Below are 57331 nucleotides of genomic sequence, written 5' to 3' on the forward strand. Positions count from 1 at the left end.
CCGGATGCCTCATCGAAAGCTATTGCCTGAACGGTGTTTATGCGAGTATGTTTATTATGTCTACACATAAGGAGTCGTCGCCGTGATTTTTGCAAGCCGCGCTTTGCTGCCCGAGGGCTGGGCCGAGAATGTCAGGATCACTGTGGCGGAGGGCCATATCAGCGCCATCACCGTCGGGGCTAAGGCGCAGGCGGGGGATGTGGTGGTGTCGGCGCTGCTGCCGGCGCTGGCGAACCTGCACAGCCATGCGTTTCAGCGGGCGATGGCGGGGATGACGGAGCATCGTATTGCGGGACGCGACAGTTTCTGGACATGGCGCGATCTGATGTATCGGTTTCTGGACCGTTTGACGCCCGAACAGATGCAGGCGATTGCGGCGCTGGTGTTTATGGAGATGCAGGAGGCCGGTTATGCCTCGGTCGGGGAATTCCATTATGTGCATCATCAGCCCGGTGGCGCGGTTTATGGGGATATTGCCGAGTTGTCGGGGCGGATTTTTGCGGCGGCTGATCTGACGGGAATTGGGCTGACGCATTTGCCGGTGCTGTATAGCTATGGTGGGGCTGGGGAGCAGGCGCTGGCCGCGGGGCAGTTGCGGTTCGGCAATGATGTGGATCGGTTCGCGCGGTTGGTTGAGGCGGCGCGGGGGGCGGCTAAGGCTTTGCCTAGCGATACGCGGGTGGGGATCGCGCCACATTCGCTGCGCGCGACGAATCCGAGCGATTTGCTGCGGGCTTTGCCGATTGCGCAGGGTAATCCGGTGCATATTCATGTGGCGGAGCAGCCGAAGGAAGTGGCGGATATCTCGGCTTGGCTGGGGGCGCGTCCGGTCGAGTGGTTGTTGGCGAATACGCCGATTGGGGCGGATTGGTGCGCTATTCATGCGACGCATATGACGGAAGCTGAAACCAGCGGGCTTGCGCGCTCGGGGGCTGTGGCGGGGTTGTGCCCGATCACCGAGGCGAATTTGGGCGATGGGCCGTTTAATGGGCCGGGATGGTTGGCGGCGGGCGGCGCGTTCGGGATTGGGTCGGACAGCAATGTGCGAATTTCGCTGACCGAGGAATTGCGGACTTTGGAGTATAGCCAGCGGCTGCGCGATATTGCCCGCAATGTGATGGTTGTGGGCGAAGGATCTGTTGGCGCTGCGCTTTATCTGGGGGCAGCGAAAGGCGGGGCGCAGGCTTTGGGGCGGAAGTCTGGGGCGATTGCGGTGGGGATGCTGGCGGATTTGACCGCGATTGATCTGTCGCATCCGGCACTGTGCGCGCTGCGGAATGATCAGATTCTGGACGGGTTGGCGTTTGCGGCATCGGATGCGGTGATCACTGACCTTTGGTCGGCAGGGCGGCATCAGGTGCGGGGCGGGCGGCATATCCAGCGCGAGCAGATCATCGCCGGGTGGCGGGTGGCTGTGCAGGGATTGGTGGACGCGCTATAGGGCGCTGAGGGGGGCCAGATGCCAGACACTGTCAGGATTGAGACTGCGAAGGCGGAGACAACGACCTTCCGCGAGGTGATGGCCGAGATCATCCAGCGTATCACCGAAGGCCCTTGGGGGCCGGGTTCCTTGCTGCCCGGAGAGGTGGAACTGGCGGAAGAATTCGGCGTCTCGCGCACCACGATGAACCGGGCTTTGCGCGAAGTGTCAGAGCTTGGGTTTCTGGACCGCAAGCGCAAGGCGGGCACGCGGGTGCGGATGGCGCCGATCCGGCAAGCCCGGTTCGAGATGCCGTTGGTGCGGGCCGAGATTGAGAAAACCGGGGCGGCGTATCGCTATCAACTGGTCAGCCGCGACGTGATTCTGGCCCCCGATTGGCTGCGGGAGCGGATGCGGCTGAAGGCGCGGGCCCGCGTTGTGCATCTGCTGTGCCTGCATTTCGCCGATGGCGTGGCGTTTCAGCTGGAGGATCGCTGGATCAACGCGCAGGCGCTGCCGCTGGCGACAGAGCAGGATTTCTCTGCGGTTGGCCCGAATGAATGGTTGGTCGCCACCGTGCCGTTTTCAGAAGTGGAGATCAGCTTTCTGGCACAGGCGGCGGATGCGCAGATGGTGGCGCATCTGGGCCATGCCCCCGGCGATCCGGTGTTTTGCAGCGAGCGCGCAACGTGGTGGCAGAACGCCGCCGTCACGTTGGTGACGCTGGCGCATCGGCGGGGCTACCGGATGACGACGCGGTATTAACCGCAGCAAAGCGCCCGCAAAGCCCCCGCGCGCGGGGCATCTGAGCCAGGGTTTCAGACGCCTGAATCTGTCCCAGCTGGGACAAAATTCTATATGTTGTGGTTTTGCCAAAACGACATACAAAATCGAGGAAAAGCCGGCCCTTGCGCCAGATCAGGCGTTCAGATCAATCACGCAGCGCCCTTGCACTTGGCCCGCCAAAATCGCCGCACCCAAGCGTGGCAGATCGTCAAGCGTCGCCATCGTGACCATCGATTCAAGCTTGTCCAGTGGCAAATCTGTGGCGATCCGCGCCCAAGCCGCCTGCCGTTTGGCATAGGGCTGCAGCACGGAATCTATGCCCAGCAGGTTGACGCCGCGCAGCAGAAACGGGATCACCGAGGCAGGCAAGGCAGCACCGCCCGCAAGCCCGATCGCCGCAACCGAGCCGCCATATTTCAACTGCCCAAGCACCCGCGCCAGCATTGCACCACCGACGGCGTCAATGCAGCCCGCCCAAGCTTCGGCCTCCAGAGGCCGTTTGACGACCTCGTTGATCTGATCGCGCGGTACGATGTCGCTGGCCCCCAAGGCGCGCAGATAGCTTTCGGTTTCCGGCCGCCCGGTGACGGCTGCGACCTGATAGCCCAGCTGCGCAAGGATGCTGACGGCGACCGAGCCGACGCCCCCCGCAGCCCCCGTCACCAACACGGGCCCCTGCCCCGGTGTCAGGCCATGCGACTCTAGCGCCATCACCGCCAGCATCGCGGTCAGGCCCGCCGTGCCAACCGCCATCGCCATCCGCGTCGTCAAGCCAGCGGGCAGTGGCACCAGCCAATCGGCCTTGACCCGCGCCTTCTGGCCATAGCCGCCCCAATGCGTCTCGCCCACGCGCCAGCCAGTCAGCACCACCTTGTCGCCGGGGCGGTAGCGCGGATCCTGTGACGCCTCGACCACACCGGCAAAATCAATCCCCGGCACATGCGGATAGGCGCGCACCATGCCGCCGCCCGACGTCATGCAAAGCCCGTCCTTGTAGTTGACGGTGGAATATTCGACGGCCACCAAAACCTCGCCGGCGGGCAAATCGGCCAGCTCCAGCGATTTGACGGCGGCATGGGTCGCCCCCGACGCATCCTTTTCAACCACCAAAGCTTTGAACGTCATCTGCGGTCCTTTCAGACAAATCTTGCACGATGCGATACCATCGCGCGGCTGCCGTCAAGCCAGCTTTGGCCCACCAAGCGGCATGGCGGCGGAATGGTTTTCCTGCAGATAGGCCATGAAATTGGCGCTGAATTGCCGGGTATGCGCATGCGCCAAAGCATCGGCACGATCAATGTCGCGGGCATAGATTGCCTCATACATCTGCGCATGTTCATCGGTGAGCAGGATGCCATCCTGACCACGCTCAAGATATTGAAAATGCAGGTGTAACATGCGACGGCCCTGATCCAGCAGGCGGGCATAAAAGCTGGTCAGATAGGGGTTCTTGCCTGCCTCGGCGATGGCCATGTGAAACAGTTTATTGGCCTCGGACATCGCCAGATGCCCGCCCGAGCGCACCGCCGTTTCAAATTGCTTTTGCCGCCGCGCGATGGCTTTCAGATCGGCCTCTGTCCGCAATTGCGCCGCCAACCGGGTGTTCATGCGCTGGGCGATGTCCAAAGCCTCGACGTATTTCGGAAAGCTGGTGACATCAATCGGGGCGACGATGGTAGAGCGGTTTGCAAGCGTCACCACCAGCCCCTCGCCCGCGAGCTTGATCAACGCCTCGCGCACGGGGGACCGCGACATCACAAAGCGCTCGGCCAGCGAGGTTTCATCCAGCAAGGCACCCGGCGCAAGGGTCAGCGCCAGAATCTCGTAGCGGATCGTGTCATAGGCAAATTTCGCGCCCGTGCCTTTGACACGCTTGTTCTCGGGGGCTTCATCCATCGCGGGGCCTTTCTGCGGCTGATCCAGCGATAGCGGCTTGCGGGCTTTCTGTCGACACAGATTATTTTTGATTTGACGTGTCGGCACGGTGTCGTCATGATTTGAACCAATGCGGCCCGCCGTTCTGGCGACGAATCGCGGTGAAGGGATACTCCGATGCTGAAACTGACTGGCGTTCTGCCTGCTTTGGTCACGCCGTTTGATGCGGCTGGCAAAATCGACTTTGTGGCGTTGGAGACGCATCTGACCAACCTGCGCGCGGCGGGGGTCAGCGGCTGGGTGCCGGGGGGATCGTCTGGCGAATACAACCTGATGTCGGATGCCGAGCGGGATGAGGTGCTGGCCTTTGTCAAAGATTTCGCACTGCCGACAGAGACCCTGATCGCGGGCACCAATGCGCCGCACACGGCGGGGGTGATCGCCAATTGCGCGCGCGCCAAGGCGATGGGCTATGACACGGTGCTGCTTGCCACGCCGTTCTATACCAAACCAACGCAGGCTGAATTGATCAAGCATTTCAACGCGGTGCTGGATGCTGTCGATGTGAATATCGTGCTATACTCTTACCCCGACAAAGATGGGGTGGAGTTGGGGTGGGAGGTTCTGGATGCCCTGGCCGATCATCCGCGTGTGATCGGGATCAAGGAAAGCTCTGGCTCTTTGCAGCGCGCGATTGGCATCGCGACGCGCTATCCGGGGCGGATTCAGCTGGTGTCAGGCTCGGATGATATTGCGCTGGATTTCATGTTCTGGGGCGCGGAGTCGTGGATCTGCGGGCCTGCGAATTGCATGGCAAAAGCGGTTTGCGATCTGGATCGCAGCTTCCGTTCGGGCGATCTGGCGAAAGCCAAGGCGCAGATGGCGACGCTTTACACCGCGATGAACATTCTGGAATCGGGCAAGTTCGTGCAAAAGCTGAAATATGGCTGCGAATTGCAGGGCACGCCTGTCGGCGAATGTCGGATGCCTTTGGGGCCGCTGACGCCCACTGAGAAGGCGGAGTTTGCGGCGGCGATGCAGCCGATTCTGAACTGGCAGTAAGCCATGACCACGGTTGTCGTCGGCGCAGGCATCATTGGCACCGCGATTGCGCATGATCTGCAAAAGCGCGGACGGCAGGTGGTGCTGGTGGACCGCGATGCGCCGGGGAAGGGCGCGTCTTATGGCAATATGGCGTCGATTGCGGTGACGGAATTCATGCCCGCCTCGCGCCCGTCGATCTGGCGGCAGATACCGGGATGGATGCTGGACCCGGAAGGGCCGGTGCGGGTGCGACCGGGATATATGCCAAAGCTGGTGCCGTGGTTCTTGCGGTTTATCGCGGCGTCACGGCCCAGCAAGCTGCGCGCGCTGGAGGCGCAGGGGGCGGCTTTGTGCCAGCTGGCCCTGGGCGATACCATGGCCTTGCTGCAAGAGACCGGGTTGCAGGATCAGATCAGCGCGCAGGGCTGTTTGTCACTTTACAGTGACGCCGCCGAGTTCCGCGCTGACCGTGAACATATTGAAATACTTGAGCGTTTCGGCTTTGCGCATGAGGTTTTGGACGGGGCTGCGGCGCGGGCGTTAGAGCCTGCGCTTTCGGACAAGATCGGCATGGCGGTGCGGTTTCCTGACAACCGTTCGCTGAAAGACCCCTTCAAGCTGGTGCTGGCTTTGGCCGAAAAGCTTACCGCTTTGGGCGGGCAGATCGTGCGGGGCGATGTGGTGGGCTTTGGCCGCAGTGACCGCATCACCGGTGTGACGCTGGCCGATGGTCGCAGGCTGGCGGCGGATGAGGTGGTGATCTGCGCGGGCGCGTTCTCGGCCAAGCTGTGCAAGCTGCTGGGCGAGCCTATCCCGCTGGAAACCGAGCGCGGCTATCACACGCAGATCATGGCCCCCGGTATCTCGCTGCAACATTCGATCATCTGGCCCGCGCGGGCGTTCATGGTGACGCCGACGGCGGGCGGGATTCGGGTGGGCGGCACGGTTGAGATGGCGGGGCTGGACGCAGCCCCCGATTACCGCCGCGCCAAGGTGACGGTGAAGCGCGCGCAAACCGCGCTGCCGGGGTTGCGCTGCGCACAGGCCAGCGAATGGATGGGCCACCGCCCTGCCCTGCCCGATACGGTGCCGATCCTGTCAGCCTCGGCCAAGACCAAGGGCGTGTTTTACGCTGTGGGCCACGGCCATCTGGGGCTGACCTATGCTGCGACCACGGCGCGGCTGATCGGCGATCTGATCACCGGGGCCCCGGCCTCGATTGATCTGCACCCCTACCGCGTCAACCGTTTTTAGGAAGGTTCAGCGATGTTCGACAAGGCGTTAGATCTGCTGCTGGTGCATTGCCAAGGTGAGATCGGCAAGCTGATCATCGGCGGCGCACCCGATATTCCGGGCGCGACGATGTTGGATAAGATGAACTATATCAACACGGTCGATGACAGCCTGCGCCGCTTTGTGACGTTCGAGCCGCGCGCGCATGTGGCGATGTCGGTCAATCTTTTGCTGGACTCGACCCGCCCCGATGCGGATGCAGGGTTCATCGTGTTGCAACCGGATCGCGCGCATCCGATGTCTGGCAGCAACTGCATCTGCGTGGTGACGGCCTTGCTGGAAACCGGGCGGGTGGCCATGGTGGAACCTGAAACAGTGGTGCGGCTGGATACTGCTGCGGGGCTGATCGTGGCACGGGCGCAGTGCAAAGATGGCCGCTGTCTGTCGGTCAGTCTGGATAATGTTCCGGCGTTTGTTCTGGCCTTGGATGCAGCGGTGCAGACGCAGGATTTTGGCACGATCCGCGCCGATATTGCCTTTGGCGGGGTGTTTTACGCTTTGGTTGATGTCGATCAGGTCGGATTGACGATCGAGCCCGCCAATGCCCGCGCCTTGGCAGAGGCGGGCATTGCGATCAAAGCCGATCTGAAGGGTCAGGTCGCGGTGAACCATCCCGAAATTCCGGGGCTGGATGAGGTCGCCTATGTGATGTTTCGCGCGCAGGAGGCCGATGGCAGCATCCGCACCTGCACGACGCTAAAGCCGGGGCGGGTTGACCGCTCGCCCTGCGGCACCGGGTCTTCGGCCAATCTGGCGGCGATGTATGCGCGGGGGCAGGTGGCAGTGGGGGATCGTCGCGTGTCACGCTCGATCATTGGCGGGACATTCACGGCGGAAGCGATTGGTGGGGCAGTGGTGGGCAATCTGCCCGCTGTGTTGCCACGCATCACCGGGCAGGCGTGGATCTACGGGCGGGAACAGCTGCGCATCAGCCCGGATGATCCGTTTGCGAGTGGGTTTGCGCTGTCGGATACTTGGGGTCCGCAGGTGGACGCGCTATGACATTGCAGGGTCGGTCGGTTTTGGTGACGGGGGCGACCGGGGCGATTGGGCAGGCGATTTGCCGCGCTTTGACCGCCGAGGGCGCGCAGGTGGTGATCCATTACAGCCGCAATCAGGCAGCGGCAGAGGCTTTGCTGGCCGAGATTGGTGGGGCGGGGTGGTGCGTTGGCGCTGATCTGGCCGTGCCAGACGGGGCTGCTGCGCTGTGGGATCGCGCCGAGGCAATCGCAGGGCAGTTGCATGGTTTGGTGAACAATGCAGGCATAAGGTCCGAGGTGGCGGTGGATGCGCCGTTGGATCAGTGGCAGTCGGTGTGGGCGCGGGAATTTCAGGTGAACTTTCTTGCGGCCGTTGATTTGACTCGGGCGGCGATCCTGCATTTTCGCGGGCGGGGCGGCGGGCGGATTGTGAATATGGCCAGCCGGGCGGGGCAGCGCGGCTATGCGTCCAATGCGATGGCTTATGGCGCGAGCAAGGCGGCGCTGATCAACCTGACGAAATCGGTGGCGCAAAGCCATGGCGCGGAAGGCATCACGGCGGTGGCGATTGCGCCGGGCTGGGTGCGCACCGAGATGGCCGAGGCATTTATCGCCCAGCATGGGGAGGCTGCGGCATTGAGCGGCATCCCGATTGGCGCGATGGCAGAGGCGGCGGAGATTGGCGAGCTGGTGGCCTTTGCGCTGCGGCCCTCGCAGGTGTCGTTGAACGGGGCGGTGTTGGATGTGAACGGCGGCAGCTATCTGCGCTGATTTGGTGATTATGGGGGACGGGATGCGGTTTGACGGCAAAGTGGTGGTGGTGACGGGGGCAGCTGGCGGCATCGGTGGTGCGATTTGTCAGCGGTTTGCGTCTGAAGGCGCGCGCGTGGTGGTGACGGATGTGAACGCCGAGGGGGCCGAGGCAACGGCGGCAGCGATCCGGGATGCGGGCGGTGTCGCGCGCGCCTTTGCCGCCGATATTGGCGCGGCTGCGGGCTGTCGCGCGGTGATTGCCGATGTGATGGCTGCGGAAGGCCGCATTGATGTGTTGTGCAACAATGCAGGCGTCAATCGGCGCGGCAACCTGTTGGCTTTGACTCCGGATGATTGGGATTTATCCTTTGCCATCAACATCGACGCGATGTTCCATCTGTGCCAAGCGGCCTTGCCGCATATGATCGCAGCAGGGGGTGGGGCGATTGTGAACACCGCGTCGCAATGGGGGCTGCACCCTGCGCCGAACCATATTGCCTACAACGTCACCAAGGCGGCGGTGGCGAGTTTCACTCAGAACCTTGCCCGCGATTATGCGGCGCAGAAGGTGCGGGTGAACGCTGTTTGCCCCGGCGAGATCCATACCCCGATGCTGGAGGCTGGGGTGAAACGGTCGGGGCGCACCATTGCTGATCTGGACAAGATGGTGCCTTATGGGCGGATTGGCAGGCCGGATGAAGTCGCGGCTTTGGTGGCGTTTTTAGCCTCGGATGAGGCGGCGTTCATGTGCGGGTCTTTGGTGGAAATCACCGGGGCGCAGGCGGTTTATTAAGGGGATAACATGCGGCTGGGATTTATCGGCACGGGCACGATCACGGCGCATATGGTGCGCGGGCTGAAGGCTTCGGGGCTGGCGGATTGGCCGATTGTGCTGTCACCGCGGGGGGCTGAGGTGGCTGCGGCATTGGCGGAATTGCCGGGGGTGCGCGTGGCTGCCAGCAATCAGGCGGTGGTTGAGGCTTGTGATCTGCTGGTGCTGGCGGTGCGGCCTCAGATCGCCGAGGCGGTGATCAAGCCGCTGAAACTAGCCGCTGATCTGCCGGTGCTTAGTCTGGTTGCAGGGCTGCACAGCGCGACGATTGGCGACTGGCTGGGCCCGCGCCAGATCGCCCGCGCCATCCCGCTGCCGTTTGTCGAGACGCATCAGGGGGTGACACCCGTGTTCCCGCCCGCCCCCGCTGCCATGCAGATTTTCGCGGCTTTGGGCACGGCTTTGCCGGTGGACGATCTGGCCGCCTATGACGCCTATGCGGCGGGCAGCGCGCTGATGGGCAGCTATTTCGGCCTTCTGGAAACCGCCAGCGCCTGGATGCAGGCGCAGGGACTGCCCGAAACCGATGCCAGTGCCTATCTGCGCGGGTTGTTCGGCAGTTTGGGCGATGTTTTGCGCGGCAGTTCGGCGGGATTTGAGACTTTGCGCGAAGATCACTCCACCAAAGGGGGCTTGAATGAGATGATCTTTCACCGCTTCGTACAAGGCGGTGGTGGTGAGGCGATGCAGGCCGCTTTGACCGCCGCCTTTAAGCGGGTGCAGGGCTAGAGCCCAGAACCTTGCATTGAACGGGAATAGCAAACTCTTCGGTGGAGAGTTTGCCCCGGTCACATGGGAACGGTTGGGTGGACCGCTGCAAGCACCAATGTCAGAGGGCAGCGCCCGACCCGGTAGCCGAGAAGCCCCTGCCCGGGGGCGGGTCGGGCGCTGCCCGGCGGCTTTTGGCCTCCGGGGTTGGGCGGAGGTGTTGCGCAGTGACATGTGCAAAGTACATGTCACTGATCAGTGGCCTCAGGCGTAGATATAGCCGCCTGAGACGATGATGTTTTCGCCGGTCATATACGTGTTGCGCGGACCACCTGCCATCAGCACCCATTCGGCCATCTCACGCGGTTCGCCGCCACGTCCCAACGGGCTGGCTTTGGCGAGTTCGCCCAGAAACCCCGACTCGCGGGCCTTTTCGGTGGCCATGCCCGCGGGCGCGACCGAATTGACGAGGATGCCATCACCGGCGACCTCTTGCGCCATGCTTTTGGTCAGGGACACCACCGCCGCCTTGGTCGCAGCGTAATGGGCGTTTTGCGGATGGGCCTTGAACGCATCAACCGAGGTGATGTTGACGATGCGGCCCCGCACCTGACCCAAGGCGGTCTGGCCCTGCATCTGGCGCACGGCGGCGACCATCATATGATAGGTGCCCTTGATGTTGATGGCGTTCGAGGCATCCCAATCGGCATCGGTGATCTCTAGCATCGGTTTGCGCGGATAGATCGCTGCCGAGTTGATCAAGGTATCGATCCGACCCAAGGCAGCTGCGACCTGTGCAAAGGCGGCGTGGGCGGCATCGGCCGTGCGGATGTCGCAGGCGGCAAAGGCATGGGGCAGACCAGCGGCACGGGCGGGTTCCAAGGCGGCCTCGGCAGCGGCCGCGTTCAGGTCGATGATGCCTAGCGCCGATGCGCCTTCGGCCACGGCCATCTCTGCCAGCAAAGCGCCGAGACCCGCGCCGCCGCCGATGATCACTACGGATAAGCCCTTCATTTCAAGCCTCTTTCTTAACGGAGCCAGTGGCGACCCCCTGATGTGTTGGAAGAATATCAAACCGCGCCACATCAACCGATTGCGGCAGCGCCAGCACCGCAAGCAGCATGGCGGCCACGTCAGCGGGCTGCACCGCGGCATTGCCCGCATACATCGCGGCGCGGGCTTCGGCGGGCAGCAGGGCGTTGTAAAGCCCGGTTTCCACCCGGCCCGCGACAATCTCGGTCACGCGGACGCCATGCGGTGCGAGGTCCAGCCGCAGCGCTTGGGCAAAGCCGCCGATCGCCGCTTTGGTGGCAGAATAGACCGCCAGATTGGCAAAGGGAGCATGGCCCGCCGTCGATCCGGTGAAGAAGATATGGCCATGGCCGCGCGCGCGCATACCGGGGGCAAGCGCGTGGGTCAGCGCCAGCACGCTGCGCAGATTGACGGTGATGGCGTGGTCGATATCGGCGAAATCGGCATCGCAAAAGTTGCCCAGCGGCGGCATCACCCCTGCGTTGTTCACCAGAATATCGGGCGCAAGGCCGTCCAAAGCCGCATCCAATCCCGCCACATCGGCCAGATCAACCAAGCGCGCCTGCATGCCCAGCGCCTGCAATTCGGCCAAAGCCTGCGGATTGCGGCCCAGCACCACGACCTGATGCCCGGCATTGTGCAACGCCTGCGCCACACCGCGCCCAATACCGCTGGTCGCCCCTGTCACCACTGCCTGCGCCATGCCATTCCCCTGATCTAAAATGCGGTGCCGTTTGGGCCGAGTAAGTCTGGGTCGTTTAGGTCTGGATCCGCCCATTTTTCCCGCTGCATCCAATCACAGAACGCGGCGATCGGTTTGACCCGGCGATGCGCCTTTGGCAGCACCAGATAAAAGCCGGGTATCTGCGACTCGGGCATCGCTGCCATCACATCCAGCCCGAACGGTGCTACCAGTTTACCCGAGGCCAGATCCTCGCGCGCGTCGATGGTGGACAGCAGGCCGACCCCCAACCCCGCCAAGGTGGCACGCCGCATCGTGGCGGCATCCTGAAACCGAAACGCATCCGGCGCATGCGGACCGCTGACGCCCAGATGCGCCAGAACTGCGCCCCACAGATCGGCCAGAACCGAGTGCAGCAGTGGCAGGGTCAGCAGATCGGCGGGCGTTGTCAGCTGTGCGGCAAGCGCGGGCGTGCAGCAGATCACCTTGATATCGCGCAGCAACAGCACCTGTTCAAACTGCGTCCATGCGCCAAAGCCCCATTGAATCGCCACATCAACGTCGTCGGCGACGAAATCGGGTAGATCGACCATCGTGGTCAGGCGCAGATCGGCCCCCGGCATCACCTCGCGGAAGCGCGACAGGCGGTCGAGCAGAAAGCGGGTGGCGAAATACGGGCTGGCGTTCAGATTGATCCGGTTGCGCTGGCCCAGTTTGGTGACGCGGCGGATGCCTTCGGCAAATTCGTCAAATCCCGCTTGGATGTAATGGGCGAGCAGGATGGCTTGCTCGTTCGGTTCAATCGTGCGGCCTTTGCGGATGAACAGCGCCAGCCCCAGCGTGTCTTCCAGCAGTTTGATTTGCTGACTGACCGCTTGCGGGGTGACGGTAAGTTCGTCCGCAGCGCCCCGAAAGCTGCGGTGCCGCACCACGGTTTGAAACACCCGCAAAGCGTTTAACGGCGGCAGGCGAAGCGGGCGCTCCATCTTGGGTCAGATTACCGCTTTTTCAAGGAAGGGGCGGTTCTCGACAATGCGTTCATAACCGACCTCGGACATATCCAGGGTGCGATAGCCGCCGTAGATGATCAGCTCTGACACCGCACGGCCTGCTGCGGGGCCTTGTTGCAGACCGTGGCCGGAAAAGCCGTTGGCAAAGACAAAGTTGCGCACTTGTGGATGGCGACCGACCACCAAGTTATGATCGAGCGTGTTGAAATCATAATGGCCAGCCCATTGGTTCACCACTTTGATCGCCTCAAATCCTGACGAGCGTTCGGCGAGGGCGGGCCAGATGATGTCTTCAAACTCCTCATAGCGGGGTTCAAAATCATCCCAATCGACGGCGGGGTCGGAGGTGGGGACGGCCCCGGTCAGAAAGAAGCGGCCCTCGGGGCGGCAGAATACGCCTGTGGGGTCGATCATCAAGGGCAAGCGGCCTTGGTTGACGGTGGCGCTGCCTTCGGGGGTTTTGGCGCAATCGAACACGAACAGGGTGCGCTTGCGGGGTTCCACCGGGATATCAAGGCCTGCCATGCGGGCGGTCAGCGCCGCACGGGGGCCAGAGGCGTTGACGACCGTGCCCGCTTGGATGACAGCGCCGGATTTCAGCGTGACCGAGGTGACAGCATCGCCGCTGCGGCCAATCGCCACCACTTCATCGCTGATCACATCTGCGCCTTGTGCGCGCGCTTTGTTGCGGAATCCCGCCATGATGCCGGTGTTGTTGAACCACCCCTCGCCCGAGCGACCATAGCTGGCCAGCCGGATGTCTGCGACATTCAGATGCGGGAAGGCACGGGACAACTCGTCCTGATCCCACAGCACGGTATCGGCCCCACATGCTGCCTGCACGTCATGGCTTTCGCGCAGGATCTGTTCCTGTTCGGCGGTGCCCGCCAGATACAGATAGCCGCCCGAGTGGAAATTCAGATCGGGCTTGTCGTCGCCGACCTGCATCAGGTTGCCGAAGTCTTTGATGAACTGATAGCCGAACTGGCTGATCTTGACGTTGATCGCGTTGGAAAACTGCGTGCGGATCGAGGCTGCCGAGAGCGAGGTAGAGGCCTTGGCATAGGTCGGATCACGCTCGACCACCAGAACCGAGCCGGTGAAATCGGGGTTCGCGGTCAGGAAATACGCGACCGCCGATCCGATCACTGCGCCGCCAACAATCACCACATCATACTGCGATTTCATTTCGCTGCCTCCTCATCCGGGTGCCCCAAATCCACAAACCAACCGCCCAAATGCCGCACCGCTGCGGCCTTTGGATCGGGCGTATCGGTGCGCGCCTCAACCCCGGCGCGGAAGGGTTCCGAGTTGTCTTTTGCCTGATAGCCAAGGTGGGCTGCAAGGCGGTTATCAACGGTTTTCACGCTGTTATCGGACATGCCAAAGCTGACCGTAAAGCCCACGCGCGGGGCGGTCAGGGCGGCGGTGACAAGGCGGATGCAATCGTCAAACGACAGGTAAGACCACAGCATGCGGCGGTCTTGTGGTTCTGGGAAAGACGAGAAAATGCGCAGGGCTGCGGTTTCGATACCGAACTTGTCCCAGTAAAGTCGGCCCAGATCTTCGACAAAGCATTTCGACAGGCCATAGAGACCATCGGGGCGGTGCGGCGCGTTGGCGTCGATCTGGGTTTCCAGATCATGATAGCCAATGGCGTGCACAGAACTGGCATAGATCACCCGTTTGACACCATTTTTGCGGGCGCCTTCGTAGATGTGATAGCTGCCCCGGATATTTCCGTTCAGGATCTGATCCCAGCCCCGCTCCATCGCGATGCCGCCAAAATGCACAATCGCATCAACGCCTTTGGTCGCTTGCAGGATCGCGGGTTCGTCAGCCAGATCGCAGAGGATGGCTTCTTCATTGGGTTGCAGATCGCTGATCTCAACCACATCTGACAACCGCAGTTTGCGCGCCAAAGGGGCGAGCCCCCGACGCAATTGCGTGCCCAAGCGGCCTGCGGCCCCGGTGATCAGGATGGTGTCAAAACGCGGCGTCATGCGGCCACCAAGGCGGCGACGGCATTAGAAATGCGGGTGATCGCCTTTGCCAGCACCGCGTCAGAGGTGGCGGTCGAGATGCGGAAGAACGGCGACAACCCGTAAGCCGCACCGGGGACGGCGGCGACGCGGCCTTCGGTCAAAAGATACTGGGTGACGGCGGTATCGTCGGTCAGGATCTCGCCCTTCGGCGTGCGTTTGCGGATCAGCCCTGCGCAGCCGATATAGGCATAAAACGCGCCTTCGGGCGGGGACAGGGTCAGGCCGGGAATATCCGCCAGCCCGGCCACCACCAGATCGCGGCGGCGTTCAAAGGCGGCGCGAAACGCCGGGATGCAGTCTTGCGGCCCGGTCAACGCGGCGAGGGCTGCGGCCTGCATCGGGGCGGCTACAGAGGTCACCGACTGGCTTTGCACGGTGTTCATCGCCTTGATCAGCGGAGCGGGTCCTGCGGCATAGCCGACGCGCCAGCCAGTCATCGCATAGGCTTTGGCGACGCCGTTGACGATCAGCGTGCGGTCTCGCAGATCGGGGCAAGCTTGGGCAAAGCTGACAAACTGCCGCCCGTCGAACAGGATATGTTCATAGATCTCATCGGACAGGATCAGAACGTGCGGGTGCTGCGCCAACACCGCGCCCAATTCCTGCAATTCTGCCTTGGAATACACCGCGCCCGAGGGATTGCCCGGCATGTTCAGAAACAGCCATTTGGTGCGCGGGGTGATCGCGGCTTGCAGCACGGCGGGTGTGAGGCGAAAGCCGGTATCGGCGGGGCAAGCGGGCATCACCGGGATGCCGCCCAGCAGCTTGACCATCTCGGGGTAGGAGACGAAATAGGGGGTCGGCAAGATCGCCTCATCGCCCGCGTTCAGGGTGGCCAGCAGCGCGTTGAAGATGATCTGTTTGGCCCCATTGGCGACGGTGACTTCATCTGCTGTGTAGTCCAAGCCATTCTCATGCTTGAACTTTTCCACCACGGCGGCGCGCAGGGCGGGGGTGCCTGCCGAGGCGGTGTATAGGGTTTCACCTGCGGCTGCGGCTTTGAAGGCGGCTTCGACGATGTGGGCGGGGGTAGGGAAATCGGGCTCACCAAGGCCCAGATCAATCACATCAACGCCCTGCGCGCGCAGCGCTTTCGCGGCCATCGACACCGCCATCGAGGCAGAGGGCTTTACCGCGCCCAGGCGATCTGCAACGTAACTCATGGCTTATTTCCTGTCACATAACCCTTCAGGGCATCCTCTGCCCGCGCCTCCGGCCCGCGCGCGCCCGGATCACCGTAACCGCCGCCGCCGGGGAGATGAAGCACCAACCGACGCCCCGCAGGCACATGCTGCCAGCCTTTCGGCTTGAGCACCGTGCCATCATCCAGCGCCACCCGGCCCGCAGCCCCCTGCCCGCCGCCATCCCGGCCAAGGGCGGGGTGGTTGACCCGATCAAACATCGCCGAGAAATCAAACTCATGCCCCGGCGCGGGTTCGATTTCGATAATCTGACCCAAGCCGCCGCGATACTGGCCGTCGCCACCGGAATCAGGCCGCAGTTCCTTGCGCCAGACCACGATCGGGCCGGTATGCTCGGTCGCCTCGATCGGCATTGTCATCACGCCTGACGGAAAGGCGGTGGCCGACAGCCCGTCCAGACCGGGCCGCGCGCCCATACCGCCCGAGTTGAACATCAGGATTTCTGCCCGCCTGCCGATGGCTCCCGCAACCGGACGCACCGACATATGGATGTTCCACAGGGCCGCAGCCCCCTCGGCCAGCACCTGGCCTGGCAAAGCCTGCGCCAGCGCCCCCAGCACCAGATCGGGCACCAGATGGCCGATGACATGGCGCACCGACACCGGCGCGGGGCGCGGGGCGTTCAGGATATTTTCCGGCGACGAGATGGTGAACAGGCCCAAAGACGCCCAGTTGTTCGGAATATCCGGCGCGACCACGCATTTCAGCGCATAGCAGGCATAAGCTTTGGTGTAGATGATCGGCACGTTGATGCCATAGCGGCTGACCGGAGCGCTGCCCGCGAAATCGACATTGATGCGGTCGCCGGTGATGCTGACCTCGGCCACCAGCTTGACGGTTTCATCATAGCCATCGGTCAGGATCTGGTTGGACCAAGTGCCCTGCGGCAGGCCGCGCAAGCGGTCCAAAGTGGCGGCATGGGTGCGGCTGAAGATGAAGTCGCCCAGATCATCCAGCGACGTCAGCCCGATTTCCTGCATCATCGCAATCAGGCGGCGGTGGCCAACATCATTGCAGGCAGCCAGCGAGTAGAAATCGCCCACCACCTGATTGGGTTCGCGCACATTCGAGCGGATCATCTGCACCAGCGTGGCATTAACCTGCCCGCGCTCGGCGAACTTCATGATCGGAATCTGGATGCCTTCCTCATAGACCGATTTGCCGTCAGCGCCAAAACCGCGCCCGCCCACATCGACCACATGCGCGGTGCAGGCAAAGAAGCCGACCAGATCGTCGCCAAGGAATGACGGCGACACCATGGTGATGTCGTGCAGATGGCCGGTGCCCTTCCACGGGTCATTGGTCACATAGGTATCGCTTGCGTGCATGTTGTCGCGGCCAATCTCTGCGATGAAGTGCAACACCGCCTCGGCCATCGTGTTGACATGCCCCGGCGTGCCCGTGACGGCTTGCGCCAGCATCCGGCCAGCCGGGTCGAACACGCCCGCCGAAAGGTCACCCGCCTCGCGCACCGAGGTTGAAAAGGCGGTGCGCAGCAGGGTCATCGCCTGTTCTTCCACCACCGAAATCAGGCGGTTCCACATCACCTGCATGCGAATATCGCGGGTCTGGTCGGTCATTCTGCGGCCCCCTTACGGATCATCAGCAAGCTGCCATCGGATTGCATCACCACATCGAACGGGGCTGTGACAACGGTGGAGGTTTCACGTTCAACAATCACTGCTGGGCCGCTGACGCGCGCGCCGGGGGTCAGATCGCTGCGGTTGATGATGGCGGTTGCCATAAGCTCACCTCGGGACGGGTCGAACACCGCGCGTGAGAGCTTGTGCGCGGCCCGCGTCCCGCCCGAGATGAGGGCGATTTGGTCGGGTGCGGCGCGCAGATCCTGCGCCTTGACCGACCATGTGACGATTTCAATTTCCAGCCCGTCCAGCCCCTCAATCGCGCGGCCAAAGAAGCGGGCGTAATTCTCGCTGAATTTGCTGCGCAGCATTTCGGCATCGGCGGCGGTATAGGCGCGGTCTGGCAGGGTGACGGGAATCTCCCATCCCTGCCCGACATAGCGCATGAAGGCGGTGATTTCGGATTGGATCGCGGCACGGGTGCCTGCGCGGACAAAGCGTTCTGCGGTGGTCTTCAGGCCAGCCACCAAAGCGTTGACGGTATCGGCATCAAACGAAGTCAGCCGCAGGATATGCGAGGCCAAAGCTTCATAGCCAAACGGCGCTTTCAGAAAACCGATGGCCGAACCTACACCCGCACCAACCGGGATCAGGCAGCGGTCAATGCCCAGCTTTTCGCACAGACGCGCGGCGTGCAGCGGGGCGGCACCGCCAAAGGCGATCATCATGTTATCAGAGATATTCTTGCCATTTTCGACCGCATGAACGCGGGCGGCATTGGCCATATTCTCATCGACCACCTCGCAGATGCCAAAGGCGGCAGCCTCTGCCCCCAGCCCCAGCTTGTCGCCGACATCGCGCAGCACGGCCGCCCGCGCCGCATCGCTAGACAGCCGGATTGCACCGCCTGCGAAATTATCGGCATCCAGCTTGCCCAATACCAGATCGGCGTCAGTGATCGCCGGACGCATCCCGCCGCGCTGATAGCAGGCTGGCCCCGGCTCCGATCCCGCCGATTCTGGCCCGGTCTGAATCCGCCCCATCGCATCGACCCAAGCCAGCGAGCCACCGCCCGCGCCGATCTCAATCATCTCGATCACCGGAATTGAAATCGGCATGCCCGAGCCTTTGGCGAAACGATAGGTCCGCGCCACCTCGAACGTCCGGGCGGTTTTCGGGGCGTAGTCTTCGATCAGGCAAATCTTGGCAGTGGTGCCGCCCATGTCATAGCTGACCACCTTTTGCAGCCCGAACTTCTGCGCCACATCGGCAGCAAAAATCGCCCCGCCCGCAGGCCCGCTTTCGACCAGCCGCACCGGGAATTCCGCCGCCGTCTCAACCGAGATCAGCCCGCCGCCCGAATGGATCATAAACACCGGACAACGCGCGCCCAAAGCCTGCAGCCGCGCCTGCAACCGGGTCAGATAATCGGCCATTTGCGGGCGCACATAGGCATTGGCGCAGACGGTGTTAAACCTCTCAAACTCGCGCATCTGCGGCGAGACTTCCGAGGAAATCGAGATCGGCACCGCCACTTTCGCCGCGATAATCTCACGGGCGCGGTGTTCATGCGCGGGGTTCATATAGGAATGGATGAAGCCAATCGCCACCGCGCCGAAGCCTGCGCTTGCGATCTGGTCGGCCAGTGCGGCAAGCGCCACCTCATCCAGCGGCAAAAGCTCTTGCCCCTGCGCGCCGATCCGGCCTGCCACCGCGAAACGATCTTCGCGTGGAATCAACGGCTTGGGCAGAACCATGTTCAGATCATATTGCGCAAAGCGGTTTTCGGTGCGCATCTCGATCACATCCCGGAAACCTTCGGTGGTCACAAAGGCCGTGCGCGCGCCGCGGCGTTCGATCAGCGCATTGGTCGCCAAAGTGGTGCCGTGAATGACGATATCCAGATCCGCAAGGCTGATGCCCGCCTCGGCCAGCACCACGTCGATGCCGTCCAAAATCGCCTGTTCGGGTGCTGCGTAATTGGTCAGCACCTTGGTCGAGAACAGCTTGCCATGCGCCTCTAGCGCGATGTCGGTGAACGTGCCGCCGATGTCGGCGCCAAGACGGATTGGCGCGCTCATGGGTTGGCCGCCTGAGCCGCCGCGCGCATCTGGCTTAGGGTTTGGCGCGGGGTGATCGCCTCGGGGGAGACGTTCAGATCCAGCACTGCGCCGGTGTCTGACGCCAAGGCGTGGGCGAAGGCGGCTGCGAAATCTTCGGTGCGCTCGACCCGTTCACCGTGGAAACCATAGGCGCGGGCGAGGGCTGCGAAGTCGGGGTTCACCATCGTCGTGCCGGAAACGCGGGCAGGATAGTGGCGTTCCTGATGCGCGCGGATGGTGCCGTAAATGCCGTTGTTGACGATCAGAATGATCGGCTGCGCGCCTGCTTGCGCGGCGGTGGCGAGTTCCTGACAGTTCATCTGGAAATCGCCGTCGCCTGCAAAACACACCACGCGCCGCGCCGGATAGGCGACTTTGGCGGCAATGGCAGCGGGGACGCCGTAGCCCATAGCGCCGGATTGTGGGGCGAGCAGGCGGGCTTCTTTTCCAAATTTGAAAAACTTATTCGGCCAGACGGTGAAGTTTCCCGCGCCATTGGTCAGGATCACATCTTCGGGCAAAATCTCGCGCAGATGCGCGGTGACGGCGACCATATCTACCGGGGAAGGCTGGGCGGGCGCGTTGAAGCTGGCCCCAAATGCTGCGCGTGCGTTGCTGCGCCAATCGGCCCACGCGCCTTGCACCGGGGTCAGGGCGCGGGCAAAGGCATTGGGGCCAGCATGGATGCCCAGAACAGGTTGATAAATCTTGCCAATCTCACGATCAGAGCCATGGACATGGATCAAATGCTGCGCAGCATTTGGCACTGACAAAAGGGTGTAGCCGTCGGTTGTCATCTCGCCAAACCGCACGTTTATAGCGAGGATCACATCGGCGTCGCGGATCAGCGCCTTGGCATGGGGCAGCATGCCGACGCCTGCTTCACCGGTGAAGGCGGGGGAGTGGTTGTCGAATTGGTCCTGAAAGCGGAAGGCGGCCAGCACGGGAATATCCGAGGCTTCGGCGAAATGCTGCAAGGCGGCGCGGCCTGCATCGGTCCAATTCGCCCCACCCATCAGGATTAATGGACGCTGCGCTGATGCCAGTAGGGAAAGGGTTTCGGTGATGGTTTCGGGGGCCGGCGCTGCTTCGGTGATTTTGGCGGGTTTGGTCAGCGGCGGGGTGTCGGTCAGGGTGGTCAGCATATCTTCGGGCAGTGCAATCACCACCGGGCCGGGGCGGCCTGTGGTGGCGGTGACCCAAGCGCGGGCGAGGATTTCGGGGATCCGGTCAACCTGATCAATCTCGACCGCCCATTTCGCCATCGTGCCGAACACCGCGCGGTAGTCGAGTTCCTGAAACGCCTCGCGCCCCTTCATATCGGTGCCAACCTGGCCGACGAACAGGATCATCGGGGACGAATCCTGCATCGCGGTATGCACGCCGATCGAGGCATTGGTCGCCCCCGGTCCGCGTGTGACCATGCAGATCCCGGGCGTTCCAGTCAGCTTGCCGTAGGCCGAGGCCATGAAGGCAGCACCACCCTCATTGCGGCACAGGATGAAATCAAGCTGGCCTTGGGTGTCGTGCAGCGCATCCAGCACCGCCAGATAGCTTTCACCCGGCACGCCAAAGGCTTTGCTGGCCCCAAGCGCCTGCAAAGATTGCACCAAAACCTGCCCGCCGTTGCGCATCCGCATATCCCATCGTAGCCGCATCTGTGTTGCCACATCCTGCGCGGCTTGGGTGCGAAACGAAATGAAGAAGTGTAGCGCGATAGACAAGATTTTCTTGTCTATTGTCGCGATATGCCCGCGCTGCGCCTTGGCGCGTGCGGATCGGGGCAATCACGGTAATCGTTAAGATATCCTTAATGCAGCACAGCTAACTATATGATTTCAAACGGTTCAAAATGGTCCCGAGTTGGGACCGCAGCTGAGCTTAGATCGCGCAGATCTCGGATCGGGTCAGAAAGCGTTGTTCCCGGCCATTGTCCAAGCTGAACATACCGCCCCTTCCCTTGATCGCATCAATGATCAGATCGGTGTGCTTCCAGACCTCATACTGGCTGCCCGAGATATAGAACGGCATGCCGCCAATCTCTCCCAGTTTTACATCGCGATCCCCCAGCAGGAAATCGCCCTGCGGGTAGCACATCGGCGACGACCCATCACAACAGCCGCCCGATTGATGAAACATCACCGGGCCGTGGTCGGCGACAATCTCGGCCAGCAGTTGCAGGGCCGCAGGCGTGGCGGTGACTTTATCGAGAACTTCGGTCATAGCAGCCTCCCGGCAGAATGTGGGCGCGGGATGGTGTCCCGCGCCCGGTTGATCAGAAGAAGCCTAGCTTTTTAGGCGAGTAGCTGACCAACATATTCTTCGTCTGCTGGTAGTGGTCCAGCATCATCTTGTGGTTTTCCCGCCCGATGCCTGACTGTTTATAGCCGCCAAACGCCGCATGCGCCGGATAGGCGTGGTAGCAGTTTGTCCAGACCCGGCCCGCTTGGATGGCACGACCAAAGCGGTAGGATGTGTTGGCCGAGCGGCTCCACACACCCGCGCCCAGACCGTAGAGGGTGTCATTGGCGATGCTGAGGGCTTCGTCATCGTCCTTGAAGGTGGTGACAGAGACCACCGGGCCAAAGATCTCTTCCTGAAACACCCGCATCTTGTTGTTGCCCTTGAACACGGTCGGCTGCATGTAGAAGCCGCCCGCGAGGCCGCCTTCCATCTCGCGCCGCGCGCCGCCTGCCAGAACCTGCGCGCCTTCCTGTTTGCCGATGTCCATGTAGGACAGGATCTTTTCCAACTGTTCCGACGACGCCTGCGCGCCGATCATCGTGGTCGGATCCAGCGGATCGCCCGCGGTGATTGCGGCCACACGCTTCAGGGCTTTTTCCATGAATTGATCGTAGATCGACTCGTGGATCAGGGCGCGGGAGGGGCAGGTGCAGACCTCGCCTTGGTTCAGCGCGAACATCACGAAGCCTTCGATGGCCTTGTCGAAGTAGTCGTCATCCTCGGCGCAGACATCTTTGAAGAAGATGTTCGGGGATTTGCCGCCCAGTTCCAGCGTGACCGGGATCAGGTTCTGGCTGGCGTATTGCATGATCAGGCGGCCAGTTGTCGTCTCACCTGTGAAGGCGATTTTGGCGATGCGGTTGGAAGATGCCAGCGGCTTGCCAGCCTCAAGACCAAAGCCGTTGACGATGTTCAGCACACCGGGGGGCAGCAGGTCGGCGATCAGCTCGGCGAAGATCAGGATAGAGGCCGGGGTTTGCTCGGCGGGTTTCAGCACCACACAGTTGCCTGCAGCCAAGGCGGGGGCGAGTTTCCAGACCGCCATCAGCAGCGGGAAGTTCCACGGGATGATCTGGCCAACGACGCCGAGGGGTTCGTGGAAGTGGTAGGCCACCGTGTCGTGGTCGATTTCCGACAGGCTGCCTTCTTGCGCGCGGATGGCACCGGCGAAATAGCGGAAGTGGTCGATGGCCAAGGGCAGGTCGGCGTGGGTGGTTTCGCGGATCGGTTTGCCGTTATCCCATGTTTCGGCCAAAGCGAGCAGGGGCAGGTTCTGCTCCATCACGTCAGCGATCTTGTTCAGGATCACGGCGCGGGTGGCAACGGATGAATTGCCCCAAGCGGTTTTGGCGGCATGGGCGGCGTCGAGGGCGGCCTCGATATCGGCAGCCTCAGACCGCGCGATTTTGCAGATCACTTCGCCAGTGATCGGCGAGGTGTTGTCAAAGGTTTTGCCCGATTGGGCAGGCACCCATTTGCCGCCGATAAAATTGCCATAGGTCGCCTTGAACGGCGATTTAGAGGTGCGGAAATGCTCCACCATGTTCATGTTAAGTCCTCCCAGACTATGGGCCGCCTCCTCGCGGCACTGGGGACAGGCTGCGCTTTAAGGGGGGCGGTTGTCATCCGGGGGGAGAGGGATCGGCGCGCAGAGTTGTCGCAGGGTTGCGACAGGTCAGCCGAAAACCTGCGGCAACGGGCGGCGAAGGCGGGGTCAGATCAGACGGGGGCCAAGCTTGCGGTGGAAGGTGGCGCGGCTTATGCCCAGATCGCGGGCGGCTGCCGAGACGTTGCCGCCTGCACGCGCAAGGGCGCGCATCAGCACGGCGCGCTCGCCATCCTCTAGCGTTTCATGCTCGAATTGGCCCAGCACGTCGGCGGCGGGGCGAGGTTGGCGGGACAGGTCGCCAGACAGACCCAATTGATGCCGGGCAGCGCGGGTGGCGCCGATCACCAGATCGTCGCTGTCGACCGCAAGCAGCCCGCGATCGCCCGGCACGAGAACCATGCGGGCAGTGGGGAAGGCATCGCGGAAGGCTTGGGCTTCGATCTTTTGCGCGGTTTCGGTCACGGATTGGCTGATCAGCGTCATAAAACCTGCGGTCAGATCATTGCGGGCCGAGGACACATCCAGCACGCCCGCGAGCTTGCCTTGCGGACCGTAGATCGGCGCGCTCATGCAGCTGAGAATGGTGTTGCGGGCGAAGAAATGCTGGTCGCGGTGGATGGTCACGACGCGCTCTTCGACCAGACAAGTGCCGATGCCATTGGTGCCTTGCTGGGCCTCGGACCAATGGGTGCCGGGCCACAGACCCCAATCCGAGAACACAGGATCATCGACAGCAGCACCGCGGCGTTCCAGCGGGATGCCATCGAGATCGGCCAGCAGCACGCAGCAACCGACTGCCCCCACGGCCTGAAACAGCCGATCAAGGTTCGGGGCTGCGGCGCGTAACAAAGGGGCCATGCGGTCGCGGGCAAGGCTGAGTTCCTGCGCGGTCATGCGGTCCGGACGGCTGGGGCGGGTCGGGTCCAGCCCGTGCAGGTGGGCAGAGCGGCTCCACGAGGCGACAACGGGGGAACGCGCGGCCTCGCCACGGGCAAGCGCGGTTTCTATGGTGGTCAGATGGTTTTCGGTGGCGCGCGGCAGCATCGGCGATACTCCGGGTCGGGGGTGAGGTTCAGAGTATGTCGCTTGCCGCGCTTATTTCAAGCCTGCCGAGATTGGATAGGCGTGTTCACACCACAACGGTGTTGGGCCATTTGGGTGGCGGCTTGGCAGGGATCATCGGTTGTCTTGGGGATGATCGGCAGGCGGAAAGGCGCTTTCCGGCCAATACTTCGGCTATAGCCTTGCATATAGACGCAAAAAGCCGCGATCGGTTGTGGTAATCTGTGGCGACATTCCTATTTAGGCAGCACAGGTTAAAGACAGATGGCGAGAAAGCCCCTGCACAGCGGAGACCGATCCTGATGGCCAGCCGTGCCACCCTTGCTGCGACTCGTTTTGGCTATGGCCTGCCGCTGCCCGCCACTGCGCCGGATGGACCAGCCGAGATGCTTGAACGGCTGGGCGGGCCGGATGCGGCAGCGGCGCAGTGGCCGATTGCCGGGCATGCGCCATTTCTGGCGATACTGGCCGAAATGCGTGCCGCGCGCATGGCGGTGAAAGACCGTAAAGACCCTGCATTTGTTGCCGGGCAAGAGGTGCTGAAGCAGCAAGCTTTGCAACTTGCCCAAAATGCCGAAGTGCAGACCATTGTGCGCGCGGCGATCAGCCCTGACAGTCTGCGCGAGCGGCTGGTGGCGTTTTGGGCGGACCATTTCTCGGTGGTGGCGGCGCGCAAGATCGAAGCCATTCTGCCGTTTGCGATGATAGAAGACGCGGTGCGGCCCAATCTGAGCCTGCCTTTCGGCGAGATGCTGGTGGCGGTGTCGCTGCATCCGGCCATGCTGATCTATCTGGATCAATCGAGCTCTATCGGGCCCAAGTCGCGGCTGGGCAGCAAGCAGGGCAAGGGCCTGAACGAAAACCTTGCGCGCGAGGTGATCGAGTTGCACAGCCTTGGCGTTGGTGCGGCCTATAGCCAAGCCGATGTGACAGAGCTTGCGCGGCTGCTGACCGGGGTGACGGTGGGGCCGAAAGGTGAGATGATTTTCGATGACCGCAAGGCCGAGCCGGGTCCGAAAACCGTGCTGGGCAAGACTTATGCGGCGGGTGGGTTGGACGATGTGCGCGCGGCGCTGCGCGATCTGGCGCTGCACGACGGCACGGCGCAGCATCTGGCGCACAAGCTGGTGGTGCATTTTGTCTCGGACACACCCGATGCCGATTTGGTGGCGTCGGTGGCGGCGGCCTATGCGGCATCAGGCGGCGATCTGATGGTGACTTATACAGCGCTGCTGGATCATCCGGCGGCATGGGTTGAAGCGACGGCGAAGGCCCGGCAGCCGTTTGATTTTCTGGTGGCTTCGGTGCGGGCGCTTGGGGTCTCGGATCAGGCTATGCAGGCGCTGCCGTATAAGCAATTTCGCACCTATTTTCTGGCGGCAATGGCGACGCTGGGTCAGCCGTTCAAGCGACCGCTGGGGCCGAATGGCTTTCCTGAAGAGGCCGAGGAATGGATCACGCCGCAGGGTTTGGCGCGACGGATCACTTGGGCAATGCAGGTGCCGCAACGGCTGGTGGACCCGTTGCCTGATCCGGTGGCGATGGCAGAAAGCTGTCTGGCGGATCGGGCCAGCGCAGGTTTGCTGTGGGCGGCGGCGCGGGCGGAAGATCGAACGCAAGGCGTGGGGCTGGTGCTGGCCTCGGCCGAATTTAACCGGAGATAGCGGATGGATCGTCGCGGATTTTTGCGCGGGTTGGGGGTACTGGGATGCTCGGTTGCGGCGCATCCTTTGCTGACCACGGTGACGCTGGCGGGCGCGGATGGCGGGCGGCTGCTGGGCGATCAGCGCTTGGTGGTGCTGATCCTGCGCGGGGCGATGGATGGGCTGGATGTGGTGCAGCCGCAGGGCGATGCTGATTACGCAAGCCTGCGCCCGACGATGTTCAATCCAAGCGCGCATGATCTGGATGGGTTTTTCAAGCTGCATCCGGCGATGGGCGATCTCATGCCGTTGTGGCAAGCCGGAGAATTGGGCTTTGTGCATGCCACCTCGTCGCCCTACCGCGACAAGCGCAGCCATTTTGAGGGTCAGGATATGCTGGAGGCTGGCACCGGAATGGATGTGCCGCTGACGCAGGTGAATGATGGTTGGCTGAACCGCTTGCTGCAAAGCCAAAGCGGGTTGACCTCGGAGACCGCCTATTCCGTGGGCCAAGTGGCCATGCCCCTGCTGGAAGGTGTGGCCGAGGTGCGCAACTGGTCGCCCGAGACAACGCTGCTGCTGTCACCGCAAGCGCGTTTGCTGTTTGAGCGCGTCTATCACGACGACCCGCTGTTTCAGGCGGCAGCGCTAGAGGCGATGGAGTTGGCCGATGCGGGTGACATTGGCATGATGGCGCAGGCCCCGTTGTTGGTGAAGGGCGTCAAGCTGGATGATGTTGAGCAACTGGTGGATTATGCGGCTGGAAAGCTGCGGCAGGATGCCCGGATCGCGGCATTTTCGCTGTCGGGCTGGGACACGCATCGCCAGCAGGCCGATGGCTTGCCGCGATCGCTGACGCGGTTGCAGCATGCGATTTTGCGGCTGAAAACCGGTCTTGGGGCTGATGTCTGGGGCAAGACTGTGGTGCTGGCAATGACCGAATTTGGCCGCACCGCGCGGGAAAACGGCACCGCTGGCACCGACCATGGCACAGGTGGCATGATGGTGATGGCCGGTGGTGCGTTGCGTGGCGGCAAGGTTTACGGCGATTGGCCGGGGCTGTCAGAGGCGGCGCTGTATGATCGCCGCGATCTGATGCCGACCTCGGATGTGCGGGCCTGGGCGGCGCATGCGATGCGCGGCATGTATGGGATTGAGCGCGGCGTTTTGGAGGCATCTGTATTCCCCGGCCTGCGCATGGGCGCAGATCCGGGGATTTTGCTTTAGGCGGTTTGGCATGCAACGCAAGCCGTCGGCTGGGCGCGGGCGATTCTCGCGCGACAATCGGTTCTAGATGCGTGCGAACTCTGCCTAGTCGCGGGTCTGGCTTTTGCGGGCCATGCGACGCTCGTTAAGTTTTTCGGGTGCTGGCTCTGGCACTGGAACTGCGTTGAAGCTGTGTTTCTTGCCGGGCATCTTTTCCTCGATCCCCTGCATCGCAGCCGCTGCGCGCGCAGCAGACAAGGCGCGCCAAGAGACGCCCGCGGGCACAAAGCCATTACGGCTGAGCTGTTTTCCCAAACGGGCAAAGTCGAGCTCGCCATAGGAAAAGTTGTCGGCGTGCTTGCGATCAGAGCGGACCCAGTTGTGGGTGATCGTATCCAGAACCAACGGGCGCTGCCCCGTAAAGCCGCGCAGATGTCGCACGATGCCATCTGGTGCGGGGCCAGAACGACGTTTGATCAAGGCGACGCGCTGTTCAGGTGTGCCAGCCATTGCAAACAGATGCAGCGCAGAGCCATCCAGCCCGACCACCTGCTTTGCGGCTTTGTAGCGGGCGATTTGATCTGTCAGTGAATGATTTTGCGGGTGAAACACTTCGTAACCGTTTTCGGCGAGATAGCGTTCGAGCCGCATTTCACCCAAAATGCCGCCCAGCGACACGTCCAGTTCCGAGCGTGAAATATACAGCCGCTCACCGCCTTCGGGTTGCACTTGGATGGCAAAATTTTTCTGGATATAGGCGCGGAATGGGTCGGTGCCGCCCCCCAAGGGACCGATGCCAAAGCCCTGACCGGGGACTTCAAGATGTTCAAACCGCGTCGGTTTGGTCAGCACTTTGATCGGCAGAGTGATGCCCAGAAGGTCAAAGAACAGGCGCTGAAAGCCCTTAAGCTCGGCCGCCTGATCGGCCCCGGTCATCGGGCCTTCCGGGATAAACACGATGCCATCAAGCTGGCCTTGCACGTGATCCAAGGCCCAAAGCCGCCCGGTGCTTTCGATCAGAAAATGGCCGAAATGATTCAGCAGCTTGCCCCCCCACAGCCAGCGGCCCGGTTGATATTCGGGGGTTTCGGGCATCGGCGGCGGCACCATCATCGCGCGACCACGCCACAGCACACCTTCAGGAACATAGCCGCCATCGGCGTCAAAGATGCCCGAGCTGTGCACCAGATAACCCCGCTGCAGGTGATTCACGACGGCGTTTGGCACCGATTTGATTGCGGTGGACCAGCCGCCTGTCGGATCGGGCGGCAAGGTTGCATCGTTCAGATCAAGCATTGCAGCCATACTCCTTGTCGCAAAAAACGGGGTCGCAAAAAATCGGGTCGCTTGGAACTGCAGTCAATGGCTGGCCTCGCCTGCATGTTCGACGGTGAAGAAGAAATCGGCGGGCAGGTTCGGGTTTAAAGCCACCTCATCCGGGATCACATCGGGGCCAAGCGCAAACACCGCCGAGCCAAACACATGCTGCATGTTGCACAGGCGGCGCATGCGTTCGCTGGTCAGTTCGGCATAAAAGGTTTTATGCGCATCCTGCGTCAGAAGTTCGGCGATTTTCTCGCGGTGTTTGGCCACTGAATATTCCTGCGCCGCACGGATTTCAGGATCGACCAGCAGGCGATCCATCTCAGCCTGAAACAGTGGCAGGCGGGTTTGGATCGAGGTGTCACGATCCTGATTATGGCTCATCCGAAACCAGTAGTTGCGGCCTTGGTCACGATCCACATGGTTGACCCGGCCCCGGTCACGCTTGACCAGAAAGCTTTCGACCGAGCGCACGGCATAGTGGTTCAGCTGCACCCAATCATAGCCATAGGTGGCAAGGGTAGAGCGCCAGCCGTTTCGCAAAACCGATTGCGGCATCGGACGACCTGAACCGTTCAACCAGCGGATTTGGTCCCAATGTTCGGGTTGCAGACCCTTGGGGCGATGCACGCCAAATTTGCGAAAAATGTCATTGTTGCGGAACAGGGTCTTGAAGCCCCAGGCCTGATGCGGCTTGCGGATGATCTCGGGCGCGCAGCGGTCAAACTGCGCAATGATGGGTTTGTCTTCGTAATCGACCACGCCAGAATCGCCGAACAGCCGCCATGTCATGCTGATCATGTTGGCGTCGCCCATCGCGGTATAAAGCGTGCGCAGAGTGCCGTCGCCGAGTTTGATATTGATGAATTCATCGCAATCCATGCAAATCGACCAATCGGCGTTCTGCATGATCGCCTCGCCTTCCGATGCTTGCAGGGCAGAATATTGCGGGTTGGTGACATCGCCCTGCCGCCACGGATTGGCGCGGTGTTCGCAGATGCCCTTGGCTTGCAGCAATTGCAGGAAGGTGTCGGTGCCGTCGGTGCAATCATTCGTATAGACCAGAAAATCGGTCACACCAATGGCGCGGTGATAGGCGATCCACTCCAGCAGGAACGGGCCTTCATTCTTCATCGTGGTGACGATCATCGTGCGCAGGTTTTGCGGCGATTTTGCTGCGACGGCTTTAAGTTCCGTCACCGGCACCCGCACCGGATTGTGCGCGAAGGGGCCGGTGGCGAGGGCAAGCAAAGCCGCATCTTCGATGATCGCGGTTTTTGGCACCAGTTTTGCCGTGGATTCGCCCGGCACCCTGATCGCCATGGCGCGGTAGAACGGGGCTGTGGGCAATCGGTCCATATGGGCGTCGGCAATGCGGATCATCCGCCATGCCCGGTTGAGGCCGGCTTTTTGCGGCGCCACGCCCCAGCGTGTAACGCTGCGGGCGGCGTCGAATTGGCGGCATATATGATCGCCAAAGCTGGCACCCGCATTGCCTTTGACGCGCCACGGATAGGTCAGCATGCCCGCAAGTGCGATCACACCGCCGTCGGTTTCGCGGCACAGATCAAAGGCGTTGGGGCCATCTGGCGCAAGAATATCGCTGGCATCCAGCGCCAACACCGCGCGGGCTTCGGACAAAAACCGCCATTTGGCGAGCTCGTACAGCAAAGGTTCGCCCAACGGTGCGCGCCAGCGGTCGGGGTCTGGTTTGGTCATCCGGGCTTTGCCGGGGGCGGCGGGGGCTTGGTAAAGGTGGTTCTGTGCGACTTCATCCGGTTTGCCCAAGGGCAGCGGGCTGCTCAGGATGACGACGGTAAGATCATGGCCCGCAAGCTTTTGCGCCAGATCATCGGCAAAGGCTTGCGATGGTTCGGGCGCGCGGTTGAGGATCAGCGCGGCTTGTGCTGCGTGGTGGCGGGCGTGATAGATCAGCCCCTCGGCCAGTTGGGCTGCGGTCTCATCAATCCGGCTGGAAAGCAGGGTGTTTTTGCCCGCGAATAACTCGGGTTCTGCCTGCACCGGCGCGGCCTTTAGCACGCCGCCTGCCGCCAAAGCCAAGGGCCCCGGCCCGGTGGTGGTGATCAGCACAGTGCCCGAGATTTCGGCAATGCTTTCAATGACCGCACAGCCCAGACGCGCCTCGGTGGTGAACGCCGCGCGTTGAGTGCCTGCGCCAAAGATGTACCGCAACCGCTCGTCCGCGGTTTGCACACAATCAAGCAAGCGCGGGATGCCGGGCAGGCCGAGCTCTTGCGCGGACAGGCTGCGCTGCAAAATCACTGGCATTGCGCCGCCTTTATGCGCCTTTGCCCGCACGTCGCCGTTCCTTGCGTTCTTCACGATTAGCACGTTTTTCTTGCCGTTCGGCCTTGGTCATTGAGGCTGGGGCGTCTTCGGTGGCGGGCGCACCGCCCAGATGGGCAGCGGTGATCACCGCCATCACCCGCGCGACGCCTGCTTCGGTGACAGAGCGTAGGTTGGGCTCGAAAAACGCGGCCCCGGCTTTGCTGGAGGTGACGATTTCATAGGATGGGAAATAATCAACCTCGGGGAAGTCGGCGTAAAGTTCGCCCGTGCAGGCGCGCAGCACCGATTTGGAATAGGTGGTGGCAGCCAGCACATGCGCATCGGAAGCAGTGGCGGTCAACGGCACCGGGGAAACGGTGAGCAACACCCGCAGGTTGGGGTTCAGGGCCTTTAGCCGGGTCAGGGCGGCGACCAGATCGGCGCGAACTTCGGCCAGACGGAAATTCACAAAGCCGTGGATCTTGTCATCAAACTTGCCCGCGATGGTGCCGGGGGCCGTCGGGTAAACTTGGCCAGAGGGTTTGTGGAACCACGCTTCGGTCAGGCCAAGTGTAAAGATGAACACATCTGCCGCGGTGAACACCGCGCGCACTTTTGCCAGATGCTCGGCGCGGGCGGTGCGCACGTCAGCTTCGGACGCGAAGCCGTTCGGTTCGATATTCGGGCGCAGGGCGTCGTAAAAGCGGCCATCCTTCTGCCAGATCGCATCAAAGGCCGGCGCATCACCCCAAGCTTCGTCCAGCAGCTGGCGCAGCTGACGGGTGGTATAGATATTGCCGTAGCGCGCGGAATACATGCCGTAGCCGTAGGTGGTCAGATCATCTGCGGGGATATGGCTGGGCGCGGGTTCACCGTCTTGCACGTTGAAGCCATTTTTACGCAGGGCGCGGCCAACATGCTGGGCAAAGCACGAACCTGCGGTGACGATTTTATCGTCTTTCGACAGCGCCCATTTGGCGCGGTAGATGTCGGCTGGCGGATAGTCGGTTTCGGCGTAACCCGTGCGCCAATAGGCCCGCGCGCCAAGACCCTGATATGGTGATGTGCGTTCCATCTTAACCCCTTACGATAACTGTGCTTGCAACGACTGGCGCACAAGCGGCCAGATCGTCTGCCCGAAGGCTGCGTTCATATGCGCGGCATCGGTGCCGCCCCCCTCGCCCGAAATCAGCCGCGAGGCGTCTTTGTTATAGGCCGCCGCCGTCATGATACCGTCTTGCACCGTTTCAGGTGGCTGCGGCAGCAATGTGGCATAGGGGGCCAAAGCGGCCGTGACCGTCTGCTGGAAAGCCGCGCCGATTTGGGGCGCGTCGCCTGATGTGATGGCTTTGTCCCAGCCGTAATCGGCGGTGCCTTCCTGACCGTGGCGAATCCACGCTGCCCAATGCGGTTCGGCCATTGCGACAACCGGGCGACCGGTGACGGATTTCAGCATAGCGGCCATATCAACAAGGCGGGTGGAACTGTACCGCTCTGTCAGAAATTCCTCCATGAATTTGGGATGCACGAGGGTTTTTTCAGCATCAGGGGCAAGGCCAACCCAAGCATGGGTTTTGTAGAACCGCAGGATGCGTTTGACGCTGACATTCAGGCCGACAAGAAAAAAACCGTCGTAATCGGCAAGGGTGATTTTATCTTGCCCGCCGGACATGCGCTGAAAATGCTCGGCAATGTCTTTGCGTTTCGGGACGATGCAGCCATCTTCCAGTTTGATATGCCGCATGCCGTCGCTGGGTGCGCCGAAAAAAGTTGGCTTCACTTCCGCCCAAGCTGCGGGATCGGCGGCAAGCAAGGCATCCCAGCCAAGCTTTAGCGCCGCGATATGCGAATTGCCGATGACACAGACCCGCATCAGGAAAACGCCTCTAGCAGTTCATCTTCACACATGACTTTCGCGCCCTTGGCTCTGCCCTCTTTGCCAGCGCCATCCTTGGACTTGCCTTTGGCACGGTCGGCCTTGCGTTGGGCGCGATCACGCTTTTCGCGGGGCGGCGCGTCGATGGGCGCGGGAATACCCATTTCCGCATCCTCCATCACCTGCACCGCTGGGGCTGCTGCGACGGCATCCAGCAGATCACCGCCCGCCATCAAAGTTTGCACGACCGGACCAAGGCGCGCATCGGCATCGGGTTGCGCCATGCGGGCCAAAAGCTGGTCAAGGATGGAGTCATAGATCACGTCCGCAAAGCTGGCTGCACAATGCGCAGCCAAGCCGCGCAGTTGCGCCTGATCCCCGAGCGCCGCCAGACCCTGCACCGGAGAGGCGACGACCAGACGGATCACAAGGCTTGGCGACAGCGCCTTGAGCGCGGCATGAAGCGCTGCGAAATCCAGCGTCATTGTTTCCGCATTGTAAACGACAGGCTCTAACTTGCAGCCGCGTGGCAGCTTGGCCCCAGCGGGCAGCGCAGGATAGGCAGTGCCGTCGGAAGCATCAATAAACCCGGTCGCTGTTCGCAGTGGCAGCACCAGCGTCGTGACCCCCTGCAGCAGCTTTAGCACGCAAGCCAAATGGGCGGCGCGGTAGCTTGCCAGTTCGGCCTTGGAGGCGAAACCATAGGGTTCGATCGCGGGACGAAAGCCGTCGATGAAGCTGCCATCCGCCGCCGTCCAGACCGCGTTCTTGGGCAGGGCGCCCCCCGTCGCGGCCTGCACCAGTTGCAGGATCTGTCGCAAATCTCCCAAGGTGCCGCAGCGGGCTGATGCATAGCCAAACTGAAAGCGGGCCGCCAAAGTTTCGTTGATTTGCTTGGGAGCAGGCTCTACCTCGGCCACCGATATCCCTGCGGCGCGCAGCAAGGCCATCACCGACCAAGTGCCATCGCCGCCCAGAACGCCAATTGCAGGAAGGCCCGCATCTTTGCGGGGCCGACGTGAAGCCGCTTCTGGCTGTCCGTGATCCTCAACCATGCCCGTACCCGTTACTGCTTGTTATTTTTCCTATAGACTACTGGTCCTGCCGCGATTGCGAAAGCGATTTTTGCCAAGTTTGCTTATCTTAGCGCGCCCTGTGACCCAAGCCGCAGCCATGCAACCCTACCGCGCGCCATGGGCAAAACCAGACGCCTTTTGAGGATTTAACCACAGGCGTCTTAGCGCCTGGCTAACAAATTCGGTGGGATTGTCTGGATCAGGCCCAGAGATCACGCCCAAACTCTGTTGCAAAAACGGAAACAGAGTGCGAAAGCTTTAGTGTCCGAAAAATAAGCCAAAAGCCGCGTGACACTGGCCAGAGCAGCCATGATCCTTGTTCCGCTGCCGTTGGCGACAACTATAAGTGACAATAGAGCATGGGTGATGAGACACTTCCGAACCGCGCCGAAGCTGACGGTGTAAAGACCGAAGCGACGCCGTTTCGCCGCAATTTGGGTCAACGCTACACCGAGTTTGTCGATGGTTTGCATCAGGCGATGGCGTTTGACTGGTATCTTGAGATCGGCTGCCGTGCCGGGCGGTCTTTTGCGCCGGTGCTCGGCAAGACCATCGCGGTTGACCCCTATTTCAAGGCAGAGGTCAATATCATTGGCAGCAAGCCCAAGCTGTTGATCTTTCAGCAAACCAGTGATGACTTCTTTGCCGATAACTTTCTTAAAAAGCTGGGTATTCAGCTGTCGTATTCCTTCCTCGACGGCATGCATCTGTTTGAGTATCTGCTGCGCGACTTCATCAATACCGAGGCCAATAGTCACCCCAAAGGCGTGATTGCGATGCATGATTGCCTGCCGTTTGGGCATCGCCAGTTGACCCGCGATCTAGACAATCTGCCGCGTGGGCCGTGGACGGGCGATGTCTGGAAGCTGCTGCCGATCCTGCAACGCTACCGCCCCGATCTGAAACTGACGGTGCTGACCTGCCGCCCGACCGGATTGGTGTTTGTGACCAATCTTGATCCGGCGAATACGGTGCTGCAAGACAACTACGACCAGATTTTGGCCGAATGGCTGAATCAGGATATGCTGGAATACGGCTTGGACAAGTTTTACGCGATTTATGACCCGCTGGACCCGGAAGAATTCGCCGCTGCGGGCTATCCTATTTTCGCGGATGTGCGGTTGGACCCGGACGTGGTGCGCAAACCGACCAAAGTGACCAAGTAACGAGGGCTGAATGATGGTTGACCTCAACGACGCCACCCAAGCACCCAGCCCTGAAGGCGGGTGGTCGGCCAGCATCACCTCGGTGCCGGGGGCGGTGGTTGCGACGACCTTGTCGCAGGAAATGATCCAGCCGATGGGGGTGTTCGACGCCGAGGGCACCTATCTGCATCAAGGCGTGCTGTGGCGCGGGCGGCCGTTGATGACGGCACCGGAGTTGCCCGAAGTGCAAGAAGAGTTGCCGGGGCGCTGGATTTGGGGCGGGGTATTGCTGAACCATTTCGGGCATTTCCTGACCGAAACCACAGGGCGCTTGTGGGCGTTGGATGCGGTGCAGGGTGCTGTGGATGGCGTGGTTTTCGTCTCGAAACGCGACTCGGATGAAAGCAACAGCCCGGTGCTTTTGCAGAAATACCACCAGATGTTTTTTGATATGCTGGGGATGGATCTGCCAATCAAGATCATCACCAAGCCAACCCGGGTTGAGATGTTGGAGGTGCCGGGCCAAGGCTTTGGCATCGGCCCGATGGCCAGCGGCACCGCAGAATTCCGCAGCTTTATGAGCAAGCGGTTTGCCAAGGATGTGGCACCGGTTGGGGGTGAAAGGCTGTATATCTCACGCTCGGAACTGAGCGCCATTCGCGGAGGGATTCTGGAAGAGGTCCGGCTGGAGCGGCTGTTGGCGGCCTCTGGCTACGAGGTGTATCACCCGCAAAAGCACAGCCTGACCGATCAGATTGCGCGCTATAAGGCGGCGCGGCAGATCGTGGCGCTGGATGGCTCGGCGTTGCATTTGCTGGCGATGGCGGGGCCGATTGGCGCGCAGGTGGCGATGATCAAGCGGCGTGACAGCCATGCATCTGACAGCATTATCAATCACTTGGCAGCTTTCTTGCAGCGTGCGCCGGTGGTGGTGGATGTGATCTTGCAGGATTGGATCAGATCAGACCGAAAACGCGCGGATCGTTTTTCGGTGGGCGAGTTGGATTTTGCCAGCCTTGGCGCGAAACTGGTCGAGGCCGGTTTTATCCCCGATGCCGCTGATTGGCAGACCCTGACCGAAGCCGAGGCGATGGCCGCGATCAAGGCGATTGAGGCGCAGCTGAAAAAGGGCAAGCTGACGTTCAGCCCGGTGCCGCGCAAGGGCGGCAAACCGCAGCGCCCGACGGAACCGAAAGCGCCCGCAGCCGCGAAGGCCGAGCCAGAGCGTCGCGCCCGCCGAATGGCGCAACGCGCCGCAGAAGCCAGCGCCGAACCAACTGAGCGGCGTAAACGGCGGATGGAGCAGAACCGCTAACAGCGCGGGCCGTTTTAAGATCGCGCACCGCTACACTTGCGCGTTCGCGGTGTTGTTTTTTTCCGATTTCCGACTGGATTCCCCGACTTGGGACGGGTAGTCTAAGCCCTATCGCTCAGCCAGTTCTCAGCCAGATGCGCCAGTTTTCGGAGACGCAGATGCTGAAGAAACTGCAATGCGCCGCTTGGGCGGCTTTGATTGTCCTGAACGCCGCGCCAAGCTTTGCGCAGCAAGTGACGATCACCACGGCAACAGGCCAAGTGACGCTGCCCGCACACCCAAAGACAATTGCTGTGCTGGATATTGCCGCACTGGATACCTTGACCGCATTGGGGGTGAAGGCGGCAGGCGTGCCGGACAAGCTTTACGTCGATTACCTCAATGCACCTGATGCAACGGTGGTAGGCACCTTGTTCGAGCCGGATTTTGAAGCTCTGGCCAATCTGAACCCGGATCTTATCGTGGCAGGTGGCCGCTCTTCGACACAAGTGGCGGCTTTGACGGAAGTGGCCCCGACCATCGACATGACGATCTGGCAGGATGTGATCGGCGAGGCGCAAGCACGCATTGCGGCTTATGGTGCGCTTTTTGGTAAAGAGGCCGAGGCTGAAACCATGACTGCCGCGCTGAACGACAAGATCGAAGCGGTGCGCACAGCGGCGGGCGGCAAGGGCGCGGCGCTGATCCTGATGGTGAACGGGCCGAAAGTGGCGGCCTATGGCAAAGGGTCTAGATTTGGCTGGTTGCATACGGCGCTGGATATTCCTGAGGCCAAGCCGAACCTAGACCCGCAAATCCATGGCGACGCCGTGTCATTCGAGTTTATCGCCGAAGTGAACCCGGATTGGCTGATCGTGGTGGATCGCTCGGCCGCGATTGGCGAGCCTGCTTCGGCGGCAACGCTGGACAATCCGCTGGTGTTGGCGACCAAGGCGGGGGCATCAGGGCAGATCATCACACTTTCGTCGCCACCGGTTTATGTGGCGGGCGGTGGTTATACCTCATTGATGCGGACGCTGGATGAGCTTCTGGCGGGTTTTGGCGGCTAATCGGTGCGGCTGGTCACATGGTTAAGCCTTGCGCTGATTACATTGGCGGCGCTTAGCCTTTTGGTGGGGGCGGCTGATCTGCGGGCGGCCTTTGCGCAGGATGGTCGTGCTGCATTGATCTTTTGGGGATCGCGGGTGCCGCGCACGCTGGCGGTGATGCTGTCGGGGGCCGCGTTGGCGGTGTCGGGCGTGGTCATGCAGCAGATATTGCGCAACAAGTTTGTCGAGCCGGGGACGGTTGGCACCGGCGAAAGCGCGGCTTTGGGGTTGCTTGCGGTAACAATCTTTGCGCCCGATGCTGCGATCTGGGTGAAAATGCTGGCAGCGAGCGTGGCGGGGCTGGCTGGCACTGCGGTGTTTTTGCGGCTGATCCGGGCGATTCCATCGCGCGATGTGCTGATGGTGCCGCTTGTCGGGTTGATCTGGTCGGGGGTGCTGGGGGCGGTGGTTCTGCACATCGGCTGGCAGACCGATCTGATCCAGCTGGTGACGGTATGGCTGATGACCGGCGAGTTTTCTGGCGTGATCGCCGGGCGGTATGAATTGCTGTGGATCGCCGGGGCAGCGACTGTTTTGGCGCTGCTGGCGGCGGATCGGTTTGCAATTTTGGGGCTGGGGCATGGTTTGGCCACCGGGCTTGGTTTGCGCCCCGCGGTGGTGGTGCGGCTCGGATTGGTCGTCGTGGCCGTGGTGACGGCGATGGTGATGGCGACGGTGGGGATGGTGCCGTTTGTCGGGCTGGTGGTGCCGAATATCGTCAGCCGGATTATGGGGGACAATCTGCGCAAAAGTCTGCTGGTGACGGCTTTGGGCGGTGCATCTTTGCTGCTGATTTGCGACATCATCGGGCGGTTGGTGATCCACCCCTATGAGGTGCCGGTCGGCACTGTGTTGGGGATTATTGGCGCTGTCCTGTTCTTGTGGCTGCTGTGGCGGGCGCCCGCGCTTGGATAGAATCTTGGTCGGGTTGATCGTGGCGGTGCTGACTGCAAGCGCACTGTATCTGTTGCCCGGATTGGGGCCGCGTTGGGAGTATGCCTTGGCGCTGCGCGCCACGCGCTTGGCAGGAATGGTGTTGGTCGGCGCTGCGATCGCGGTGGCGACGGTTTTGTTTCAGACCGTCAGCCGCAACCGTATTCTGACTCCGCAAATCATGGGATTTGACGCGCTGTTTGTGCTGGCACAAACGGCGCTGGTGGCAAGCCTTGGACCAGTTGGGCTGGCGGGTTTGCCGATCGCCGCGAAGTTCGCCGCCGAGGTGGGGCTGCTGATTGGTGCGGCGCTGCTGCTGTTTGGAACTTTGCTGGGGCGCGGGGCGCAGGATGTGCCGCGGATGATCCTGACCGGGGTGATTTTGGGCGTTCTTTTCCGGTCGATTTCGACATTTCTGGCGCGGCTGATGGACCCAAATGCCTTTGCCACGGTGCAATCGCAGGCGATGGCAAGCTTTTCACGCGTCAATGCAAGTCTGTTGCCCTATGCGGCGGGGCTGGCTGGTCTGGCGATTGCATTGGCCTTTGTGCTGGCGCGGCGGTTGGATGTTTTGGCCTTGGGACGGGTGGCTGCGGTGTCATTGGGGCTGCGGCATGATGCGCTCATCGCGGCGGCGCTGGCACTCGTTGCGGTTCTGGTGGCAGTGGCGACGGCCTTGGTCGGACCGATGGCGTTTCTTGGGCTGATTGTGGTGGCGCTGGCGCGTTGGCTGGCAGGGACGGATCGCCACGCGCGGATGCTGGTGGTGGCCGGTTTGATCGGGCCTTTGGTGCTGATCGCGGGGCAAACGGTGTTTGAGCGGGCTTTGGGCCGACAATCCACCCTGCCTGCGGTGGTGGAATTTGTCGGTGGGTTGTTGTTTTTGGGGTTGCTGCTGAAAGGGCGCATCAGATGATCAAGGTGCAGGCGCTGTCACATCGCATTGGCCGGGCCGAGATTTTGGCGGACATTGATCTGGCGCTACCCGAGGGCAAGATTACCGCGTTGATCGGGCCGAATGGCGCGGGGAAATCGACGCTGCTTTCGCTGATTGCGCGGCTGATGCCGGTGCAGGCGGGGCAGATCAGCGTCAAAGGGCTAGATGTGGCGCAAACCCCTACCCGCGATTTGGCGCAGGTGATGGCGGTTCTGCCGCAAAGCCCCAGCGTATCAAGCCGGTTGCGGGTGGCGGAGTTGGTTGGTTTTGGCCGCTGGCCTTACCATCAGGGCCGCCCATCGGCAGAAGATCATGCGCAGGTGGCAAAAGCGTTGGAGGTTTTTGCGCTGACCGCCCTTGGTCCGCGTTTTCTGGATGAGCTGTCGGGCGGGCAACGCCAGCGCGCGCATCTTGCGATGGCTTTCGCGCAAGCCACCGATTGGCTGCTGCTGGATGAGCCCTTGGCGGCGTTGGATATGGCGCATGCGCGTGCGCTGATGCAGCAGCTGTCGGCGTTGCGCAACGGTGGGCGCAGCACGCTGATGGTGCTGCATGACATCAACTTTGCCGCCGCTTGGGCGGATCATATCGTGGCGATGAAGGCCGGGCGGATTGTGGCCGAGGGCCCCCCTGCCGAGGTGCTGACCCCAGCGGTGCTGGAAGCGCTTTACGACACTCCGCTGCGGGTGGAGTGGTTTGAGGGGCGTCCTTTGGTGCTGTATCATCTGTAGCAGGATGGATCAGCACACTCGCATCTGCATGGCAGATGGCGTAGGGTGCAACGGTCGATACTGACCGTTCCGCAGGAGCAAAAGCGTGACCCTTCGGAAACTGCCCGCCGCACAAACCCCTGATACAGCACTGCAAAATACCCAAGCGGCCTTTGGCGACTCTGATCCGACGGTCGGCTACAACCGGGTGTTCTTTGCCTTGGCACGGATCCAGCGCACCTTGATGCCGGGGATCGAAAAGGCGCTGCGCGATATGGGGATTGGCGATCCGCTTTGGTATGAGATCTTGTTGGCGGCGGAAGAGGCAGGCGACAGCGGCGTGCAGATGCTGGCGCTGCAAAAGCGGCTGTTTGTGGCGCAATATGCTTTGTCGCGGCATGTCGCCCGGATCGAGCGTGCCGGGTTTCTGCGCCGTGAAGCCACTGGCGGCGCCGGGCGGGGGCAGATCCTGTATTTGACGCCTTTGGGCAAAGGTATGCACGCGAATATCTGGCAGGTTTATCAGGCCAAGATCCAATCCGCCTTCGCACCGCAGCTTTCCCCGGAAGAGGCTTATGTGTTGCTGGGTATGTTGAACCGTCTGTATCGCTGACGGGAAAACGAGCCGGAGATCCGGCCCGCTGTGATTATGTGCTTGCGCAGATCAGAACTTCATCGTCGCCACGATAGACAGGTTCCGCCCCGGTTCGCGCAGCGGCACCACCGTGCTGTAATCCGCACCATAGGTCGCACGATCTGAGTATTTGGTGTCAAACAGATTGTTGACCTCGCCCCGCAGAATCAGGTTTGGCAGCGACGGCGGGGTGTATTCGGTGAACAAGTTCAGCACCGCATAGCCCGGCAATTTGCGGTCCGAGTCGCTGTTGATCTGGTTATACGCCAAAGCTGCATCGATACTGCCGCCAAAGGTGAAATCGCTGCCCGCCGGGCTGTGCTGGACTTCCAGCGCGAACACGCCGCCCAAAGGTGCGCCGAAATCCAACGCATCATAGCTGGAGGCGGGTGCGCCGTTCACTTTCACCTTGCTGTGGCTATAGCTGGCGCGCAGGAAGCCGTCGTCCCAGCCATATCCAAGGCCAAGATTGAAACCTTGGCTTTCAAAGTCGAAATTGGTGATCGCGGCACCAACGACGCCGCGTGCATCGTCAACTTCGGTGCGGAACAATTCACCGTCCAGTTTCAGATCGCCGATTTCCCAATCAAAGCCCAACGTATAGTTGCGGGATTTCGCGGCCTTGACGGCATCGTAATTCCAACGATCATCAAACACATAGTTGTCTTCAATCGAGATGCCGCCGAACACTGCCGAAACACCGCCGCGCAGGGTCAATGCTTCGGTCACGTGATAGGCCACCGAGGCATTGCCACTGAAACCCGATACGGTCTGTTTGGAATCGTCAACGCCTTTGAATTTTTGTTGATCCCAACGCAGGCCGAACGACAGATCAAGCCGGTCGGTCGGGGCCAAGCGGGCTTGCGCATAGAGCCCCACGTTTTGCGCGCCTTCTCGCAGATCGCTGGCGGGGTCGTGATAGCGACTGCCGCGATCATAATAGTCGACGCCGGCAGTGATGCTGCCTTCGTTGGCAAGGTGAAAGCGGTTTTCCAGTTTGACCGAGCGGGTGTCCGAGGCACCTTCAGACTGGTAAGGATCGGGCACGTTGACCTGCACTTCCGAGAAGCCGATCACCAGTCGCGGATCCCACATGCCGCTGGCTTGGGTGTTTTCGTAAGACAAAGCATAGGTCGAACGCTTGGTGTCATAGCGCCGTGTGGGCGGCACCGGGCGGCCCCCGATGATCTCGCCAATATTGGCGCGATAGGGGCGCAGCGTGTCGTCTTGCATGGTTTGGGCAGAAAGCTCGAATCGGTGGCCGTCTGCGGTTGCGTAAGCCAGCTTGGCAAGGCCGCTTTGCAGATCGGCAGCGGTGCCAGTGACGGTATCACCACCGCCCGCTTTGTAGTCATCGCCCGTGACCGATTTGAGATACAGCAACCACTCAAACCCGCCCTGACGGCCCGCAACGGTTGCAGAGCGGCCAAAGGTATCGCCATTCTCGCCAAACGACAGGCGGGCATTGCCGCCGAAATTGTCGCCCTCGTCCAGAACATCAGCGGCATCGACGGTTTCCATCACCACCGCACCCGCCAAAGCGTTGGGGCCGGCATCCGCCGCAGCGGCACCTGCATCGACGCGGACGAATTTCATCAGGCCGGGATCAAACGCGTTGGCTGAAACGTGGTGAAAAATGCGGTTGTTTTGGGCCACGCCATCAACGGTGACCGCCAAATTCAACATATCGACGCCATGCACGAAGATCTTTTGCGCCACCGGGATCGCTCCGCCGACAGAGACCGAGGCAATCCCCGCAAACAGGTCTTTCAGATCGCCCATCCGGGCCCGATCCAATTCGGCATCGGCGACATATTCGCTGGCTTGGCGATCCGCAGCCTGCCCGTCCGGGTCACGCTCGCGGGCGCGTTCTGGGTTCAGCACGATGGTGCCAAGCAGGATGTCCTCAAGCGGATCGGCCTGCTGGGCTGCGGCGGGCAGCGGTTGCAACAAAAGCACCGCCACTGTCGAAAGCAACACGGAACGGCGGCGAGAATGGGGGGAGGGATGCGTATCAGCCATGACGTACTCCAGATCGGGTTCTTTGGCTGGGGCGGTCCTTGCTGCAAATGCGCCTATCATGACGCCTCTAAACATGCAACTGCATGTTCGCTGGCAAAAAAAGCGGCCGCACTGGGTCTCAATGCGGCCGCCTTCAGATCAAAGCGTCAATCTTCGTCGCTGGCCATTTGCGACAACAACTGGCCTTTGCCGCGCATCCGCATCAGCATCGGCACCACAAGGGCCAAGGTTGCCACCAGCAGGATCACCGCCGAAATCGGGCTGGCCAGCAGGGTTGTCCAATCCCCCTGCGAGATCGCCAGCGCACGGCGTAGATGTTGCTCTGCCATCGGGCCAAGGATCAGGCCCACCACCGCAGGCGCAATTGGATAGCCGTAAAGCCGCATCAGAAAGCCCATCACGCCAAAGATCAGCAGCATCGCGAGTTCGACCGGCGAGGGATTGATGCCAATGGTTCCAAGCGTCGCGAACACCAGAATCCCAGCGTAAAGCCATGGCTTCGGGATCATCAGCAGTTTGACCCACAGCCGGATCATCGGCAGGTTCAAGACCAGCAACATGATATTGGCAACCAGCAAGCTGGCGATCAGACCCCAGACCAATTGCGGCGAGGTGGCAAACAGCAATGGGCCCGGTTGCAGACCGAACTGTTGAAAGCCTGCCAGCAAGATGGCAGCGGTGGCCGAGGTTGGCAATCCAAGCGTCAGCAGCGGCACCAAGGTTCCGGCGGCTGAGGCATTGTTTGCCGCTTCGGGTCCAGCGACGCCTTCGATGGCGCCATGGCCAAATTCCTCGGGGTGCTTGCTGAGCCGTTTTTCGGCGGCATAGGACAAGAAGGTGCCAATCTCGGCCCCACCTGCGGGCATCGCCCCGATTGGAAAGCCAATGACAGTGCCGCGCAGCCACGGCTTCCACGAACGCGCCCAATCCGCGCGCGTCATCCAGACCGAGCCTTTCACCGCCTGAATGGTATCGGCGATGACATTGCCTTGCGAGGCGACGAACAAAGCCTCGCCAATCGCAAACAGGGCAACGGCAAGCGTGGTAATCTCGATCCCGTCGCGCAATTCCGGCACATCAAAGGCAAGTCTGGTCTGACCGGTCAGTTGATCGATGCCGACAAGGCCCAGCGCAAGGCCGACGAACAGTGAGGTAAGTCCCTTCATCGCGCTGTCGCCAAAGGCGGCCGAGACGGTCACAAACGCCAGCATCATCAGCGCGAAATATTCTCGCGGGCCGAAAATCAGCGCCAGTTTCACCACATAGGGCGCAAGGAAAGCCAGCGCGAGCGTCGCAATCAGCCCCGCCACAAACGACCCAATTGCGGCTGTTGCCAGCGCCGGGCCACCGCGGCCTGCACGGGCCATCTTGTTGCCCTCAAGCGCTGTGACGATGGACGCACTTTCGCCGGGTGTGTTCAGCAGAATAGAGGTGGTCGAGCCGCCATACATGCCGCCATAGTAGATGCCCGCAAACATGATCAGCGAACCCGCCGGATCAAGCCCATAAGTCACAGGCAGCAGCAGCGCCACGGTCAGAGCAGGGCCAATGCCCGGCAACACCCCAACGGCTGTGCCAAGCGTCACGCCGATCAGCGCATACATCAGGATCATCGGGCTCATCGCGACGACAAGACCCTGCATCAAAAAATCGAATGTTGTCATCTTAGCCCCCGAACAGCAATTTTTCCAGCACACCCGCAGGCAGTTTCAGCTTGAGCAGCTGATCAAAGATGCCATAGATCAACAGGGCCAATGCGATCCCGATGGGCAGGGTCAGCGCCAGATTGCGCTTGCCAAAGCCTGCCGCAGTGCAGGCGAACAGCAGGCCGGACGCGATGGCAAAGCCCGCATGGCGCAGCAGCAACAGTTGCAACAACAGCCCGGCCATGATCCACAAAACTGGCCCGAACTGCGGCTTCACGTCATCTGCAGCCACGGTTTTGGCGTTGCGGAACGCCGCGAGCACATGGCCCGCTGACAGGATCAGCATGCCAAAGCCGATCACCTTGGGCATGCCGCCCGAGCCTATCCCAGCATATCCGGCCTTGTCCGGGATGCTGAAGCCCTCGCGGATCAAAAGCAGGCCCAGCGCGGCCAGAACCGCGGCGACGATAAGCGCCGCCCCATCAGGGCGACGCTTGGTTGCAGTTGTGTTTTCGGTCATTTCACCAGACCGATTTCTTTCAGGATTGTGGTGGTGGATTCGACGTCCTTGGCCAGCTGCGCGTCAAAGTCGGCACCAGCAAGGTAAGTGTCAGCCCAGCCTTTGGTTTCCAGCATGGACTTCCAGCCTGCCGACTGGACCATCTTGTCGATATCCGCCGAAACCGCTGCCTTCTGTTCAGCCGACAGACCCGGAGCCGCCGCCACCATGCGCCAGTTTTGCACATTCACGTCATAGCCGGATTCGATCAGCGTCGGCGCATCAGTGCCAACCCATTTGTCCGCGGTGGACACGGCAAGGATACGCATGGTGCCAGCCTCGACCTGCGGCAGGAATTCACCCACGCCCGAGATACCAACGGTGACTTGGTTGCCAAGGATTGCCGCCAAAGCTTCACCACCGCCAGAGAAAGCGACGTAGTTGATCTTGGTCGGATCGACGCCCGCTGCCTTGGCCAAAAGGCCAACAGTGATATGGTCAACACCGCCCGCCGAACCGCCAGCCCAAGACACCGACCCTGGGTCGGCCTTCATCATATCAACCAGTTCATTGATGTTCTGGATCGGCGAAGCTGCCGAAACCGCGATGGCCACCGCTTCGCCGGTCAGCCGCGCGATTGGGGTGACATCGGCCAAAGACACCGGCGAGTCGTTGTTCAGGATTGCGCCAACCATCACATAGCCGCCGACGATCAACTGGCTGGGATCACCTGCCGAGGTCGAAGCGAATTGCGCAAGGCCAACCGTGCCGCCAGCGCCGGGGACGTTTTGCACCTGAACGGAAGGCGAGATGCCTTCGGTTTGCAAAACTTCTTGCATCGAACGTGCGGTGCTGTCCCAACCGCCGCCGGGGGCCGCTGGCGCCATGATCATGTAATCGGTCGCCAAGGCTGGGGCTGCGAAGCCTGTCACCAAGGCAGCCGCAAAAGCCGCGCTCAAAAGCGTGTGTTTCATTCTGATTCTCCTCCCAAAGCACGGATTTTCGTGCCGAATTTTTGGGTCGGCACCTCCTCGTGCCATCCCTGATGCGAACTTCATCATATATTCCTGTCAACAAGCTGACAGTATTAATTCAACCCCAGTGCGCCGCGCCACAATCCATAGATCCGCCGTCGTTTTGCCTGATCCAGATAAACCAGAACGCCGGGGCTGACTGCAACCGGGCGCAGTTGATCGCCCAAGGCGGCCTGCATGGCTTGGGCCGAATTTGCACCGGACACCTCAAGGCTGACGGCGGGCAGGCGCAGCTTTTCTGACAGCAGGGTTTGACCCTCGACGCTCATCAAAAACGCCAAAAAAGCGCGGCCCAGATCGGGTGACGCAGCGGCGCGCGGCACCACCGCCACCCGCGACACCACCACGGTGAAGTCGCGCAGCAGCACCAGCCCCAGATCGGGGTGCGCCCGCACCTGATCGGCCGCGTAAGAGCCAAGGATGTTATATCCCAGCATCAGCCGGCCGTCCGCCACACGGTCGATGATATCCTGACTGGTGGGAAAGGTCTGCAAGCCTGCGGCAGCCATCACCCGCAACAAGGCCCAGATATCGGGGAAATGTTCGACATCGCGCGCTAGGAACAGGTAGCCCACCGCCGAGCGTTCAATGTCATAGGTACCGATGATGCCTGCCATATCCGGGGGCGTGCTGCGCAGCCAGTCCATAAGCTCTAGCCGCGATTGTGGTGGGCCGTGGGGAAAGCTGGGCTTATGATAGACCAGAACTCCCGGCTCAAAGGTCAGTGCAAAAGCAGTGTTTTGCCAGTTTGCCCAATCTGGCCAACGGCTGGCTTCGGGCACTTCGACGGGTTGGGCATAGCCGTCATTCGCTAGCTTGATCTGCATATCCATCGCAGAGGAAAACGCAAAGTCGGCGGTGGGCAGGCCTGCATCGGTTTCGGTGATGATACGGGCGGCAATGTCGCCAGCCAGCAGATCGACATAGCGGACAGCGACATTCGCATGATGGCTTTGAAAGGCAGCAATGAGCGGCGCGGCAAGCCGGTTGTCCAAGGTGGAATAGATCAGCAGGGTTTGATCGGCGGGGCCACTGAGCGGTGGATAGATCACTTCCTCCGCCAGCGCGGGGGCCGCCGCCATGGCGCTGAACAGGATCAGGGCAAGGATTTTGCACATCCCGCAAGCTTGCCCGATGCAAGCGCGGTTCACAACTGCGGGCTTTCAGCCTAGCGTGGCCCGGGTGCCAAGCGGAAGCTAAGGGAGGGTTGCGATGCGTTTGCTGGTGGTTGAAGACGATCTGCCCTTGGCCGAAGCGCTGACCACGCTTTTGACTTCGTCCGGCTATGCGGTGGATTGCGTGCATGATGGAGCGTCAGGTGAGGCTTTGGCCGCCGCCGAGCAGTTTGATCTGGTTATCCTTGATCTAAATCTGCCGCAGATGGATGGCATTGCGGTGCTGAACGAGATGCGGGCGCGGGATAATGCGGCGGCGGTGATGATATTGACCGCGCGCGGGGCTGCGGAGGACCGGGTGCGCGGCCTCGATTTCGGCGCCGATGACTACATGACCAAACCGTTCGACGTGCGCGAGTTCGAGGCGCGGGTGCGATCCTTGTTGCGCCGTCAGGCTGGGCTGCGATCTGCCAAGGTCAGCTTGGGTGAGATCACCTTGGATCTGACATCGCGGCAATTTTTTGCCTCAGATCAACCGCTTGATCTGCCGCCCCGCGAACGTGCCTTGTTGGAGCTGCTGTTAACGCGGGCCGGTAAGGTGGTGACGAAAGAGGCAATCGTGCAATCGCTGACTTCGCTAGACGATATGCTGTCTGACAATGCAATCGAGCAATATATCTCGCGCTTGCGGCGCAGAATCGCGCCCTATGGTCTGGGTCTGCGGACGGTGCGCGGTATTGGCTATCTGCTGGAAAAGGCCAGCTAGCGAATGATGCGCTATTCGCTAAAGCCATATTCCTTGCGGCGGCGGCTGTTGCTGTGGTTGTTTCTGGCCACCGCTGCGATTGGCCTGCTGGCGCTGGTGGACACTTGGCGGGAGGCGTTGCGCACCGCACAAAGCGTGTCGGATCGGGTGCTGATCGGATCAGCCCTTGCGATTGCCGAGCGGGTGACGGTGGACCAATCCGGCGTGCTGGAAGTTGATATTCCGTATTCATCGCTCGAAATGCTGACCTCCACCGCGCAGGATAAAGTGTTTTACCGCGTGGATGGTCCGGTGGGGCACTTTCTGACCGGGTATCAGGATTTGGCGGTGAATGGCAGTGCTACGGACACCATTGCCTTTGCCGATGGCCGCCACCAAGCGGTGGATATTCGCAGCGCCACCCTGCGGCGCGAGGTGTCCACCGGCGAACGCTCGATCGCGTTCAGCGTGACGGTGGCGGAATCAACGCTGGCGCGGGCGGCCTTGGCGCGGGCGATTTTGTTACGCTCGGCCGTGCGGCTGGCGGCCTTGATTCTGGGCGTTGCCGGGATCGTCTGGATCGGGGTGACTTTGGCTTTGCGCCCTCTGGACCGATTGGGTGCGATCATTGCCGAACGCTCGCCCAGCGATCTGCGCCCGGTGACGGCAGATACGCCGCAAGAGGTTGAGGCGTTGGTGCGGGCGATCAACAGCTTTATGATCCGACTGGATACCGCACTTGCAGCACTGCGCAACTTTACCGGCAATGCCAGCCACCAATTGCGCACGCCCTTGGCGGTGGTGCGGACGCAGCTTGCGCTAATCGAACGGAGCGCCAGTCCCGATCAAACCACCGAAGCCACCAACAAAGCCAAAACCGCGTTAGAGCGGGCCGAGCGGGTGGTGGCGCAGTTGCTGGTGCTGGCACGCGTCGATGCGGCCAGTGGGGCTGCCGCGTTGCAGCCTATCAACATTGTGGCCATCGCCAAAGAACTGACTGCCGAACTGGTGCCCGAGGCGCTGATGCAACAGATCGACCTTGGCTATGAAGGCGAGGACGAGGCTTTGGTCATGGCAGAGCCGGTGCTGCTGGCTGAATTGCTGAAAAACCTTTTGAACAATGCCATCGCATACGCGGGGCGTGGGGCGGTCGTTACGGTTTGGGTGCGACGCGCAGCGCAAACGGTTGTGCTGGAGGTTGAGGACAACGGCCCAGGCTTGTCGCCTGACCAGATGGAACGGGCGATGCTGCGCAAGCGGGGTGTGCCCATGCGCGCGCAAGCCATGCTGAAAGATCAGGATGCGGGGCATGGTCTTGGTTTGGCGATCACTTCGGAAATCGCCAGCCTTTTCGCAGCGGATGTGCTGTTTGAAAACCGACAAGACGTCAGCGGCTTGCGTGCCAAAGTCAGCTTTCCAGCCATAGGTGCGTAGGCCAGTCTTGGTGCCTAAAATTCTGTGAATAAGATGGGCCGCTCGCGCCGTATTCCCTCTTGTCATCGGCTGGCCCTTGGTAAAATTAACCAATATGAAACCATTTCCCTTCAATCTAGAGTTGCTGACAAAAGCTGTCGGATAAAATAGACCGTCTTCATCCTAAGATTGCAGCGAGGACCAAATGCGATTGTATGCCGCCATGTCTCGGATTTTCCCAGCCAGCTTTCTGGCAAAGGTGTTTCTGGTGACATTTCTCGGAATCCACGTGCCGCTGCTTGCGCTTGGCTTTTGGGCGATCAAGTCAAATGGGGGGCCTTTGGCGCATATTGGGCCATTGTTGGTGGCGTTGGTTGCGACATTGGTGGGCACAGTGCTGACGCTCTGGGCGTTGCATGCCATCCTGCGCCCGGTATTCCTGACCGAAGCCGCTTTGCGCAACTATGAAGCAACCGGGAAAACGATGCCGCTGCCACAGGGCTACGGCGATCAAGTTGGTCGGCTGATGGAGGCTACAAACCGGTTAATCCTGTCAGTGGAATGGCAAATCGACGATTCTCGCCGCAAATCAGAAACCGATTCGCTGACCGGCCTTTTGAACAGGCGCGGGTTTGAGCGTCGTATGCCCAAGCAGCTGCGCGGGGCTTTGTTGATTGGCGATGTAGATGCGTTCAAATCTATCAATGACCGGCATGGCCATGCCGAGGGCGACCGGGTTCTGGCGAAAATTGCGGAATTGTTCAGCAAATCGGTCCGTGCAGGCGATCTGGTGTCGCGGTTTGGTGGCGACGAGTTTCTGATTTATCTGCCAGACGTCGATAGCGCTCAGGCAACCACGACGGCCCAGCGGCTGCGCCAAGCCGTGCAGAACCATATTTGGGGCGACGATCTGGCGGTTTCAGTGACGATTGGCGTGGCGGTTGCCCCGAATGGTGCCGATCTGAACACGTTGTTCAAACAAGCAGATGCGTTGCTGTATGAATCAAAATCGCGCGTTGATCATGCCAGTCATGACGGCGCTGTGAACATGGGTGGTTTACGGCACTAAGCCGCGCGGAGTGGTGTTTGACTAGCCCAGCCCGATGCGCATGTCGCCGCTTATGAGGTTGTCAACGCTAAGCCGCTGTCAAATGAAGCGACCCGATTGCTAGACAGTTCGATCAGGCGTTTTAATATCGCGGCGGGCAGTGATACGTGCAGCGCGCGTGGCCCCGGTATCTTGTTGGTACAAACTTTCGGCTTCCTCGCCCGGGTGAGGCTTGATCAGCGGATGATGTGGGACAGAGACCAGTGCAGCCTCGATCGCTGCCTGATCACCCTGCGCCGCGCGCACGCTAACGGCCACATGTCCGCGTCGCATCGCCTCTGAAAACACCGGGGCATCATCGGCGGCAAGGCCAAGATCGACAAGCGCGCCGACGGCACCGCCCGCGAACGCACCGCCCGCCGCCCCTACGGCGGTTGCCGCAAGCCAACCTGCAGCCACAATCGGGCCAACACCCGGGATTGCAAGCATGCCCAAACCGGCGAGCAGGCCAGCACCGCCACCGATCGCTGCCCCAATCCCAGCGCCAGCTGTCGTGACGGTGGCGTCGGTATCGGCCGCCTCGTTGGTCGCAATCCCCGTCAACGGATCGTAGCTGGTCTGAAGTGTGTGTTGGTGCAGGATCGCTTCATTGCCCAGCAAAGACACCTCTACCCCCGGCAGACCCAATGCGATGACGGCATCCTTCGCGGCCAAGGCACTGTCATAGTCATCGTATACTCTGGTGATGATGATTGGCATGCTTTCCTGCATTTCACGAAACTGTCCAAGCAGTGGCGCGCGATCAGATGGTCAGGTCAGTGGGTCGAAGTGGTAATTGGGTTGGCGATCACATTGCCTTTGTAATCTACGGCAACCGAAACATCGGCAGCCTCGCGCTTGCCAACACCGCGCCAAATACCTTTTTCGTCCAAGATCAGCACCGACACGCTGGTCAAGTTGGACGCCTGCGCGCGGTTCTGCGCCTGCACTTGGGTAAAGCTGTTTGCGCCTTCAAGCGGTGCGTTGATTTCTGGCGTCGTCGAGACGCCAGTTTGCGCAAGGGCACCCGTCGCAAGGGCTGCAGCCAAAATGCCGCCAAACATCGTCAGCTTATGTCCGTACATGGTATTTCTCCTGCGAAGGTATGAACGATGCACCGTATCACCGCGTTGTTTCATTAACGCGGGCGCTGCGATCTTGGTTCCATGCAGCTGCCACTTGTCAAAGTTCATCCTTTATACATAGGCCTTGCAATGCGGAGTAATTTTCATATTAGACTAAATCGGGCGCTTGCCCCGAAAGAGCGGAGCTGACGAGTGACAGATGATTTGGGTTTGCCGAGCCAGAACAGCCTGGAGGTTGATCGCATTCAGCGCATTGACCAGGCTTCGGTTATTCTGGATGCGTGTTGTCGGCTGACAGGTATGGGATTTTGTGCAATTGCGCGGGTGACTGATACAAAGTGGCTGACATGTGCGGCGCTGGATCATGTTCAATTTGGCCTGAAACCCGGCGATGAATTGCCGCTGCACACCACGATCTGCGATGAGATCCGCGAACATCGGCAGGTCGTGGTGATTGATGATGTCTGTCTCGATCCGCATTACCGCGACCATCACACGCCAAAGACCTATGGCTTGGGCAGCTACATCTCAGTGCCGATCATTTTGCAGGATGGCAGCTTTTTCGGCACCCTTTGCGCCATCGACACCCAACCTCACAAAATCAACACTCCCGAGATTATTGGCATCTTTAAGATGTTCGCAGATCTGATCGCGGCACAGTTGAATGCGCAGGATACTGTCGAGAAAACCACCCGCGCCTTGGAGGCAGAACGTGAAAATGCCCGGGTGCGCGAAGAATTTATCGCCGTCGTTGGCCATGATCTGCGCAATCCTGTGACAGCATTGGCTGCTGGTCTGCGGCTGCTAGAGCGCAATGTTTCGCAGCCCGAGCTTGTGACGCGTGAGATGAAGAAGTCGATCTCGCGGATCAATTCGATCATCTCAAACCTGATGGATCTGGCACGCGGCCGCTTGGGGGGTGGCATCCCTGCCAGCAAAGAGCATGCCGTGCCGCTGAATGATATCATCAACGATGTTGTCAATGAAATCAGGGCGTTTTCGGATCAGGAAATCATCGTGAATTCAACGATTGTCGATCCGATTGCTTGTGATGCGCAGCGGATTGCGCAGTTGTTGTCTAATCTGGTGGGCAATGCAGTTGCGCATGGATCGGATGACGCGCCCGTGGTGGTCGCGGCGGATACACGCGACGACATGCTGACAATCACGGTCAGCAACAAAGGTTCCACGATCCCGCCGGAAGTTTTGGAGGGGCTGTTTCAACCCTTCAAACGCGGCGCGACCAGCGGCGGCAATGGTCTGGGCCTTGGGCTTTATATCAGTGCCGAGATCGCGCGCGGCCATGGTGGCGCTTTGATTGCGCGCTCTGATGGCGAGGATATCAGCTTTGCCTTCAGCATGCCGCTGGGCGCATAAGAAAACCCACGCAAGCCACATAGGGCTGCGTGGGTCTGCCATCTTGCGATGGGTGGCTTTGGGTTATGGCAGGGTATAGGCCATGACATAATCGCCGGGCTTGGTGCCGACAGAGCCATGGCCGCCCGCCACAATGACCACATATTGCTTGCCATCGACGGCATAGGTCATCGGCGTTGACTGGCCGCCTGCAGGCAGCCGGGTTTCCCACAATTGCGCGCCAGTTGTCAGATCATAGGCGCGGAAGTAGTCGTCGACCGCCGCCCCCAGAAATGCCAAACCTGATCGGGTTGTCATCGGACCACCAATACCCGGCACGCCAAGTTTGATCTTCAAAGGCAACGGAGTCATATCGCGCACGGTGCCGTTCTTGTGTTTCCACACCACGTTTTCGCCACGCAGGTCGGCACCCGTCACAAAGCCCCACGGCGGAGCGGTGCATGGCACGCCCAGCGCCGAAAGGAATGGCCCCATGATCACCCCATAAGCCGCACCGTCGTTGCGGTTCAAACCTTGCTCGCTGGCCTTTTCCTGACCTTTCGGCGGGATTTCCGATGCCGGCACCAGACGCGAAGTAAACGGCAGATAGGTCGGCATGCCAAACATCACCTGTCGCTCAGGATCGACCGCGACCGAGCCCCAGTTGAACGTGCCAAAGTTGCCCGGATAGACGATGCTGCCGTTCAGGCTTGGCGGTGTGTACTGACCTTCATACTTCAGCGAGCGGAATTTGATCCGGCAGGACAGCTGATCAAACATCGTCAGGCCCCACATATTCGCCTCGTGCAGGGTTTCGGGGCGCAGGGTCAGCTTGGAGATCGGCTGGGTGGGCGAAGTCCAATCTTCTGGGATAGCACCACCGGGGGCGGGAAGTTCCGCCATCGGTGACAAGGGTTCGCCAGTGCGCCGATCCAGCACCCAGATATCGCCTTGCTTGGTGGGGCCGACCAAGGCGGGCACAACTTCGCCGTCGCGCGTCAAGTCGATCAGCACTGGCTGGGCAGGCACGTCCATATCCCACAGGTCGTGATGCACGGTCTGGCGCACCCAGCGCAACTTGCCGGTGGCAATGTCCAAGGCAACGATAGAAGACGAGAATTTCTCAACCTCGGGGCTGCGATCGTAGCCAAGTTGATCGGGGACACGGTTTCCCATCGGCAGATAGACCAACCCCAGCTTTTCGTCGTAGCTGAACACCGACCAACTGTTCGGCGAATTGGTGGTGTAACGTGCGCCAGCAGCCACGTCGATAGGCGTGGTCTGATCAGGATTGCCACTGTCCCAGTTCCACAACAGCTTGCCTGAATCGATGTCAAATGCCCGGATCACGCCTGAGGGCTCGGTGGTAGAAAAGTTGTCATTGACGGCACCGCCAACGATAATCTTGCCTTCTGTGGCAACCGGAGGCGAGGTGGAGTAGTAATATCCAGCCGGATTATACTTCATCCCCTGTTCCAGATGCAGCGTGCCACCGTCGCCGAAGAAACTGCACGGCTTGCCCGTATCGGCATTCAACGCGATCAGACGCGCATCGGCGGTGGGCAGATAGACTCGGCGCGGACATTCTGCCAAGGCTTGGGCATGCAAGGCAACCGCTTCGGGCGTCGCACCGGCAGCCAGAGTGCTTGGGGTTTCCCACCACGTCACGCCTCGACAGGTTTGATGCTGACGATCAGGATTCATGCCGGAATTGGCGTCAAAGCGCCAATTTTCCTGCCCTGTTTTGGCATTGAGCGAGATTGCGATGTTATGCGGCGTGCAGACGTAAAGGCTGTCGCCAATCTTGATCGGGGTGACCTGATAGGTGGTCTCACCAACATCCTCGGGCAGCTTCACATCGCCAGTCTGATATTGCCACGCGGGCACAAGGTCTTTGACATTGGCTGGAGTGATCTGCTGCAGTGGCGACCAGCGTTGGCCAAAGCCCGTACGGCCATATTGATGCCATTCGCTATCGCCCGCCTCGTTGCCGGTATTGACCGCGCTGCGCATTTGGGGGGCGATGTCGCGGGTCAACTGGCCTGTGGTGGCCGATGGATCCTGAAACATCGCATAGCCCGCGACGGCAACTGACGCCGCAACGACGCCACCCAAGGCTGCAGGAAAGCGCGGCGCGGAGGTTGTTGCAACTGCGGAGAATTTAAGATTGCGCCATGCCGCAGGAAGCAAAAGCAACAGGCCCAGCAGCACCGGGATGCCGCCGCGCGGCGCCAACTGCCACCAGTCAAACCCGATCTCCCAAACCGCCCAGATCAGCGTTGCGGCAAGGGTGATGGCATAGACGACCAAGGCCTCGGCCCGCTTGCGCAAAAGCAAGATGCCCGTGGCAAGAAAGCCAAGCCCGGCCACAAGGTAATAGGGGCTGCCGCCAAGCGACAAAAGCCAGCCACCACCCAGCAGAAGGATGGCACCAATCGCTGCAAAGATCACGCCCAGCACGGCGTTATACATGCCTCGCACAATAGTCTCCTGACTTGAATGGACCGTATCGGTGCAAGCGCTAACGCGGGGGCATCGAGAAAGATCCGTCTGATTGATCCTGCAAAAGGAATTGGTTTGCAGGTGCTATGGGTTGGGTAGGAGGGACCGCTTCCACTCATTTTGCCGCCCTGTGGGAAAGCCTGACACACCCAGACTGCGGCCAAAAGTCCAAAATCTATCTGCAGGGATTTGCACGTAGGCCACCATGGGGTCGCCCATTCCTGCAAAAAGGCACAGACATTGAGGCCGCTAGACTGCGAGGTTTTCGGCGTAAAAGCCCAATGTTCTATGGAAATAACGCGCGATGGCGCCGTTGCGCTTAACCGGTCAAACGCATTGAAACATCACCGGGATTTCGCGGGTTTTCTGAAGCGAAGCCAAGCAGATGCACAGCGGGTATGCGCTGACGCGATAGCTGGTGCGGGTGGTTTCGGGCAGGCTTGCGGTTACTGGCCCCAGTCTACTGGCCCCAGTCGGCACCCTGCATCTCTCGCAGACGACTCGCGGTGCGTTCAAATTCAAAGCTGCCAGAGCCTTCGATATACAGCCGTTCGGGTTCGTCTGCAGCGGAGCAGATCAGCTTGGTTTTCGCCTCGTACAAAGCGTCGATCAGGATAACAAAGCGTTTGGCCTCGTTGTAGTTGCTGGCCGAAAGCTGCGGGATGTCTTCCAGAATCAGCACGCGAACGGCGGACGCGATGGCGATGAAATCTGCGGGGCCGAGGGGTTTGGCGCAAAGCTCCCAGAAACTCGCACGCCCGATGCCGTTGGCAAAGCGCGGCAGGATGGTTTCGCGGCCATTGACCGGCAGGCGCAGGGGTTCACCCGCAGCCCCCCCGGTCAGATCGCGCCAGATCGCGTTGATCTGATCTTTGGCGCGGCCTGCGGGGTGAAAATACACCTGCGCACCGGTCAACCGATGTTGGCGGTAATCGTTGGGCGAGGCGATCTCCAGCACCTCGAGCCGTTCGCGCAGCATAGCGATGAAGGGCAGGAACAATGCACGGCTGAGGCCGTCTTTATACAGATCTTCCGGGGGACGGTTCGAGGTGGTGACGATCACCACGCCTGCCGCCAGCAGCTTTTCGAACAGCCTCCCGACGATCATCGCATCGGTGATATCGGTGATCTGCATTTCGTCAAACGCAAGCAGGCGGATGTCACGGGAAATCGCCTCGGCCACTGGCGCGATTGCATCGTCAACACCCTGCTTGCGGGCCTCGTGCATGGCATGATGGATTTCCTGCATGAAGGCGTGGAAATGCACTCTGCGTTTCTGCGAGATGTTCAGATGAGCGAAAAACAAATCCATCAGCATCGACTTGCCGCGCCCGACGCCGCCCCACAGGTAAAGTCCCTTTGGAGGCACCACGGGCTTGGCGAACAGCCCTGCAAACAAGCCAACTTTGCGGGCGGCATTGGCCTCGAGCCACTGGCGCAGATCTTCCAGCCCCGGCAGCAGCGCCAGTTGCGCAGGATCAGCCCGCAGGCGGCCCGCAGTGACTTCGGCGCTGTAAATCTCGGTCAGGGTCATTCGCATACCATTGTATACCAGCGGCTTTGGGCCGGGGGAAGGCGTGGCGGGTCATTCCTTCAGAGTAAACGTGATCGCGGATATGGCAATCAAAGGCTTGATCCGGCGCGGGGGCTGCTGCAATCTGGGCGCAAGTTTTTCCCTTACGCCGCCGCTGTTTTTTCTAGGTGGCAGATTTAGAAGCGCTATTGTGGGCCAAAAGCCCTTCCGGCTTGATGTTTGATGAATTGAGGTTGGCATGTCTTGGTATAGCAAGGTTGCGTGGAAGGAAGGGCTCTTTTTGCAGCCGCACCACTTGCAGCAAAGTGACCGCTATGTGGAAAAGCTGATCGAAGCGCGGGTGCGGCATGTTTCGCCCTATCCGTGGGGTATCGAGGAAATGCGAGTCAATCGGGATCGCTTGCAGCAGGGGCGCATTGAGTTGGCCAGCGTGGCGGGGATTTTCCCCGATGGCGCGCCGTTTGAAGCGCCGGGGATTTCTCCTTTGCCGAGGGCGATTGAGGTGCCCGCTGGATCGGACGGCATGGGCGTCTGGCTGACGCTGCCCGATCAGGTGATGAACGGGCGCGAAGTGGCGATGGAGACGGATGCAGGCTCTCGCTACGTCCTGGGGGCGGAAACCGTGGCGGATAGCGCGAGCGCGCTGCGGTTGGAGCAGCAGATAGAGGTCGCCAGCCCCCGGCTGGAGTTGGACATTCGAGCAACGGCCAAGCCCGGTTATCAGTGCATCAAGATCGCGCGGATCGTGGAAGTGCGCGACAATGTGGTGATTTTGGATGATGCGTTTCCGCCGCCCTTGCTGACGATTTCGGCGCATGGTGTAGCTTTGGGTTGGCTCGACCGGGTGATTGGTTGG

The 57331-nt window shown here is 61.0% G+C and carries 50 protein-coding genes (1 of these 50 only partly in view); 22 read left to right on the forward strand and 28 right to left on the reverse strand.

Going from position 1 to position 57331, the window contains the following annotated elements:
- Positions 1–82 precede the first annotated feature (82 nt).
- Together QQJ98_RS05165 and hutC are read left to right on the forward strand one after the other, a co-directional pair.
- Positions 83–1441: a formimidoylglutamate deiminase gene (locus QQJ98_RS05165; protein WP_284324257.1), complete on the forward strand. Its 1359-nt coding sequence runs from the start codon at positions 83–85 to the stop codon at positions 1439–1441.
- Between the two features lie 18 nt (positions 1442–1459).
- On the forward strand, positions 1460–2185 hold the full coding sequence (gene hutC, locus QQJ98_RS05170) for a histidine utilization transcriptional repressor HutC (protein WP_284324258.1): 726 nt from the start codon (positions 1460–1462) through the stop codon (positions 2183–2185).
- Positions 2186–2338: 153 nt separating this feature from the next.
- Here hutC and QQJ98_RS05175 read toward each other — a convergent pair whose 3' ends face one another.
- Together QQJ98_RS05175 and QQJ98_RS05180 are read right to left on the reverse strand one after the other, a co-directional pair.
- Positions 2339–3331 (reverse strand): oxidoreductase, encoded by a 993-nt coding sequence (locus QQJ98_RS05175; RefSeq protein ID WP_284324259.1) that lies wholly within the window; start codon positions 3329–3331, stop codon positions 2339–2341.
- 54 nt (positions 3332–3385) lie between these two features.
- Positions 3386–4102 carry a GntR family transcriptional regulator gene (locus tag QQJ98_RS05180; RefSeq protein WP_284324260.1) on the reverse strand — a complete coding sequence of 239 codons (717 nt, stop codon included), beginning with the start codon at positions 4100–4102 and terminating at the stop codon, positions 3386–3388.
- A gap of 156 nt (positions 4103–4258) precedes the next feature.
- Between QQJ98_RS05180 and QQJ98_RS05185 the strand changes: the two genes are divergently transcribed.
- The 6 genes from QQJ98_RS05185 to QQJ98_RS05210 are packed head-to-tail and all read left to right on the forward strand — an operon-like array spanning position 4259 to position 9712.
- Positions 4259–5143, forward strand: a complete 885-nt coding sequence (locus QQJ98_RS05185) for a dihydrodipicolinate synthase family protein (RefSeq protein WP_284324261.1) — start codon at positions 4259–4261, stop codon at positions 5141–5143.
- A gap of 3 nt (positions 5144–5146) precedes the next feature.
- Positions 5147–6379: an NAD(P)/FAD-dependent oxidoreductase gene (locus QQJ98_RS05190; protein ID WP_284324262.1), complete on the forward strand. Its 1233-nt coding sequence runs from the start codon at positions 5147–5149 to the stop codon at positions 6377–6379.
- Positions 6380–6391: 12 nt separating this feature from the next.
- The gene (locus QQJ98_RS05195; RefSeq protein ID WP_284324263.1) at positions 6392–7420 is read left to right on the forward strand and encodes a proline racemase family protein; all 1029 of its coding nucleotides are present in this window, start codon (positions 6392–6394) and stop codon (positions 7418–7420) included.
- Positions 7417–8169 carry an SDR family NAD(P)-dependent oxidoreductase gene (locus tag QQJ98_RS05200; RefSeq protein ID WP_284324264.1) on the forward strand — a complete coding sequence of 251 codons (753 nt, stop codon included), beginning with the start codon at positions 7417–7419 and terminating at the stop codon, positions 8167–8169. The genes QQJ98_RS05195 and QQJ98_RS05200 overlap by 4 nt, the downstream gene beginning before the upstream one ends.
- Positions 8170–8191: 22 nt before the next feature.
- Complete coding sequence (locus QQJ98_RS05205; protein ID WP_284324265.1) at positions 8192–8944, forward strand: SDR family NAD(P)-dependent oxidoreductase; 753 nt, start codon at positions 8192–8194, stop codon at positions 8942–8944.
- A 9-nt stretch (positions 8945–8953) separates the two neighbouring features.
- Entirely contained in the window at positions 8954–9712 is a 759-nt protein-coding gene (locus QQJ98_RS05210) for a pyrroline-5-carboxylate reductase (protein ID WP_284324266.1), read from the forward strand.
- Positions 9713–9955: 243 nt separating this feature from the next.
- Here the strand turns inward: QQJ98_RS05210 and QQJ98_RS05215 are convergent, their stop codons facing one another.
- The 12 genes from QQJ98_RS05215 to QQJ98_RS05270 all read right to left on the reverse strand — a co-directional run bounded on the left by QQJ98_RS05215 (position 9956) and on the right by QQJ98_RS05270 (position 24244).
- Entirely contained in the window at positions 9956–10705 is a 750-nt protein-coding gene (locus QQJ98_RS05215; RefSeq protein WP_284324267.1) for an SDR family NAD(P)-dependent oxidoreductase, read from the reverse strand.
- A gap of 1 nt (position 10706) precedes the next feature.
- On the reverse strand, positions 10707–11426 hold the full coding sequence (locus tag QQJ98_RS05220) for an SDR family oxidoreductase (RefSeq protein WP_284324268.1): 720 nt from the start codon (positions 11424–11426) through the stop codon (positions 10707–10709).
- Positions 11427–11440: 14 nt separating this feature from the next.
- Positions 11441–12391 (reverse strand): LysR substrate-binding domain-containing protein, encoded by a 951-nt coding sequence (locus tag QQJ98_RS05225; RefSeq protein ID WP_284324269.1) that lies wholly within the window; start codon positions 12389–12391, stop codon positions 11441–11443.
- 6 nt (positions 12392–12397) lie between these two features.
- Positions 12398–13603, reverse strand: coding sequence for an NAD(P)/FAD-dependent oxidoreductase (locus QQJ98_RS05230; RefSeq protein ID WP_284324270.1), 1206 nt, complete (start codon positions 13601–13603; stop codon positions 12398–12400).
- On the reverse strand, positions 13600–14418 hold the full coding sequence (locus QQJ98_RS05235) for an NAD-dependent epimerase/dehydratase family protein (protein WP_284324271.1): 819 nt from the start codon (positions 14416–14418) through the stop codon (positions 13600–13602). Before QQJ98_RS05235 ends, QQJ98_RS05230 begins: the two co-directional genes overlap by 4 nt.
- Positions 14415–15623, reverse strand: coding sequence for a pyridoxal phosphate-dependent aminotransferase (locus QQJ98_RS05240; protein WP_284324272.1), 1209 nt, complete (start codon positions 15621–15623; stop codon positions 14415–14417). The genes QQJ98_RS05235 and QQJ98_RS05240 overlap by 4 nt, the downstream gene beginning before the upstream one ends.
- On the reverse strand, positions 15620–17242 hold the full coding sequence (locus QQJ98_RS05245; protein WP_284324273.1) for a hydantoinase B/oxoprolinase family protein: 1623 nt from the start codon (positions 17240–17242) through the stop codon (positions 15620–15622). The genes QQJ98_RS05240 and QQJ98_RS05245 overlap by 4 nt, the downstream gene beginning before the upstream one ends.
- Positions 17239–19326, reverse strand: a complete 2088-nt coding sequence (locus QQJ98_RS05250; RefSeq protein ID WP_284324274.1) for a hydantoinase/oxoprolinase family protein — start codon at positions 19324–19326, stop codon at positions 17239–17241. The genes QQJ98_RS05245 and QQJ98_RS05250 overlap by 4 nt, the downstream gene beginning before the upstream one ends.
- Entirely contained in the window at positions 19323–21005 is a 1683-nt protein-coding gene (locus QQJ98_RS05255; RefSeq protein ID WP_284324275.1) for a thiamine pyrophosphate-dependent enzyme, read from the reverse strand. The genes QQJ98_RS05250 and QQJ98_RS05255 overlap by 4 nt, the downstream gene beginning before the upstream one ends.
- Before the next feature lie 223 nt (positions 21006–21228).
- Positions 21229–21570, reverse strand: coding sequence for a DUF779 domain-containing protein (locus QQJ98_RS05260; RefSeq protein ID WP_284324276.1), 342 nt, complete (start codon positions 21568–21570; stop codon positions 21229–21231).
- Positions 21571–21622: 52 nt separating this feature from the next.
- Positions 21623–23140: an aldehyde dehydrogenase gene (gene adh / locus QQJ98_RS05265; protein WP_284324277.1), complete on the reverse strand. Its 1518-nt coding sequence runs from the start codon at positions 23138–23140 to the stop codon at positions 21623–21625.
- A 165-nt stretch (positions 23141–23305) separates the two neighbouring features.
- Positions 23306–24244, reverse strand: coding sequence for a GAF domain-containing protein (locus tag QQJ98_RS05270; protein WP_284324278.1), 939 nt, complete (start codon positions 24242–24244; stop codon positions 23306–23308).
- A 320-nt stretch (positions 24245–24564) separates the two neighbouring features.
- Here QQJ98_RS05270 and QQJ98_RS05275 point away from each other — a divergent pair, with 320 nt between their 5' ends.
- Positions 24565–25926 carry a DUF1800 domain-containing protein gene (locus QQJ98_RS05275; RefSeq protein ID WP_284324279.1) on the forward strand — a complete coding sequence of 454 codons (1362 nt, stop codon included), beginning with the start codon at positions 24565–24567 and terminating at the stop codon, positions 25924–25926.
- A gap of 3 nt (positions 25927–25929) precedes the next feature.
- Positions 25930–27132 (forward strand): DUF1501 domain-containing protein, encoded by a 1203-nt coding sequence (locus QQJ98_RS05280; RefSeq protein ID WP_284324280.1) that lies wholly within the window; start codon positions 25930–25932, stop codon positions 27130–27132.
- 84 nt (positions 27133–27216) lie between these two features.
- On the opposite strand, the gene QQJ98_RS05285 is transcribed toward QQJ98_RS05280, so the two are convergent.
- Genes QQJ98_RS05285 through QQJ98_RS05305 form a run of 5 tightly spaced genes read right to left on the reverse strand, consistent with a single transcriptional unit; the run spans position 27217 to position 33654 of the window.
- Entirely contained in the window at positions 27217–28416 is a 1200-nt protein-coding gene (locus QQJ98_RS05285) for a glycosyltransferase family 61 protein (protein WP_284324281.1), read from the reverse strand.
- 54 nt (positions 28417–28470) lie between these two features.
- Positions 28471–30723: a glycosyltransferase family 2 protein gene (locus tag QQJ98_RS05290; protein ID WP_284324282.1), complete on the reverse strand. Its 2253-nt coding sequence runs from the start codon at positions 30721–30723 to the stop codon at positions 28471–28473.
- A 10-nt stretch (positions 30724–30733) separates the two neighbouring features.
- Entirely contained in the window at positions 30734–31798 is a 1065-nt protein-coding gene (locus tag QQJ98_RS05295) for a GSCFA domain-containing protein (protein ID WP_284324283.1), read from the reverse strand.
- Between the two features lie 9 nt (positions 31799–31807).
- Positions 31808–32596: a hypothetical protein gene (locus QQJ98_RS05300; RefSeq protein WP_284324284.1), complete on the reverse strand. Its 789-nt coding sequence runs from the start codon at positions 32594–32596 to the stop codon at positions 31808–31810.
- Positions 32596–33654, reverse strand: coding sequence for a hypothetical protein (locus QQJ98_RS05305; protein ID WP_284324285.1), 1059 nt, complete (start codon positions 33652–33654; stop codon positions 32596–32598). Before QQJ98_RS05305 ends, QQJ98_RS05300 begins: the two co-directional genes overlap by 1 nt.
- A gap of 380 nt (positions 33655–34034) precedes the next feature.
- Between QQJ98_RS05305 and QQJ98_RS05310 the strand changes: the two genes are divergently transcribed.
- From QQJ98_RS05310 to QQJ98_RS05340, 7 genes are all read left to right on the forward strand, one after another.
- Entirely contained in the window at positions 34035–34841 is an 807-nt protein-coding gene (locus tag QQJ98_RS05310) for a class I SAM-dependent methyltransferase (RefSeq protein ID WP_284324286.1), read from the forward strand.
- A gap of 10 nt (positions 34842–34851) precedes the next feature.
- Positions 34852–36135 carry a glycosyltransferase family 61 protein gene (locus QQJ98_RS05315; protein WP_284324287.1) on the forward strand — a complete coding sequence of 428 codons (1284 nt, stop codon included), beginning with the start codon at positions 34852–34854 and terminating at the stop codon, positions 36133–36135.
- A gap of 158 nt (positions 36136–36293) precedes the next feature.
- Positions 36294–37184: a siderophore ABC transporter substrate-binding protein gene (locus tag QQJ98_RS05320; RefSeq protein ID WP_284324288.1), complete on the forward strand. Its 891-nt coding sequence runs from the start codon at positions 36294–36296 to the stop codon at positions 37182–37184.
- 3 nt (positions 37185–37187) lie between these two features.
- Positions 37188–38138, forward strand: coding sequence for an ABC transporter permease (locus tag QQJ98_RS05325; RefSeq protein WP_431307794.1), 951 nt, complete (start codon positions 37188–37190; stop codon positions 38136–38138).
- Positions 38131–39072, forward strand: a complete 942-nt coding sequence (locus tag QQJ98_RS05330) for an iron chelate uptake ABC transporter family permease subunit (protein WP_284324289.1) — start codon at positions 38131–38133, stop codon at positions 39070–39072. The genes QQJ98_RS05325 and QQJ98_RS05330 overlap by 8 nt, the downstream gene beginning before the upstream one ends.
- Positions 39069–39824 (forward strand): iron ABC transporter ATP-binding protein, encoded by a 756-nt coding sequence (locus QQJ98_RS05335; protein ID WP_284324290.1) that lies wholly within the window; start codon positions 39069–39071, stop codon positions 39822–39824. The genes QQJ98_RS05330 and QQJ98_RS05335 overlap by 4 nt, the downstream gene beginning before the upstream one ends.
- An 85-nt stretch (positions 39825–39909) precedes the next feature.
- Entirely contained in the window at positions 39910–40416 is a 507-nt protein-coding gene (locus QQJ98_RS05340) for a MarR family winged helix-turn-helix transcriptional regulator (protein WP_284324291.1), read from the forward strand.
- A gap of 51 nt (positions 40417–40467) precedes the next feature.
- Here the strand turns inward: QQJ98_RS05340 and QQJ98_RS05345 are convergent, their stop codons facing one another.
- The 5 genes from QQJ98_RS05345 to QQJ98_RS05365 all read right to left on the reverse strand — a co-directional run bounded on the left by QQJ98_RS05345 (position 40468) and on the right by QQJ98_RS05365 (position 46756).
- Complete coding sequence (locus tag QQJ98_RS05345; RefSeq protein WP_284324292.1) at positions 40468–42459, reverse strand: TonB-dependent receptor domain-containing protein; 1992 nt, start codon at positions 42457–42459, stop codon at positions 40468–40470.
- A gap of 146 nt (positions 42460–42605) precedes the next feature.
- Positions 42606–44123, reverse strand: a complete 1518-nt coding sequence (locus QQJ98_RS05350) for a tripartite tricarboxylate transporter permease (RefSeq protein WP_284324293.1) — start codon at positions 44121–44123, stop codon at positions 42606–42608.
- Position 44124: 1 nt separating this feature from the next.
- Complete coding sequence (locus QQJ98_RS05355; RefSeq protein WP_284324294.1) at positions 44125–44625, reverse strand: tripartite tricarboxylate transporter TctB family protein; 501 nt, start codon at positions 44623–44625, stop codon at positions 44125–44127.
- A complete protein-coding gene (locus tag QQJ98_RS05360; protein WP_284324295.1) occupies positions 44622–45578 on the reverse strand; it encodes a Bug family tripartite tricarboxylate transporter substrate binding protein in 957 nt (318 codons plus the stop codon). Before QQJ98_RS05360 ends, QQJ98_RS05355 begins: the two co-directional genes overlap by 4 nt.
- 113 nt (positions 45579–45691) lie before the next feature.
- Complete coding sequence (locus QQJ98_RS05365; protein ID WP_284324296.1) at positions 45692–46756, reverse strand: ABC transporter substrate-binding protein; 1065 nt, start codon at positions 46754–46756, stop codon at positions 45692–45694.
- 94 nt (positions 46757–46850) lie between these two features.
- Between QQJ98_RS05365 and QQJ98_RS05370 the strand changes: the two genes are divergently transcribed.
- The 3 genes from QQJ98_RS05370 to QQJ98_RS05380 all read left to right on the forward strand — a co-directional run bounded on the left by QQJ98_RS05370 (position 46851) and on the right by QQJ98_RS05380 (position 49980).
- Positions 46851–47519: a response regulator gene (locus QQJ98_RS05370; protein ID WP_284324297.1), complete on the forward strand. Its 669-nt coding sequence runs from the start codon at positions 46851–46853 to the stop codon at positions 47517–47519.
- 3 nt (positions 47520–47522) lie between these two features.
- The gene (locus QQJ98_RS05375) at positions 47523–48932 is read left to right on the forward strand and encodes a sensor histidine kinase (protein ID WP_284324298.1); all 1410 of its coding nucleotides are present in this window, start codon (positions 47523–47525) and stop codon (positions 48930–48932) included.
- 184 nt (positions 48933–49116) lie between these two features.
- On the forward strand, positions 49117–49980 hold the full coding sequence (locus QQJ98_RS05380; RefSeq protein WP_284324299.1) for a GGDEF domain-containing protein: 864 nt from the start codon (positions 49117–49119) through the stop codon (positions 49978–49980).
- 99 nt (positions 49981–50079) lie between these two features.
- On the opposite strand, the gene QQJ98_RS05385 is transcribed toward QQJ98_RS05380, so the two are convergent.
- Both QQJ98_RS05385 and QQJ98_RS05390 read right to left on the reverse strand, forming a co-directional pair.
- Positions 50080–50718, reverse strand: a complete 639-nt coding sequence (locus tag QQJ98_RS05385; RefSeq protein ID WP_284324300.1) for a hypothetical protein — start codon at positions 50716–50718, stop codon at positions 50080–50082.
- A gap of 56 nt (positions 50719–50774) precedes the next feature.
- Positions 50775–51083 (reverse strand): hypothetical protein, encoded by a 309-nt coding sequence (locus QQJ98_RS05390; RefSeq protein ID WP_284324301.1) that lies wholly within the window; start codon positions 51081–51083, stop codon positions 50775–50777.
- A 192-nt stretch (positions 51084–51275) separates the two neighbouring features.
- Between QQJ98_RS05390 and QQJ98_RS05395 the strand changes: the two genes are divergently transcribed.
- The gene (locus QQJ98_RS05395) at positions 51276–52460 is read left to right on the forward strand and encodes a GAF domain-containing sensor histidine kinase (RefSeq protein ID WP_284324302.1); all 1185 of its coding nucleotides are present in this window, start codon (positions 51276–51278) and stop codon (positions 52458–52460) included.
- Between the two features lie 63 nt (positions 52461–52523).
- On the opposite strand, the gene QQJ98_RS05400 is transcribed toward QQJ98_RS05395, so the two are convergent.
- Complete coding sequence (locus QQJ98_RS05400) at positions 52524–54911, reverse strand: glucose/quinate/shikimate family membrane-bound PQQ-dependent dehydrogenase (RefSeq protein ID WP_284324303.1); 2388 nt, start codon at positions 54909–54911, stop codon at positions 52524–52526.
- 490 nt (positions 54912–55401) lie between these two features.
- Positions 55402–56481 (reverse strand): cell division protein ZapE, encoded by a 1080-nt coding sequence (gene zapE / locus QQJ98_RS05405; protein ID WP_284324304.1) that lies wholly within the window; start codon positions 56479–56481, stop codon positions 55402–55404.
- A 232-nt stretch (positions 56482–56713) separates the two neighbouring features.
- On the opposite strand from zapE, the gene tssK reads away from it, so the two are divergent.
- Positions 56714–57331, forward strand: the start of a protein-coding gene (gene tssK / locus QQJ98_RS05410; RefSeq protein WP_284324305.1) for a type VI secretion system baseplate subunit TssK. It continues 714 nt past the right edge of the window; 618 of the gene's 1332 nt are visible here — the first part of the coding sequence; its start codon is at positions 56714–56716; its stop codon lies off the right edge, out of view.

Origin of the sequence: Cypionkella aquatica (assembly GCF_030161095.1) — a bacterium.
Taxonomy (GTDB): Bacteria; Pseudomonadota; Alphaproteobacteria; order Rhodobacterales; family Rhodobacteraceae; genus Cypionkella; species Cypionkella aquatica.

Excerpts from the sequence above, each read along its gene's own strand:
- hutC (WP_284324258.1), top strand. The coding sequence starts at position 1,460 with ATGCCAGACACTGTCAGGATTGAGACTGCGAAGGCGGAGACAACGACC.
- QQJ98_RS05175 (WP_284324259.1), bottom strand. The coding sequence starts at position 3,331 with ATGACGTTCAAAGCTTTGGTGGTTGAAAAGGATGCGTCGGGGGCGACC.
- QQJ98_RS05180 (WP_284324260.1), bottom strand. The coding sequence starts at position 4,102 with ATGGATGAAGCCCCCGAGAACAAGCGTGTCAAAGGCACGGGCGCGAAA.
- QQJ98_RS05185 (WP_284324261.1), top strand. The coding sequence starts at position 4,259 with ATGCTGAAACTGACTGGCGTTCTGCCTGCTTTGGTCACGCCGTTTGAT.
- QQJ98_RS05190 (WP_284324262.1), top strand. The coding sequence starts at position 5,147 with ATGACCACGGTTGTCGTCGGCGCAGGCATCATTGGCACCGCGATTGCG.
- QQJ98_RS05195 (WP_284324263.1), top strand. The coding sequence starts at position 6,392 with ATGTTCGACAAGGCGTTAGATCTGCTGCTGGTGCATTGCCAAGGTGAG.
- QQJ98_RS05200 (WP_284324264.1), top strand. The coding sequence starts at position 7,417 with ATGACATTGCAGGGTCGGTCGGTTTTGGTGACGGGGGCGACCGGGGCG.
- QQJ98_RS05205 (WP_284324265.1), top strand. The coding sequence starts at position 8,192 with ATGCGGTTTGACGGCAAAGTGGTGGTGGTGACGGGGGCAGCTGGCGGC.
- QQJ98_RS05210 (WP_284324266.1), top strand. The coding sequence starts at position 8,954 with ATGCGGCTGGGATTTATCGGCACGGGCACGATCACGGCGCATATGGTG.
- QQJ98_RS05215 (WP_284324267.1), bottom strand. The coding sequence starts at position 10,705 with ATGAAGGGCTTATCCGTAGTGATCATCGGCGGCGGCGCGGGTCTCGGC.
- QQJ98_RS05220 (WP_284324268.1), bottom strand. The coding sequence starts at position 11,426 with ATGGCGCAGGCAGTGGTGACAGGGGCGACCAGCGGTATTGGGCGCGGT.
- QQJ98_RS05225 (WP_284324269.1), bottom strand. The coding sequence starts at position 12,391 with ATGGAGCGCCCGCTTCGCCTGCCGCCGTTAAACGCTTTGCGGGTGTTT.
- QQJ98_RS05230 (WP_284324270.1), bottom strand. The coding sequence starts at position 13,603 with ATGAAATCGCAGTATGATGTGGTGATTGTTGGCGGCGCAGTGATCGGA.
- QQJ98_RS05235 (WP_284324271.1), bottom strand. The coding sequence starts at position 14,418 with ATGACGCCGCGTTTTGACACCATCCTGATCACCGGGGCCGCAGGCCGC.
- QQJ98_RS05240 (WP_284324272.1), bottom strand. The coding sequence starts at position 15,623 with ATGAGTTACGTTGCAGATCGCCTGGGCGCGGTAAAGCCCTCTGCCTCG.
- QQJ98_RS05245 (WP_284324273.1), bottom strand. The coding sequence starts at position 17,242 with ATGACCGACCAGACCCGCGATATTCGCATGCAGGTGATGTGGAACCGC.
- QQJ98_RS05250 (WP_284324274.1), bottom strand. The coding sequence starts at position 19,326 with ATGAGCGCGCCAATCCGTCTTGGCGCCGACATCGGCGGCACGTTCACC.
- QQJ98_RS05255 (WP_284324275.1), bottom strand. The coding sequence starts at position 21,005 with ATGCGGCTACGATGGGATATGCGGATGCGCAACGGCGGGCAGGTTTTG.
- QQJ98_RS05260 (WP_284324276.1), bottom strand. The coding sequence starts at position 21,570 with ATGACCGAAGTTCTCGATAAAGTCACCGCCACGCCTGCGGCCCTGCAA.
- adh (WP_284324277.1), bottom strand. The coding sequence starts at position 23,140 with ATGAACATGGTGGAGCATTTCCGCACCTCTAAATCGCCGTTCAAGGCG.
- QQJ98_RS05270 (WP_284324278.1), bottom strand. The coding sequence starts at position 24,244 with ATGCTGCCGCGCGCCACCGAAAACCATCTGACCACCATAGAAACCGCG.
- QQJ98_RS05275 (WP_284324279.1), top strand. The coding sequence starts at position 24,565 with ATGGCCAGCCGTGCCACCCTTGCTGCGACTCGTTTTGGCTATGGCCTG.
- QQJ98_RS05280 (WP_284324280.1), top strand. The coding sequence starts at position 25,930 with ATGGATCGTCGCGGATTTTTGCGCGGGTTGGGGGTACTGGGATGCTCG.
- QQJ98_RS05285 (WP_284324281.1), bottom strand. The coding sequence starts at position 28,416 with ATGGCTGCAATGCTTGATCTGAACGATGCAACCTTGCCGCCCGATCCG.
- QQJ98_RS05290 (WP_284324282.1), bottom strand. The coding sequence starts at position 30,723 with ATGCCAGTGATTTTGCAGCGCAGCCTGTCCGCGCAAGAGCTCGGCCTG.
- QQJ98_RS05295 (WP_284324283.1), bottom strand. The coding sequence starts at position 31,798 with ATGGAACGCACATCACCATATCAGGGTCTTGGCGCGCGGGCCTATTGG.
- QQJ98_RS05300 (WP_284324284.1), bottom strand. The coding sequence starts at position 32,596 with ATGCGGGTCTGTGTCATCGGCAATTCGCATATCGCGGCGCTAAAGCTT.
- QQJ98_RS05305 (WP_284324285.1), bottom strand. The coding sequence starts at position 33,654 with ATGGTTGAGGATCACGGACAGCCAGAAGCGGCTTCACGTCGGCCCCGC.
- QQJ98_RS05310 (WP_284324286.1), top strand. The coding sequence starts at position 34,035 with ATGGGTGATGAGACACTTCCGAACCGCGCCGAAGCTGACGGTGTAAAG.
- QQJ98_RS05315 (WP_284324287.1), top strand. The coding sequence starts at position 34,852 with ATGATGGTTGACCTCAACGACGCCACCCAAGCACCCAGCCCTGAAGGC.
- QQJ98_RS05320 (WP_284324288.1), top strand. The coding sequence starts at position 36,294 with ATGCTGAAGAAACTGCAATGCGCCGCTTGGGCGGCTTTGATTGTCCTG.
- QQJ98_RS05335 (WP_284324290.1), top strand. The coding sequence starts at position 39,069 with ATGATCAAGGTGCAGGCGCTGTCACATCGCATTGGCCGGGCCGAGATT.
- QQJ98_RS05345 (WP_284324292.1), bottom strand. The coding sequence starts at position 42,459 with ATGGCTGATACGCATCCCTCCCCCCATTCTCGCCGCCGTTCCGTGTTG.
- QQJ98_RS05350 (WP_284324293.1), bottom strand. The coding sequence starts at position 44,123 with ATGACAACATTCGATTTTTTGATGCAGGGTCTTGTCGTCGCGATGAGC.
- QQJ98_RS05355 (WP_284324294.1), bottom strand. The coding sequence starts at position 44,625 with ATGACCGAAAACACAACTGCAACCAAGCGTCGCCCTGATGGGGCGGCG.
- QQJ98_RS05360 (WP_284324295.1), bottom strand. The coding sequence starts at position 45,578 with ATGAAACACACGCTTTTGAGCGCGGCTTTTGCGGCTGCCTTGGTGACA.
- QQJ98_RS05365 (WP_284324296.1), bottom strand. The coding sequence starts at position 46,756 with ATGTGCAAAATCCTTGCCCTGATCCTGTTCAGCGCCATGGCGGCGGCC.
- QQJ98_RS05370 (WP_284324297.1), top strand. The coding sequence starts at position 46,851 with ATGCGTTTGCTGGTGGTTGAAGACGATCTGCCCTTGGCCGAAGCGCTG.
- QQJ98_RS05375 (WP_284324298.1), top strand. The coding sequence starts at position 47,523 with ATGATGCGCTATTCGCTAAAGCCATATTCCTTGCGGCGGCGGCTGTTG.
- QQJ98_RS05380 (WP_284324299.1), top strand. The coding sequence starts at position 49,117 with ATGCGATTGTATGCCGCCATGTCTCGGATTTTCCCAGCCAGCTTTCTG.
- QQJ98_RS05385 (WP_284324300.1), bottom strand. The coding sequence starts at position 50,718 with ATGCCAATCATCATCACCAGAGTATACGATGACTATGACAGTGCCTTG.
- QQJ98_RS05390 (WP_284324301.1), bottom strand. The coding sequence starts at position 51,083 with ATGTACGGACATAAGCTGACGATGTTTGGCGGCATTTTGGCTGCAGCC.
- QQJ98_RS05400 (WP_284324303.1), bottom strand. The coding sequence starts at position 54,911 with ATGTATAACGCCGTGCTGGGCGTGATCTTTGCAGCGATTGGTGCCATC.
- zapE (WP_284324304.1), bottom strand. The coding sequence starts at position 56,481 with ATGCGAATGACCCTGACCGAGATTTACAGCGCCGAAGTCACTGCGGGC.